General features: G+C 71.3%; 48 protein-coding genes (2 of these 48 running past the window's edge). 33 read left to right on the forward strand and 15 right to left on the reverse strand.

Going from position 1 to position 57,671, the window contains the following annotated elements:
• Nucleotides 1–838 carry the 3' portion of an MFS transporter gene (locus AB0910_RS17655; RefSeq protein WP_366745510.1) on the forward strand. The gene continues 614 nt to the left of window position 1, outside the view, so only the last 838 of its 1,452 coding nucleotides appear in the window; its start codon lies off the left edge, out of view; its stop codon occupies nt 836–838.
• A 46-nt stretch (nt 839–884) separates the two neighbouring features.
• A complete protein-coding gene (locus AB0910_RS17660) occupies nt 885–1,391 on the forward strand; it encodes a MarR family winged helix-turn-helix transcriptional regulator (RefSeq protein ID WP_366745511.1) in 507 nt (168 codons plus the stop codon).
• 157 nt (nt 1,392–1,548) lie between these two features.
• Here the strand turns inward: AB0910_RS17660 and crcB (AB0910_RS17665) are convergent, their stop codons facing one another.
• The 4 genes from crcB (AB0910_RS17665) to AB0910_RS17680 all read right to left on the reverse strand — a co-directional run bounded on the left by crcB (AB0910_RS17665) (nt 1,549) and on the right by AB0910_RS17680 (nt 3,939).
• Nucleotides 1,549–1,917, reverse strand: coding sequence for a fluoride efflux transporter CrcB (gene crcB / locus AB0910_RS17665; protein WP_366745563.1), 369 nt, complete (start codon nt 1,915–1,917; stop codon nt 1,549–1,551).
• Entirely contained in the window at nt 1,917–2,267 is a 351-nt protein-coding gene (locus AB0910_RS17670; RefSeq protein ID WP_366745512.1) for a DUF190 domain-containing protein, read from the reverse strand. Before AB0910_RS17670 ends, crcB (AB0910_RS17665) begins: the two co-directional genes overlap by 1 nt.
• Nucleotides 2,264–2,758, reverse strand: a complete 495-nt coding sequence (crcB, locus tag AB0910_RS17675) for a fluoride efflux transporter CrcB (RefSeq protein WP_366745513.1) — start codon at nt 2,756–2,758, stop codon at nt 2,264–2,266. Before crcB (AB0910_RS17675) ends, AB0910_RS17670 begins: the two co-directional genes overlap by 4 nt.
• 254 nt (nt 2,759–3,012) lie before the next feature.
• Entirely contained in the window at nt 3,013–3,939 is a 927-nt protein-coding gene (locus tag AB0910_RS17680) for a LysR family transcriptional regulator (RefSeq protein ID WP_366745514.1), read from the reverse strand.
• Between the two features lie 70 nt (nt 3,940–4,009).
• On the opposite strand from AB0910_RS17680, the gene AB0910_RS17685 reads away from it, so the two are divergent.
• Together AB0910_RS17685 and AB0910_RS17690 are read left to right on the forward strand one after the other, a co-directional pair.
• Nucleotides 4,010–5,170 carry a TDT family transporter gene (locus AB0910_RS17685; RefSeq protein ID WP_366745515.1) on the forward strand — a complete coding sequence of 387 codons (1,161 nt, stop codon included), beginning with the start codon at nt 4,010–4,012 and terminating at the stop codon, nt 5,168–5,170.
• 51 nt (nt 5,171–5,221) lie between these two features.
• On the forward strand, nt 5,222–5,950 hold the full coding sequence (locus AB0910_RS17690) for a uracil-DNA glycosylase (RefSeq protein ID WP_366745516.1): 729 nt from the start codon (nt 5,222–5,224) through the stop codon (nt 5,948–5,950).
• 51 nt (nt 5,951–6,001) lie between these two features.
• Here the strand turns inward: AB0910_RS17690 and htpG are convergent, their stop codons facing one another.
• The 3 genes from htpG to AB0910_RS17705 all read right to left on the reverse strand — a co-directional run bounded on the left by htpG (nt 6,002) and on the right by AB0910_RS17705 (nt 16,256).
• Nucleotides 6,002–7,831 (reverse strand): molecular chaperone HtpG, encoded by a 1,830-nt coding sequence (gene htpG, locus AB0910_RS17695; protein WP_366745517.1) that lies wholly within the window; start codon nt 7,829–7,831, stop codon nt 6,002–6,004.
• A gap of 1,124 nt (nt 7,832–8,955) precedes the next feature.
• Nucleotides 8,956–9,276: a hypothetical protein gene (locus AB0910_RS17700; protein WP_366745518.1), complete on the reverse strand. Its 321-nt coding sequence runs from the start codon at nt 9,274–9,276 to the stop codon at nt 8,956–8,958.
• A 140-nt stretch (nt 9,277–9,416) separates the two neighbouring features.
• Complete coding sequence (locus AB0910_RS17705) at nt 9,417–16,256, reverse strand: RHS repeat-associated core domain-containing protein (RefSeq protein WP_366745519.1); 6,840 nt, start codon at nt 16,254–16,256, stop codon at nt 9,417–9,419.
• A 623-nt stretch (nt 16,257–16,879) separates the two neighbouring features.
• On the opposite strand from AB0910_RS17705, the gene AB0910_RS17710 reads away from it, so the two are divergent.
• Entirely contained in the window at nt 16,880–20,809 is a 3,930-nt protein-coding gene (locus tag AB0910_RS17710) for a hypothetical protein (protein WP_366745520.1), read from the forward strand.
• A 98-nt stretch (nt 20,810–20,907) separates the two neighbouring features.
• Here AB0910_RS17710 and AB0910_RS17715 read toward each other — a convergent pair whose 3' ends face one another.
• Nucleotides 20,908–21,513: a hypothetical protein gene (locus AB0910_RS17715; protein ID WP_366745521.1), complete on the reverse strand. Its 606-nt coding sequence runs from the start codon at nt 21,511–21,513 to the stop codon at nt 20,908–20,910.
• Between the two features lie 116 nt (nt 21,514–21,629).
• On the opposite strand from AB0910_RS17715, the gene hemL reads away from it, so the two are divergent.
• The 7 genes from hemL to ccsB all read left to right on the forward strand — a co-directional run bounded on the left by hemL (nt 21,630) and on the right by ccsB (nt 29,800).
• A complete protein-coding gene (gene hemL / locus AB0910_RS17720; RefSeq protein ID WP_366745522.1) occupies nt 21,630–22,961 on the forward strand; it encodes a glutamate-1-semialdehyde 2,1-aminomutase in 1,332 nt (443 codons plus the stop codon).
• Nucleotides 22,962–23,072: 111 nt separating this feature from the next.
• Nucleotides 23,073–23,774: a histidine phosphatase family protein gene (locus AB0910_RS17725; RefSeq protein ID WP_366745523.1), complete on the forward strand. Its 702-nt coding sequence runs from the start codon at nt 23,073–23,075 to the stop codon at nt 23,772–23,774.
• Between the two features lie 200 nt (nt 23,775–23,974).
• Nucleotides 23,975–25,222, forward strand: coding sequence for a hypothetical protein (locus AB0910_RS17730; RefSeq protein WP_366745524.1), 1,248 nt, complete (start codon nt 23,975–23,977; stop codon nt 25,220–25,222).
• A 230-nt stretch (nt 25,223–25,452) separates the two neighbouring features.
• A complete protein-coding gene (locus tag AB0910_RS17735) occupies nt 25,453–26,091 on the forward strand; it encodes a TlpA disulfide reductase family protein (RefSeq protein ID WP_366745525.1) in 639 nt (212 codons plus the stop codon).
• Nucleotides 26,092–26,095: 4 nt separating this feature from the next.
• Nucleotides 26,096–26,866, forward strand: a complete 771-nt coding sequence (locus AB0910_RS17740) for a cytochrome c biogenesis protein CcdA (protein ID WP_366745526.1) — start codon at nt 26,096–26,098, stop codon at nt 26,864–26,866.
• A 4-nt stretch (nt 26,867–26,870) separates the two neighbouring features.
• Nucleotides 26,871–28,703, forward strand: a complete 1,833-nt coding sequence (locus AB0910_RS17745) for a cytochrome c biogenesis protein ResB (protein WP_366745527.1) — start codon at nt 26,871–26,873, stop codon at nt 28,701–28,703.
• The gene (gene ccsB, locus AB0910_RS17750; RefSeq protein WP_366745528.1) at nt 28,700–29,800 is read left to right on the forward strand and encodes a c-type cytochrome biogenesis protein CcsB; all 1,101 of its coding nucleotides are present in this window, start codon (nt 28,700–28,702) and stop codon (nt 29,798–29,800) included. The genes AB0910_RS17745 and ccsB overlap by 4 nt, the downstream gene beginning before the upstream one ends.
• A gap of 112 nt (nt 29,801–29,912) precedes the next feature.
• On the opposite strand, the gene AB0910_RS17755 is transcribed toward ccsB, so the two are convergent.
• The gene (locus AB0910_RS17755) at nt 29,913–31,343 is read right to left on the reverse strand and encodes an alkaline phosphatase family protein (protein ID WP_366745529.1); all 1,431 of its coding nucleotides are present in this window, start codon (nt 31,341–31,343) and stop codon (nt 29,913–29,915) included.
• Between the two features lie 556 nt (nt 31,344–31,899).
• On the opposite strand from AB0910_RS17755, the gene AB0910_RS17760 reads away from it, so the two are divergent.
• The 3 genes from AB0910_RS17760 to AB0910_RS17770 all read left to right on the forward strand — a co-directional run bounded on the left by AB0910_RS17760 (nt 31,900) and on the right by AB0910_RS17770 (nt 34,899).
• Entirely contained in the window at nt 31,900–33,351 is a 1,452-nt protein-coding gene (locus AB0910_RS17760; RefSeq protein WP_366745530.1) for a menaquinone biosynthesis decarboxylase, read from the forward strand.
• The gene (mqnP, locus tag AB0910_RS17765; RefSeq protein WP_366745531.1) at nt 33,348–34,271 is read left to right on the forward strand and encodes a menaquinone biosynthesis prenyltransferase MqnP; all 924 of its coding nucleotides are present in this window, start codon (nt 33,348–33,350) and stop codon (nt 34,269–34,271) included. Before AB0910_RS17760 ends, mqnP begins: the two co-directional genes overlap by 4 nt.
• Nucleotides 34,272–34,374: 103 nt before the next feature.
• Nucleotides 34,375–34,899, forward strand: coding sequence for a Uma2 family endonuclease (locus AB0910_RS17770; protein WP_366745532.1), 525 nt, complete (start codon nt 34,375–34,377; stop codon nt 34,897–34,899).
• Nucleotides 34,900–34,926: 27 nt separating this feature from the next.
• Here the strand turns inward: AB0910_RS17770 and AB0910_RS17775 are convergent, their stop codons facing one another.
• Nucleotides 34,927–35,844 (reverse strand): NmrA family NAD(P)-binding protein, encoded by a 918-nt coding sequence (locus tag AB0910_RS17775; RefSeq protein WP_366745533.1) that lies wholly within the window; start codon nt 35,842–35,844, stop codon nt 34,927–34,929.
• Nucleotides 35,845–35,945: 101 nt separating this feature from the next.
• On the opposite strand from AB0910_RS17775, the gene AB0910_RS17780 reads away from it, so the two are divergent.
• Complete coding sequence (locus AB0910_RS17780; protein ID WP_366745534.1) at nt 35,946–36,506, forward strand: helix-turn-helix domain-containing protein; 561 nt, start codon at nt 35,946–35,948, stop codon at nt 36,504–36,506.
• 44 nt (nt 36,507–36,550) lie between these two features.
• Here AB0910_RS17780 and AB0910_RS17785 read toward each other — a convergent pair whose 3' ends face one another.
• The gene (locus tag AB0910_RS17785) at nt 36,551–37,102 is read right to left on the reverse strand and encodes a rhomboid family intramembrane serine protease (protein WP_366745564.1); all 552 of its coding nucleotides are present in this window, start codon (nt 37,100–37,102) and stop codon (nt 36,551–36,553) included.
• A 186-nt stretch (nt 37,103–37,288) separates the two neighbouring features.
• Here AB0910_RS17785 and AB0910_RS17790 point away from each other — a divergent pair, with 186 nt between their 5' ends.
• The 8 genes from AB0910_RS17790 (at nt 37,289) to AB0910_RS17825 (ending at nt 44,711) form a co-directional block, all read left to right on the forward strand.
• Nucleotides 37,289–38,041, forward strand: a complete 753-nt coding sequence (locus AB0910_RS17790; RefSeq protein WP_366745535.1) for a UbiX family flavin prenyltransferase — start codon at nt 37,289–37,291, stop codon at nt 38,039–38,041.
• 164 nt (nt 38,042–38,205) lie between these two features.
• Nucleotides 38,206–38,658 carry an Lrp/AsnC family transcriptional regulator gene (locus tag AB0910_RS17795; protein ID WP_366745536.1) on the forward strand — a complete coding sequence of 151 codons (453 nt, stop codon included), beginning with the start codon at nt 38,206–38,208 and terminating at the stop codon, nt 38,656–38,658.
• Nucleotides 38,659–38,797: 139 nt separating this feature from the next.
• On the forward strand, nt 38,798–39,961 hold the full coding sequence (gene mqnE, locus AB0910_RS17800) for an aminofutalosine synthase MqnE (protein ID WP_366745537.1): 1,164 nt from the start codon (nt 38,798–38,800) through the stop codon (nt 39,959–39,961).
• A 10-nt stretch (nt 39,962–39,971) separates the two neighbouring features.
• Entirely contained in the window at nt 39,972–40,517 is a 546-nt protein-coding gene (locus AB0910_RS17805) for a GNAT family N-acetyltransferase (protein ID WP_366745538.1), read from the forward strand.
• Nucleotides 40,518–40,569: 52 nt separating this feature from the next.
• Nucleotides 40,570–40,857, forward strand: coding sequence for a DUF4229 domain-containing protein (locus tag AB0910_RS17810; RefSeq protein WP_345655550.1), 288 nt, complete (start codon nt 40,570–40,572; stop codon nt 40,855–40,857).
• A gap of 241 nt (nt 40,858–41,098) precedes the next feature.
• Nucleotides 41,099–41,182: a putative leader peptide gene (locus tag AB0910_RS17815; RefSeq protein ID WP_366745565.1), complete on the forward strand. Its 84-nt coding sequence runs from the start codon at nt 41,099–41,101 to the stop codon at nt 41,180–41,182.
• A 95-nt stretch (nt 41,183–41,277) separates the two neighbouring features.
• Nucleotides 41,278–42,624, forward strand: coding sequence for a dicarboxylate/amino acid:cation symporter (locus tag AB0910_RS17820; RefSeq protein ID WP_366745539.1), 1,347 nt, complete (start codon nt 41,278–41,280; stop codon nt 42,622–42,624).
• A gap of 164 nt (nt 42,625–42,788) precedes the next feature.
• The gene (locus tag AB0910_RS17825; protein WP_366745540.1) at nt 42,789–44,711 is read left to right on the forward strand and encodes an AMP-dependent synthetase/ligase; all 1,923 of its coding nucleotides are present in this window, start codon (nt 42,789–42,791) and stop codon (nt 44,709–44,711) included.
• A 166-nt stretch (nt 44,712–44,877) separates the two neighbouring features.
• Here the strand turns inward: AB0910_RS17825 and AB0910_RS17830 are convergent, their stop codons facing one another.
• A complete protein-coding gene (locus tag AB0910_RS17830; protein WP_003967102.1) occupies nt 44,878–45,081 on the reverse strand; it encodes a cold-shock protein in 204 nt (67 codons plus the stop codon).
• A 443-nt stretch (nt 45,082–45,524) separates the two neighbouring features.
• Here AB0910_RS17830 and AB0910_RS17835 point away from each other — a divergent pair, with 443 nt between their 5' ends.
• The 4 genes from AB0910_RS17835 (at nt 45,525) to AB0910_RS17850 (ending at nt 48,940) form a co-directional block, all read left to right on the forward strand.
• The gene (locus AB0910_RS17835) at nt 45,525–46,337 is read left to right on the forward strand and encodes a menaquinone biosynthesis protein (RefSeq protein ID WP_366745566.1); all 813 of its coding nucleotides are present in this window, start codon (nt 45,525–45,527) and stop codon (nt 46,335–46,337) included.
• A gap of 100 nt (nt 46,338–46,437) precedes the next feature.
• A complete protein-coding gene (gene mqnC, locus AB0910_RS17840; protein ID WP_366745541.1) occupies nt 46,438–47,652 on the forward strand; it encodes a cyclic dehypoxanthinyl futalosine synthase in 1,215 nt (404 codons plus the stop codon).
• A 19-nt stretch (nt 47,653–47,671) separates the two neighbouring features.
• A complete protein-coding gene (locus AB0910_RS17845) occupies nt 47,672–48,199 on the forward strand; it encodes a hypothetical protein (RefSeq protein ID WP_366745567.1) in 528 nt (175 codons plus the stop codon).
• A gap of 48 nt (nt 48,200–48,247) precedes the next feature.
• Nucleotides 48,248–48,940, forward strand: coding sequence for a demethylmenaquinone methyltransferase (locus tag AB0910_RS17850; protein WP_366745542.1), 693 nt, complete (start codon nt 48,248–48,250; stop codon nt 48,938–48,940).
• Nucleotides 48,941–49,013: 73 nt separating this feature from the next.
• Here the strand turns inward: AB0910_RS17850 and AB0910_RS17855 are convergent, their stop codons facing one another.
• On the reverse strand, nt 49,014–49,508 hold the full coding sequence (locus AB0910_RS17855) for a GNAT family N-acetyltransferase (protein WP_366745568.1): 495 nt from the start codon (nt 49,506–49,508) through the stop codon (nt 49,014–49,016).
• Nucleotides 49,509–49,775: 267 nt separating this feature from the next.
• On the opposite strand from AB0910_RS17855, the gene AB0910_RS17860 reads away from it, so the two are divergent.
• Both AB0910_RS17860 and AB0910_RS17865 read left to right on the forward strand, forming a co-directional pair.
• A complete protein-coding gene (locus AB0910_RS17860; RefSeq protein ID WP_366745543.1) occupies nt 49,776–51,056 on the forward strand; it encodes a geranylgeranyl reductase family protein in 1,281 nt (426 codons plus the stop codon).
• 123 nt (nt 51,057–51,179) lie between these two features.
• Nucleotides 51,180–52,055, forward strand: coding sequence for an SAM-dependent methyltransferase (locus tag AB0910_RS17865; protein ID WP_366745544.1), 876 nt, complete (start codon nt 51,180–51,182; stop codon nt 52,053–52,055).
• A 24-nt stretch (nt 52,056–52,079) separates the two neighbouring features.
• Here AB0910_RS17865 and AB0910_RS17870 read toward each other — a convergent pair whose 3' ends face one another.
• Together AB0910_RS17870 and AB0910_RS17875 are read right to left on the reverse strand one after the other, a co-directional pair.
• Nucleotides 52,080–52,883, reverse strand: a complete 804-nt coding sequence (locus tag AB0910_RS17870) for a carbon-nitrogen hydrolase family protein (RefSeq protein WP_366745545.1) — start codon at nt 52,881–52,883, stop codon at nt 52,080–52,082.
• 50 nt (nt 52,884–52,933) lie between these two features.
• A complete protein-coding gene (locus AB0910_RS17875) occupies nt 52,934–53,620 on the reverse strand; it encodes a flavin reductase family protein (RefSeq protein WP_366745546.1) in 687 nt (228 codons plus the stop codon).
• A gap of 642 nt (nt 53,621–54,262) precedes the next feature.
• Here AB0910_RS17875 and AB0910_RS17880 point away from each other — a divergent pair.
• The 3 genes from AB0910_RS17880 to AB0910_RS17890 all read left to right on the forward strand — a co-directional run.
• Entirely contained in the window at nt 54,263–56,161 is a 1,899-nt protein-coding gene (locus AB0910_RS17880; protein WP_366745547.1) for a WD40 repeat domain-containing protein, read from the forward strand.
• Nucleotides 56,158–57,432, forward strand: a complete 1,275-nt coding sequence (locus tag AB0910_RS17885) for an MFS transporter (RefSeq protein WP_366745548.1) — start codon at nt 56,158–56,160, stop codon at nt 57,430–57,432. The genes AB0910_RS17880 and AB0910_RS17885 overlap by 4 nt, the downstream gene beginning before the upstream one ends.
• 94 nt (nt 57,433–57,526) lie before the next feature.
• Nucleotides 57,527–57,671 carry the 5' portion of a WD40 repeat domain-containing protein gene (locus AB0910_RS17890; protein WP_366745549.1) on the forward strand. The gene runs 1,709 nt beyond the window's last position, so 145 of the gene's 1,854 nt are visible here — the first part of the coding sequence; the start codon lies at nt 57,527–57,529; its stop codon lies beyond the right edge, outside the window.

Here is a 57,671-nt window from a genome sequence, read left to right on the forward strand (position 1 = left end):
GGTCAGCGGCCACTACCTGCTGCCGCGCACCCGCGCGCGCAGCCGGGCAGCCCGCTTCGACTGGCCGGGCCTCGCCCTGCTGGCCGCGGCCACGACCGGCGCGCTGCTCGGCGTCTCCGCCGCCTCGGGCCTGCCCGTGCCCGGCTGGGGCGTCGCCGCGCTGTTCGCCCTCGCGGCCCTTGCGGGCTGGGGCTTCGTACGGCGGCAGCGGCGGGCCGCGGCCGCGCTGCTCGACCTGGCGCTGCTGCGGGTGCGCGCGGTGGCGTACGGGCTGGTCGGCGCGCTCAGCGGCTACCTCGTCCTGTTCGGGCCGCTGGTGCTCGTGCCGGTGCTGCTGACCGCGCGCGGCACGTCCGAGCTGACGGCGGGGCTCGTGCTCACCGCGCTGCCCGCCGGGTTCGCGCTCGCCGCGACCGGCGGCGACCGGCTGCTGCCGCGCTCCCTCACGGACCGCGGCCGGTGCCTGGCGGGCGCCGCGCTGTGCGCGGTCGCCGTCGCCGCGCTGCTCGTCGTGCCGCTCACCGTCGGATGGCTGGTGCCCGTGCTCGCCGTCGTCGGCCTCGGCCTCGGCACCTTCACCCCGGCCAACAACACCATGATCATGGGTGCGATCCCGGCCGGCTCTTCGGGCACGGGGGGCGGCCTCGTCAACATGACGCGGGGCCTCGGCACCGCGCTCGGCGTTGCCCTCGTCACCCTCGCCCTGCACGCGGCGGGCGGCGGGGTGCAGGCGGGCGCGCGCTGGGCGGCCGCCGTCCTGACCGCTGCCGCGACGGCCGCGATCGCCTCGGCTGCGGCCGTGGGGCGCGGGCGGCCCCGGAGCGGTTCCGCGGGGTGAGCACGGGCCCCGCGTGTCCACGGGGTGAGGCCCTAACCTTGCCCCCATGCCCGCCAAGTCCCGCCCCGAGGCGTCGCAGCCCGCGCCCGTGACCGACGCGCCCGACGCCCGCCTGCTCACCGAGGCCGTGACCCGGCTGCGGCGCGCGCTGCGGGCGTCGATCCGTACGGACTACCCGTGGGAGACCCTGCCGATGGCGCAGGTCGAGCTCTTGCAGGTGCTCGGAGAGCACTCGCCGGTACGCATCAGCGACCTCGCCACCCGCCAGCGCCTCGCGCCCAGCACCGTCAGCGGGCTGGTCGGCCAGATGATCACCGCGGGCCTCGTCAGCCGCGAGGTCGATCCCGCCGACCGCAGGGCCTCCGTCGTCGCCCTCACCGCGGCGGGCGCCGACCAGCTCGCCGCGTGGACCGCCGCGCACGAGCGCCGCATGGACGCGGCGCTCGCCGCGCTCGGCGACGCGGAGCGCCGGGCCGTCGCGGGCGCGCTGCCCGCACTCTTCCAGCTGGCGGAACACCTGGGCGGCCCTGCGGCGGACGAGCCGGGGGAGTGAGGCCGCGGCGTCCGTCGGGGCCACGGCGGGCGGGTCGTCGCCCGCACGCACGGCCGGTGGACCGGTACGGCCACCTGCCGGAGCCCCCGGGCCCGTCACGCCACCGCCGGGCCCGCGACCCGCACGCCCTGCGGCAGCGGCGGCAGCCCGCGGCGCCTCAGAAGGACTCGGCGAGCGCGACCCCGATGAAGACCGAGCCGAGCCCGGCCACGACGGAGGCGACGACATTGGCCGCGGCGAAGAACCGCGCACCGCTCTCGAACAGCCGCAGCGTCTCGAAGGAGAACGTCGAGTACGTGGTGAGCGCCCCGCACAGGCCCGTGCCGAGCAGCAGTTGGAGGTAATGGCCGGTGGCGCCCGACATGGCGGCGCCGGCCAGGACGCCGAGGACGAACGAGCCGACGACGTTCACGCTGAACGTCCCCCACGGGAACATCGTGTCGTGCCTCGCCTGCACCGAGCGGTCCGTGAGGTAGCGCAGGGGCGCGCCGACCGCGCCGCCGACGACCACGAGCAGCAGGTCGATCACCGCTCGTCCCCTCCGGCGCCGTCGAACGTGACCACCTGGACGGGCTCCAGCGTGATCAGCCCCTCGACGTCCAGCTCCTCAAGCTGCGGCAGGAACGCCCGGACCCGCTCCTCGGTGTCGACGATCACCACCGCGACGGGCAGGTCGTCGGCCATCGAGAGCAGCCGCGTGGTGTGCACCACCTGGCGCCCCCCGAAGCCCTCCATGCCGTGGAAGATCGAGGCGCCCGTCAGGCCGGCCCGGTGGGCGCGGTGCACGATCTCGCTGCACATGGGCTTGTGGTGCCAGGTGTCGGTGTCGTCGACCAGGACGGTCAGGCGCACCGCGGGGTGGGTACGTGCGGTCATGATGCACTCCGATCGGCCAGCAGCCTGCGGGTGGTCCACGCGCCCGCGAAGACGGCGGCCAGCGCCGCCGCGAGAGTCGCCGCGAGGTAGGCGAGCGCGGTCGCCGCGTGCCCGCCGTCGACCAGGCGCTCGATGTCCACGCAGTACGTGGAGAAGGTGGTGAACCCGCCGAGCACCCCCGTGCCGAAGAACGGGCGCAGCAGCGGGTGGGCGGTGAAGATCTCGGTGACGGCGACGAGGAACGCCCCGATCACCAGGCAGCCGATGACGTTGATCAGGAAGGTCGTCCACGGGAAGGTGCCCTCGGGCGTCGGCCAGATCAGCCCCGCCTCGTACCGGGCGACCGAGCCGAGCACACCGCCTGCGGCGACCACCCCGAGCACCCCGTAGTGCGAGCGCCGCAGCTCCCGCCGCTGGCGGACGTCCCCCATGTCGACATCGGGGTCTATCGGCTCCGGCACGACGACCGGCCGGGACTCCTCGGAACGCATACGTCTCCCTACGCGTGGTTCTCCCGGCCGTACGTCACGGACGGGACGGATCACGAGCAGGGACCGTTGGCGGCAGCGGATGCCGCGGTTCGGATACGGCGGGCCCCACCGCCGCGCCCCGGCCGGGAAGGCCGTGGCTCCTGCTCACGATACAGGCCACCGGGAACCCGGGCGCGGGGTGCCGACTGCCCCGGCCGCGGTGGCCCGCGCGGGACGCCGGCCGCCCGGGCCGGGGTGGGCGCGGGGCGCCGGTGTCAGCCGCCCGGGCCGTGGGCCGCCGCGCGGGCGACCGCCACCAGGTCGGCGGCCGCGCCGACGAGCTGGGTGCCGGCGCGGTGCACGACGCGCAGCGTGCGGGTCAGGTCGAGGCCGGTGACCCGGACCGCGGCCAGCGTGCCGGCGCGCAGCTCGGAGGAGACGGCGAGGCTGCTGAGGACGCCGGGCGCGACCGCCTCGGCGACGGCGGTCCTGATGGCGGTCGTGGAGGAGAGTTCGAGCAGCGGCGGCGCGAGCGGGGTCCCGGTGTGCGCCCGCAGCGCCTGTTCGAGGAACTGCCGTGTGCCCGAGCCGTGTTCGCGGCTCACCAGCGGTGTCGCAGCGAGCTCCGCCGGGGTGATGCCGGACCTGCGGCGCGCCCAGGGGTGCCCGGGGTGGACGATCACCGTCAGCTCGTCGCGGCCCACGGCCGACGCGCTCAGGCCGCGGGGCAGCGTCGGGCCCTCGACGAAGCCGACGCCGACCCGGTCGCCGAGCACGGCGGCGGCCACGTCGTCGGAGTTGCCCGTGGTCAGCGCGACGGTGGTGCCGGGCACCCGCTCGTGGAAGCGGACCAGCCAGTGCGGCAGCAGGTACTCGGCGACGGTCAGGCTCGCCGCGACCGCGAGCCTGCGCTCCGCGGTGTGGTGCAGGGACGCGATGCCGGCCTCCAGGGCGCCCGCCGCTTCGAGCGCGGTCCTCGCCCAGTCGGCGACGAGAGCGCCCTGCTCGGTGAGGCGTGAGCCGCGCGGGGTGCGGGTGAGGAGGGGGAGGCCGAGCCTGCGCTCCAGGTGGCGGACGCGGGCGCTCGCGGACGGCTGGCTGATCCCGTGGTGCCGGGCCGCCGCGCCCACGCTGCCCAGCCGCGCCACGGAGAGCAGCAGGTCGAAGGGGCCGAGGTCGGCGACTCTGCTCGGAAGGGGCATAGGGCGAGCCTATGGGCTGATGCCGGAACGGTGCCTACCGGCGCACGCCGGGCGCGCCGACGCTTGAGGCATGACATCGCTCGCCTCACCTCCCCGGCACGTCCGCGCCGCGGGCCGCAGGCTGCCCGCGGGGCTCCTGCGCGACCTCGACCGCCCGGCGGACCTCTTCCGCCACCTCGGCCCCAACTGGTTCGCCTCCGTGATGGGCACGGGCATCGTCGCGACCGCCGCGGCCACCCTGCCCGTGCGCTTCCCCGGGCTGCGCACGGGCGGCACGGTCGTGTGGGCCCTCGCCGCGCTGCTGCTCGTCGCGCTGACGGCGGCCTGGGCCGTGCACTGGGCACGCCACCGCGACACGGCGCGCGCCTGGGCCCGCCACCCGGTGATGGGGCACTTCTGGGGCGCCCCCGCGATGGCGCTGATGACCGTGGGCGCCGGGACCCTCGCCCTCGGGCAGGACTGGATCGGCGCGTACACGGCACTGCGGGTGGACGCGGTGCTGTGGACCGCGGGCACGCTGCTCGGCCTCGTCACGTCCGTGTGGATCCCGTACCGCGCGATGACCGGCCACGTGGTGGGGGAGGACGCGGCGTTCGGCGGCTGGCTGATGCCGGTGGTGCCGCCGATGGTCTCGGCGGCGACAGGCGCCGCGCTCGTACGGTACGTCCCCGCAGGGCAGGAGCGGCTCACGCTGCTGCTCGCCTGCTACGCGATGTTCGGCATCAGCCTCTTCGCGAGCCTCGTGATCATCACCCAGATCTGGCAGCGCCTGCTGCGCCACAAGATCGGCCCCGCCGCCATGGTCCCCACCCTGTGGATCGTGCTCGGCCCGCTGGGCCAGTCCGTGACCGCGGCCAACCTCCTCGGCAGCGCGGCCCACTTCGCACTGCCCCGCCCGTACGCGACCGGCGCCGAGGTCTTCGGCGCACTGTACGGGCTGCCCGTCTGGGGCTTCGCGATGATGTGGCTCGCGCTCGCCGCGTGCATCACCGTGCGCACCGCGCGCGAGCACCTGCCGTTCTCGCTCACCTGGTGGAGCTTCACCTTCCCCGTGGGCACCTGCGTGACCGGCACGGGCGCGCTCGCCGCACGCCTTGACTCCACCCTCTTCACCGCCGCGGCCGTGGCCCTCTACGCCCTGCTGCTCGGCGCCTGGCTCACCGTCGCCGCGCGCACGGCCCGCGCGAGCGCCCGCGGCGCGATCTTCCTGCCGCCGCCCGCGACGCCCTGACCCCGGCGCCGTCCCCGCCCGGCCATCCCCTACCGCCCGAGGGAGCCCCCCGTGCCCGCCACACCGCAGCCCGCCACACCGCAGCCCGCCACACCGCAATACGACGACGCCACGGCCCTGCGACGCGTCGAGCGCGACGTGGTCGCCTGCGCGCGCTGCCCCCGGCTGGTGGCCTCGCGGCGCGAGGCGGCCCTGCACCCGCCGCCGCGCTTCGCGGGCGAGGAGTACTGGGCGCGGCCCGTGCCCGGCTTCGGCGACCCCGAGGCCCGCCTCTACGTCCTCGGCCTCGCCACCTCCGCGCACGGCGGCAACAGGACGGGGCGCGCCTTCACCGGCAACCCGACCGCGGACTGGCTCGGCGCCGCCCTGCACCGCGCGGGCTTCGCAAACCGGCCGGTCTCGGCGCACCGCGGCGACGGCTACCGCCTCGACGGCGCCTGGCTCGCGTCCGCCGTGCGCTGCCCGCCGCCGGGCAACCGCCCCACCGCAGCGGAGCGCGACGCCTGCCTGCCCTACTTCGACGCCGAACTCCGCGCCCTGCCCACGGTGTCGGTCGTCCTCACCCTGGGCGCCTTCGCCTGGGACGCGGCCTGCCGCCAGGCCGGCGCGCACCCGCGCCCCGCCTTCGCCCACGGCGCGTGCTTCACCCGCCCCGACGGCCGCGTCCAACTGGCCTCGTACCACCCCAGCCGCCAGAACACCGCCACCGGCCGCCTGACCCGCCCGATGCTCGACCACATCCTCAGCCGGGCCCGCACCCTGACCGCGCCGCCGCCGTGACCGCGCCGCCGCCCTGGCCGCCGCGCCGTCGTGACCGTGCCGTGCGGCCCGTCACACCGTCCTGGCGAGCCGGTCCGCCAGCAGCTTGGCGAAGCGGGCCGGATCCGCGAGGCCCCCGCCCTCGGCCAGCAGGGCGGTGCCGTACAGCAGTTCGGCGGTCTCGGCCAGTTCCGGGGCGTCGGCCTGCCGCTCGTGCGCCGCGCGCAGCCCGCCGACGAGCGGGTGCTCCGGGTTGAGTTCGAGGATCCGCTTGACCTCGGGGACCTCCTGGCCCATCGCCCGGTACATCCGCTCCAGCGCCGGGGTCAGCCCCTCGGAGTCGCTCACCAGACAGGCGGGCGAACTGGTCAGCCTGGTGGTCAGCCGGACGTCCTTGACGTCGTCCAGCGTCTCGTTGAGCCAGGCGAGCAGCGGGGCGTACGCGCCCGTACGCTCCTCGGAGACCTCGTCGTCGGCCGACAGGTCCACGGCGCCCCGTGCGACGGACCGCAGCGCGTGGCCGTCGTACTCGCGCACGGACTCGGTCCAGATCTCGTCGACCGGGTCGGTGAGCAGCAGCACCTCGTACCCCTTGGCGCGGAAGGTCTCCAGGTGCGGGGAGTTCTCGATCTGGGCGCGGCTCTCGCCTGCCATGAAGTAGATCGTGTCCTGGCCGTCCTTCATGCGGCTCACGTAGTCGGCCAGGGTGGTGGGCTCCTCGCCCGCGGTGGAGGTGAACGAGGCGATGTCGAGGATCGCCTTGTGGTCCTCGGCGCCGCCGAGCAGACCCTCCTTGACCGCCGCGCCGAACTCGCGCCAGAAGGTGCGGTACTTCTCGGCGTCGTCCCGCATCAGGTCCTTGACGGTCGACAGGACCTTCTTGGCCAGCCGGCGGCGGATCATGCGGATGTGCCGGTCCTGCTGGAGCATCTCGCGGGAGATGTTCAGCGACAGGTCGGCGGCGTCCACGACGCCCTTCACGAAGCGCAGGTGCGAGGGGAGCAGTTCGCGGGTGTCGTCCATGATGAACACCCGCTTGACGTACAGCTGGATGCCGTGGCGTGCGTCGCGCTGGAAGAGGTCGTGCGGGGCGCGGGAGGGGATGAACAGCAGCGCCTCGTACTCGAAGGTGCCCTCCGCCCGCATCTGCACGATTTCGAGCGGGTCCGACCAGTCGTGGCTGATGTGCCGGTAGAACTCGTGGTACTCCTCGTCCTTCACCTCCGAACGCGGCCTGGCCCACAGGGCCTTCATCGAGTTCAGGGTCTCGTCGCCGAGCCGGATGGGGAACGAGATGAAGTCCGAGTACCGCTTGACGATCTCCCGGATCTTCCACTCGTCGGCGTAGTCGTGGAGCGCGTCCTCCTCGTCGGCCGGACGCAGGTGGACGGTGACCTCGGTGCCCTCGGGCGCGTCCGCCACCGACTCGATGACGTAGGTGCCGCCGCCGTCCGACTCCCAGCGCGTGCCGCCCTCCTCGCCGGCCTTGCGGGTGAGGAGGGTGACGCGGTCGGCGACCATGAAGACGGAGTAGAAGCCGACGCCGAACTGGCCGATCAGCTCGGCGGACTCCTTGTTCTCCTTCAGCCTGCGCAGGGTCTCGGCGGTGCCGGACCTCGCGATGGTGCCGATGAGGCCGACCACGTCCTCCCGCGACATGCCGATGCCGTTGTCCCGCACGGTCAGGGTGCGGGCCTCCTTGTCGGCCTCGACGCGGATGTGCGGGTCGTCGGCCCGCAGGCGGTCGTCCTGGAGCCCGGCGAGGCGCCGCTTGTCCAGGGCGTCCGAGGCGTTGGAGAGCAGCTCGCGCAGGAAGATGTCCTTGTTCGAGTAGATCGAGTGGACCATCAGCTGCAGGAGTTGCCGCGCCTCAGCCTGGAACTCCAGCGTCTCGGTGCTCATTTCATCCCTTCCGGCCGCATGGACGTGTGCCCACCGATGCGGTCAAGAATGTGGCACACCAGCCAAGACTCGCACAACACCACCACGCCACCGCCCCCCACGCCCACCCCGGCTCCGTCGACTCCAGGACTCGCCAAGAATCCGTTCTACCCGCTTTCTCCAGCAAAATCTGTACCTTTGATGGAAAATCTGGATCGTTCACGATTGTCGAACGGATGGCCGATCCGTGGATCCCCGTAAACCGCATCCTGACACGGTCGTTCGGGTCGCGCAGTACGAGCCAGCCGGACGGGTGAGGAAGTGATTTTTTGAAGAGTTCATCAGGAAGGGGTATGGAAGGAGTTGACTTCTATACCTCGCATTCGACGGGGCCATCTACACTGGCCTGAACGGCGAAGATCAGTGAATTTCCTTCCCGGTGTCAGTTGCTCGTTGCCGGATCCCAGTCGCTGACGTCATCTTCGCTTGTCGCATCTCGCAGGATCAGGCATCCGTGCTCGATTCTCGTCGGGAATGCAACCACAGGGCTATTTGCTAGCATTCCTTCGTGCTCTTTCCCTGCAAAAGTTGCGAGACGACCGCGACGACGGCAATGGCCCGCCGTGTCCGAAGCCCTCGTTCGCTGACGTTGCGGTCAACTACTGCCTTCACCCCATGCAGAGCCCTGTCAGGACCGCGTAGCCCCTTTCAAGAGGAAGGCTGGAGAACCGTGATGTCGCCCCTCGGGTTCGGATTCAGGGTCATCACACATTCAGAGGTTGTCTCACGTGGTGAGTTTCGTGAGTTTCTTGTAGCAGGTCAGGGTGGTGGCCATGGCGAGGAAGTGGGGGCCTTTTCGCCCACACCGACGCGGCGTCCACGATCGCCGAGCTCCAGTCGATCTCGCCCCGGGCGAAACCCCGAACATCTCCGGCAGATACCGCCAGGCACACCCGCTGGTCACACATACGCCACCGCCGCGAACACTGCATGCTCGTCCAGCGGTGCGGGGACGGGAGTTGAACACCGGCAACAACGGGGCGACCAGTTCCCGCAGCTCCTCAGGGGCCAGCCGCTGCGACAGATCGACACCCACGAAGAGACATCATGCCGCAGCCCGCGTCATCACCACGTGAGACGACCTCTTAACCGGCGAGAACAATTCTTTTGACCTCTGGAAGACGGCGAGGCGGCTCATCTCCGTACCATGCATATTCGAGGCCGGACAGCAAACCTGACTGGGTCCAGAGGATGATCTCGCCGACGAGTGCGCCGGACTCGTCGACCACCGTAGCCTCCACCGGTGCCACTCCCGACGATACGGGAGACGCGGGGGCATCACCGGAAACCCGCAGGTCAACACTGACGGACCCGGTCCCCCAGCGCCCCACCACTTGTGCATCATCGATTTGCAGTCGAAGCTCTTGGGCGCCAGGGAAGTCGGCTGACAGCAGGCGTTCCACCACGGCCCGTTCCTCAACGCTAAGCGGCCGAGGATCACAGGAAATTGACATAGCTCGAAATCTCGGATCGTCCCAAAAATGCGTCGTATACTTTCGATTTGTTTGTCAGTGGTGTTGCCTTCTCTGTGATCTCCACTCGCGCATTACGGATTAGTGAATTTTTCGGGAATGAAGGCTGTTCCGATCCTCGGAACTCCATCGACGACCGCACCTCTGATTGTCACGCCCTCGCCGTCAATTGTGCGACCGACTTCAAATTTCCCGGATTCTGGCAGATCGTCGGCGTCGCCGAGGCTGTTCACAATGCGTCGCATTGCTTGCTCGCGGCCGCCAGTACGCTGAACGAGGCCAGAAAAACCGTGTTTCTCGGGGTCGATTACGTGTTCCAGCTTTGCGGGAGTATTTGCCGACTTGAAACTCTGATCCAGAATTTCCGGACCGCAGCTGACGTTGTGGACCAGTACCGCAGTCGTGCCAGCGAGTACATAGTACGTATGGACCGTGTCGACGGTGAGGTCGTACGTGGTCTCGTGGTGGTGGTAGTTGCGGACGTGGAGGACCTTCGCGGTGGTGCCGTTCTCCTGGTGGAGTGCGGTGCCAGGGGCCAGGTCGTGCGCGTCGGTCCAGCGGTGGTGGGTGGCGTCCCAGAAGGGGTGGTGCCAGGTGGTCGTGAGCTTGGCCGGCTTGTGGTCGGGGCCGAGGACCGTGACATCGGTGAAGTCCTCGTCGGTCCTGGTGACGATGAGGCGGTCGACCTTCTCGGCGGCCGTGACCCCCGTCTGCGGGTCGGTCGCCTGTACCGTGTCGCCCTTCTTCAGCTTGCTGATCGGCTTCGTCGTGCCGTCCGCGAGCCGGACCGGGGTGGCCGCGGCGAAACTGTGGACCGCGCAGCCGGCGGCCTCCGCGTACGCCTTGTCGGCGGTTCTGACGGCCTCTTCCGCGTCCTTGACGGCGTCCTCGGCCTTTTCGAAGTCGCGCCAGACCTTGTACGCCTTGTAGCCGACCTTGATCGCCTTGAACGCCTTGCCCCACGGCACCGCGTTGAGGGCCGTGTTGATGCAGCCCCAGACGTCGCCCTTGGTGAAGCAGTTGATCGCGTCGTTGATGCCGATGAGGTCGCCGACGAGGTTGAGCAGCTTGTGGGTGAAGCCCTCTTTCTCCTTGTTGGCCGCGGCGAGTGCGGCGTGCGCCGTCGACTTGGCGCGGGCGACCGCGGCCGCCTCCGCCGCCTGGCTCTGCTGGCGTGCGGTGGAGTGGGAGACGGAGGAGCCGCTCGACGAGGCCCTGCCGGAGGTCGTACTGCCCGAGTGGTTGGCCGCGGAGTGGTCCTGGTTCCACCGCTTGCCGTCGGAGCAGGAGCCGCTGTTGTAGCAGACGGTCGGGTTCGGGCCGCCGGGGTCGACGGGCCCGGTCTTGATGATGCGGCCCGAGCCGTCGCCGTACGGGACGCCGACGCCGCAGATGTCGGCCGGGCAGGTGCCGTCCGGGTCGCTGAGTGTCGTGGGGTTGTTGTCCGAGTAGGCGTAGGCGTTCCAGGACTCGGCGTCGTCCGGGACCATCAGGGGGTCCGGCGAAAGGAAGCGCCCCGTCGAGGGGTCGTATTCGCGTGCGCCGAGGTTGGTGAGGCCGGTGTTGTCGTCCTGCCGGCCGTCCACGTAGCCCCGGGTGCCGGCCCAGCCGGCTGCCGCGGTGCGGACCTCGCCGAACGGCTTGTACTGGCGCCGGGTGACCGCCTGGGTCTTCGAGTCGATCTCCAGGTCCCCGGTGCCCTGCCGGTCGGGTATGACGAAGGCGGTCTTGGTGTCGGAGGAGTGCACGGCGACCGTCTGACCGGCGAGGCTGATGTAGCGGACGGCGGAGGGGGCGGTCTTGCCCTTCGCGAGCGTCACCTCCTCGTCGCCCGTGTAGAGCACGGTGTCCTCGGGACCGCGGCGCAGCAGCAGGTTGCCGTCCGCGTCGTACACGTACGCGGTCTTGCCCGCGGTCCCGGTGGTGGACAGGTCGGCGAGCCGGTCCTGGCTGTCGTAGGTGAAAGTGTCGGTGCCGGACCTGGTGGTGCGGGTCGCGACGTTCCCGGCCTTGTCGTAGGTGTAGCTGCTGGTGGTGTCCTTGGCCGGGTCGGCGGGGACGGTGGTGCTCGCGGTGGCCAGGCCGTGGGCGGGCCCCTGGCCCGCCGGGTTGTCGGCGTACGCGGTGGTGGCGTCGTCGCCGGTGGTGCCCGCGGTGTCGTGGTCGACCTGGGTGGCCCGCTCGCCGGTCTTGTCGTAGGTCCACGACTGCCAGTAGGCGGCGGGGCCCCCGACCGTGGCGGAGGAGCCGGTCCGTGGCGTGGCGGCGCAGCTGTCGGTGGCCGTCCAGGCGCCGGAGAGCCGCTGGTCCCAGTCGTACGTGAAGCACTGGGTGTCGGTGAGGCCGCCGCCCAACTGGTCGGTCACCTTCGTGACGTTGCCGCTCGGCTGGTAGGAGTACGCGGTCTTGTCGCTGATCTGGGCGCCGGAGGCCGTCACGGTCAGGGAGCTCGCCAGCCGGCGCGTCTGCTGGTCGTACTGGAGCGTCTGCTGGGCGAAGTTGCCGGAGGGGCCGAACGTGAACTGCTGCGGTTCGTCGAACTCGGTCCAGGCCAGGCTGTCGACGTAGTCGGCGCCGTTGACGCCGCCGTCGACGCCCGTCGGGTGGCCGTACTTGTCGTAGTCGTAGATCAGCGTCTCCTGCGGCAGGGCGCCCACCGCGGAGTCGGTGACGGAGTGCACGGTCCCGGAGACGTTGTAGGACGTGGACTGCAGGTAGGTGCCGGCGAGCGCGCCGTTGTCCGTGGTGGCGGGCACGACGAGCTGGCTGGCCTGGGGCCACCCGTGCGAGTCGTAGCCGAGGACCTTGGAGACGTAGGGCGCGCCGTCGGAGAAGCTGGTCGAGGAGGTCGGCAGCCCCTTCTTGAGCGTGTCGTAGGCCCATGCGGCGAGCTGGTTGCCGGTGGCCGGCGCGGCTCCACCGGTGGTGTCGTACGACGCCGTCTTGCGGCCCAGTTCGTCGTAGGTGTAGCTGACGGTCCTGCCGCGGGCGTCCGTGGCCGAGAGGAGCAGGCCCGCGTTGTCGTACCGGGACGTGGAATGCCCGGTGTCGGGGTCGTCCTGGGCGACGGCCCGGCCGAGCAGGTCGTACGTGGTCGACCAGGTGCGGCCCGCCGCGTCGGTCTGCCCGGTCTGCCGGCCGGCGGCGTCGTACGCGTAGGTGACGGTGTCGGCCGTGCCCGAAGGCTTGGTGCCGTGGTAGCTCAGCTTCCTGACCGTGTTGCCGCGCGCGTCGGTGAAGGTGGTGGTGGGGGTGGCGCCGGGGGCAGGGGTGACGTCGGTGCGGTCGGAGCCCGGGTAGGCGGTGGTGGAGCGCCAGGTCTCACTGCCGAGGCTGTACGCGACGGACGCCGTGGCGCGGCCCGCGCCGTCGTAGAGGGTGGCGGTCTGCGACGGGACCTGGCTGTCGGCCGCCTCGACGAGGGCGGCCGAGGGCGCGCCGGTCGTGTAGTAGGGGTCGGACGTCTTGACGGTCCAGCCGTGGGAGTCGTAGACGGTGTCGCTGATGGTGCGGCCGCCGTCCGCGGTGGCCGTCTGGGTCTCCCGCTCCCGCAGCATCGCGTCGTAGAGCGTGGTGGAGGTGCGGTAGACGCCGGTGTCGGTGAGCGTCTGGGTGGTGACGCTCGAAGGCGCGGTGTCCGACAGGTCGTAGCTGTACTTGGTGTTCGGGTTCCCGCTGGTGCTGTAGCCCGGCTCCCACACGGCGGTGAGGCGGCCCAGGGGGTCGTACGTGCTGGAGGTGGCGTAGCCGGCCGGATCCGTGGTCTTCAGGGCGAGACCGCGGGCCGGGTCGTACGTCGTGGTGGTGGTGAACGCGGCGCTCTGCCCGGTGACCTTGGGCTGGGTGGTGGTGATCGAGGTGGGGGCGGCGCCGGTCGCCGGGGTGTAGGCGGTCGTGGTGGTGTGGTCGTCGGCGTCGGTCTCCGTCAGGGGCCGGCCATACGTGTCGTAGGTGGTCCTGGTGGCGGTGATGTGGTGGATGGTGCCGTCGGCGTCGGCGCTGTCGGCCTTCTGCACCATGGTCACGTCGCCCTGGGTGGGCGGTGCCGTGTTGTCCGTGGCGCCGTCGAAGAAGGACAGGTCGTCGCTGACGAGGTCCTTCGGGTAGGACGGGGTCGCGGAGCAACTGGTCGCGAGCGTCAGGATCTCGCGGGGCACGGGCAGCCAGGCGCCGGACGTGTCCCGCGCGTACGTGGTCTTCGTGCACTGGTCGTCCGCGGTGGAGGTGGTGTCCCCGCGGTCGTCGACGGCGGTCGGCAGGCCGGACGCGGCATCGAAGGTGTAGTCGGTCTCTGTCGTCTGCGGAGTGCCGTCGGCCTCGGTCGTGGTGGTGCGGGTGCGGGCGGTGTTCGTCTCACGTGCGGTGAGCGGCGCGAGACCCGCCGCGGTGCGCGTCTGGGTGGCGGTGACCGGCCCCGTCCAGGGGTCGTCGACGGTGTCCGAGAGGACCGCGCCGCCGTCGCCGTCGAAAGAGAGGGTCTCGAAGGTCTGGCCGGCGAGCCAGTCGGAGTCCTTCACGGTGTCGTCGCCCGCGCGGTCGTTGAGGCTGACGGACCGGGTGCCGTCTGAGGTCTTGTCGCCGTCCATGCCGCGGAAGTACGTCGTGCGCGCGAGGGTCGCCTTCTCCGGCGAGGTACCGGTGCGCACCTCCACCTGGCCGTAGCCGCGCCACTCGTTCCAGGTGCGGTACTTGGCCACGGTGAGGGCGTCGTCGCCGTAGTGCCAGGCGGGTGAGCCGAGATAGGTGTAGCTGGTCTGGACGGGCAGTCCGTTCCCGGTCGGGTCCTGCTCGGTGACGGAGTGGACGAGGAACTTGTTGAACCAGTCCAGCTGCGGGTCGACCTGGCCCGGTGGCGTCCAGTACGCGGGGTAGCACAGCATGCTGTTGCTGTCCGGCGCGGAGGGCAGCGTGGTGGTGCCGGCCCGGTGGCACTGGGGCGCGGTGTAGTTGACGCTGATCACTTCGCCCGACTCGGTGGTGACGGTGGTGAGTCGGTAGCGGGTGAGGGGCTGGTAGCCGTCGAGTCCGTCGACCCGGTTGGCGAGCGCCTGCCCGTCGAAGGTGACGGGGTGGAGGGAGGCGCTGCCGCCGTCCTTGCCGGTGCGGGTGATGGAGGAGAGCCACAGGGCAGGGGTGGTGGTGTCCCCGGTGGCCGGGAAGGTCTGCTTCAGGGCCCAGGAGTCGACGTCCTGGTAGGCGGAGCCGACAAGGGTCTGGGTGCGGATGCCGGTGAGTCGTTTGGTGGTCCAGAACGACGGTCCGTGGTTGGCGCAGGTGCCGGTGGAGGCGCAGGTCTGGTCGAGCGGGGTGTCGGGCCAGTGCGACGCGTTGGCGCTGGTGCGCTTGTCGGTGGCGCAGTCGAACGAGGAGGTGGACAGGCAGCGTTCCGCGGTGTCGAAGAGAACCTGGGCCGCGGCGGGAGACGCCGTGTCGTAGACCTTGCCGGCCCGCTGCCCGTAGGCGATCTTGCTCAGGTAGCCGGAGCGGGTGTACGCGGTGGGCGTGGTGGAGTTGTCCGGGCCGTAGTAGCCGGTCTCCGGTGTGTACCAGTAACTCAGCGCGTTGCCGTGCGAGTCGACGGCGTAGTCGAGGTTCCAGCGGTATGCCTGCTGGCACTTCGAGGCGGCGAAGGTGGCGGCGTGGCAGGGCTCGTCGGCGTCGTTGCCGTAGACCGGCGCGGTCCACACGGAGTTGGTGGTGTCCTTGCCGCTGGTCCAGCCGGGCAGGCGGTTGAGGCCGAAGTAGTAGGTGGTGCCGTCCGCGGCGGTGACGACGAAGTACTCGTTGTCGTTGTCGCCGTTGACGGTGTCGGTACGGACCTCGATCTTCTCGCCGCTGTCGCTCTGCGGGTGCCACGTGCCGGTCGCGCCGTCCCGCACGAGGGTGTTGGAGGAGCCGTTGAGGGAGAGCGTCAGGGTGTCGTTGGGCGACCAGCACTCGTCGCCCGTCTTCGGGCTGCCGCCCGCCGTGTCGTCGGCGCAGGAGGCGTAGGCGCGCTCCACATAGCCGGGGGAGTAGTCCCAGCCGTCGCCTATCCAGGACGCCTGCCCGTTCGTGGACGAGGTACGGCCGTCCACCGCCTGAGAGTTGTAGTCGAGGGAGACGGAGGGGGCGAGGCCGCCCGGCACGTCGGGCACGGCGATCGGGTACGACCACGAGAAGCCGCCTGAGGAGCCGCCGGCGTTCCACTGCCCGGACGGGGAGAGCGAGGTGGCGGCGAAGCTCCCGCCGCCGCCCGCGGGAGCCGCGACGGCCGCGAGGACGAGCGGGCGGCCGCTGGAGGCTGCGGGCAGGGTGACGTCGGCGCTGAGCTCCTCCGCCGTGGTGTCGTTGTGCGACACGACCGGTGTCTGGCGGCGGCAGTCGCTCTTGTCCGGGGTCGTGAGGGAGCAGGCGGGGAGCGCGACCAGGTGGAGGCGCTGGGCCCAGTCGCCTCCGTAGGCGTCACGGAAGGAGGCGTAGGAGAGGCTGACGCGCACCGTGCCGGTGGCGGCGGGACCGGTGCGGCGCAGCTGGGCGACGACACCGTGCAGCCCGAGTCTGCCGACCGTGCTCCGGCTGCTGATCTCGGCCCGTACACGGGGGACGGCGAACGCGGTCGGCGAGGGTGAGGCGCCGGGCGTCTTCGCCGCCTTCGGGGCGGCAGCCGCCAGGCCGCGTACGGACAGGGGAAGTCCGCCGATCCGGGTGGACGAGGCGGACACGACCGCGTCGCCCGAACCTGCCTTCGGCCAGGCTGTTTTCGCCGACGCGGCGCTCCACGCCCTCATAGCGGGCCGCTTGACCGTGCGACCGGCGACCTGGTGGACCGGGACCGGGTGCTCCTTCCTCAACGCGACCCGGTGGTCGACCGGCCCGGTGCTGTCGGCCCAGGCCGAGCTGCCGGTGACCGCGGTCTGCGCGAGGAGCGCCATGACGGCCACGAAAGCGCACCACACATAGGCCAGGAACGGGAGTCGGGAAAATCGGAATCTATTCGGTCCGTATATTGGCCGACGGTTCACCGAATTCTCCCAAGTCCGTAGTGAAGGCGGGATGACGGTATCAGTCACAGGATCTACACAAGAGCAAGGGAAAGGTCAAGCGATCACCTGTAGTTGGCAAAGTTGACCTTCGATTGGCCGGGAGGATGCGGGATGGAACGGTCTTAAAGTGCGGCAACCCAGGCGTAAGCAGACAAGCACCGTGTGTGATGTGTAAAGAACTGAAAACGTTTCCGTGCATTGAAATGCGCCGTCCGAGTTCGTAGCGTCCTTCCGTGTGCCCAAGCCGGGGCGCCGCATCGAAAGGGAATCGGATGCGAAGAAACGCCTCTTCGAATAAGAGGAGAACAGGCGCAGGGAGGCGTTTGGGGCCGATCGCGTTCGCCGCGGCCCTCGCCGTGCTTCTGCCGTCCGCGGGGGTGGTCGCCGCGACCGCACCTGCCGCAGCGGACGACGGTGTCCCCCTCGCGGTCTCGGGTGATCCCGCACCACCCACCCCCGCGGGCGAGAAGCCCGCGGCTCTCGGGGCGCAACTGCCCTCAGAAACATCCGGATTGAATGCTGATCAGCAGGAGGCGCTCGCGGCCGCCCAGCAGCAGGCGGCTGCGAAGGGCCGGCCCGTTCTCGTCGACGCGCTCACCACCCCGACGGCCACCGTGACGGCCGAGACCTCCGGCGCCCTCACCTGGACCTCGCACGTCCTTCCTGTCCGGGTGCGGCAGAACGGCACCTGGGTCCCCGTCGACGCCACGCTGACCCGCAACGACGACGGCAGCTACAGTCCCGCCGCCGCGGCAGAACCACTCATCCTGTCGGGCGGCGGGGACGGGCCGCTGGCCACCCTGCGTACCGGGTCCGCCCAACTGTCCCTGACCTGGCCGCAGTCCCTGCCCGCCCCCGTCGTGTCAGGATCCGAGATCACCTATCCTGACGTGCTGCGGGACGTGGACCTGCGGCTCACGGCGAACACCCTCGGAGGCTTCTCCGAGGTCCTCGTCGTCAAGAACGCCGAGGCTGCCGCAGATCCGGCGCTGACCACGTTGCGCCTCGGCGTGCACGGCACCGGGGTGAAGCTCGGCGACGACGGCCACGACAACCTCGCCGCGACCGCGCCCGACGGACGTGTCCTCTTCAGCGCGCCCCAGCCCCTGATGTGGGACTCCGGCACAGCGGGAGCCCCGGCGGCCCGCTCGGCCGCGGCCGCCGCTGCCGACACGCCGCCCGCAGGTGCCCAGGTCGGCCGGGTGACCACCCACGCGTCCGACTCGGCCGTCACCCTCGCCCCCGACCAGGGCCTCCTCTCGGACCCCGGCACCCACTACCCCGTGTACATCGACCCGACCTGGAACCCGCACTACGCGAGCGGCGCCAAGCAGCACTTCGCCGAAGTGCAGAAGGGCTGCCCCACGGCCAAGAACTACGACTCGACCGCGCACGGCGACCCGGGCGCGGGAAACAACACCTTCTCCGGGTGCGTCGGCGTCGAACGGTCCTACTTCCAGCTCGCCTTCCCTTCGAGCATCTGGGGGACGCACATCGTCTCCGCCCAGGTCGACGTCAAGGAGAACTACTCGGCGAGTTGCAGCGCGTCCTCCTCGGTCGCGCTGTACTGGTCCGGCGCCATCAGCTCGGGCACCACCTGGAACAACCGCCCCTCCCTGACCAGCAAACTGGGCACGACGTCCTTCGGCCCCGCGTGCAGCAGCGAGCCCTCGGGCAGTTACACGGCGACGTCCACCATCGCCAAGGGCGCCTCCGCCCACTGGAAGAGCTGGACGTTCGCCCTGGTCAACAGCGATGAGAGCAGCGGCACACACTTCAAGCGCTTCGCGACGAACCCGTCCGTGAGCGTCACTTACAACCACGCCCCGGCCAAGCCGACCACGGTCACAGCGAAGATCGGCTCCTCATCCCTGGGCTGTGCGACCTCCACTCCGTACCCGGTGATCGGCAAGACCCTCGCCAGCACGCCGCCTACCCTCAACGCCGTGCTCAACGACACGGACAAGGACGCCCTCGCCGCCACCTACACCTACTGGGCCGGCAGCGGGGCGAAGACCACCACCACCAGCGCGACCGTGGCCAGCGGCAAGAACGCACCCAAGCAACTCCCCGCGAGCTTCGTCTCGGGTCTCGCCGACGGCACCGTCGTCAACTGGACGCTCTCGTCGAGCGACGGCAAGGACACGACGGCCTACGGGTCCACCTGCCACTTCACCGTCGACCTGCACGCCCCCGCCCAGCCGACGATCGCTTCGGCCGACGGCCTCTACCCGCAGGACAGCCCCGGCACCACACGGTCCGGGACGCCCGGCAGCTTCACCGTCGCGGTCGACCCCGGCACGAGCGGCGGCGCGACCACGTTCGTCTGGGGCCTCGACGCCGTGCCGCCCACGAGCAACCCGCCCGCCAACCGCACAGTGGCCGCCAACAACAACACCGCGACGATCACCGTCACGCCCCCCGCCCCTGGCACCCACTCGCTCTACGTGTACGCCCTGGACGCCGCGGGCAACGCCTCGCCCGTGTCCCCGGCGTACGAGTTCGAGGCCCTCGGGCACGCCGCGCAGAGGTACGGCAGCTTCTCCGCCGCCCTCAACAACACCGCTGTCACCTCCGACACCTCGGCCGGCGCGGGCGACGCCGACGGCACCGGCCGCACCCTGTCGCTCCAGGACCTCAAGGCCGCGGGCTGGCAGCCCGGCGGACAGGTCACCGTCGACGGAGCACGCTTCACGCTGCCCGGCTTCGGAACGGGCGCGGCCGACAACGTGCTGGCGGCGAACCAGACCATCGAGATGAACGGCGCCGCGGGCAACGCCCTCGTCTTCCTCGCCACGGCCACCAACGGCACGGTCGCCTCCGCGCACGACCCCGAGGACCTCACGAGCCCCCTGGTCCCCGACGGCACCCCCGTCCCCGGCACCTACTGCCGCCTGAGCAACGGGACGTCGACCGACTGCGAGGCCGCCACCGGCAGCATCGCCTACACGGGTTCTGACACCTCGGTGGCCTACCGCCTCGCGGTGCCCGACTGGACCGGCGGCCCCGCCGCACTGGCCTCCGTCACCCTGCCCCACCTGAACAGCACTGCCGGGCAGAAGACCGGCAACGCCAAGATCTACGCCTTCTCGGTCCCGCTCAGGTCCGGTGTCACCCTCGAATCGGTGACCCTCCCCGACGTCAGCGACACCGCGGCCAAGGGGGTGCCGGGGCTGCACATCTTCGGCATGGCCGTACGCGCCCAGACGCCGCCGCCCGGCGGCGGGGCCTGGACCGGAGCGTGGAGCTCGCCCAACGAGGGCCGGTTCAACTTCCAGGGAGCCGATTTCAAGGACCAGACCTTCCGCATCGCCACGACCCCCAGCGTCAGTGGCTCCACCGTGCGGATCCGGCTGTCCAACGCCCTGGGCACGACTCCGCTGACCATCGACCACACCACGGTGGCCACCCGGTCGAGCGGCGCCGTCCCGGTCGCGAAGCCCGTGGACATGACGTTCGACGGAGGCGGCAGGTCCACCACGATCCCGGCGGGAGGCGAGGTCTACAGCGACCCGCTGTCCTTCACCGCCACGGCGGGCAAGGACCTGATGGTCAGTCTGCACCTCGTCAACGACGCCCCCTACCTGGTCCAGCACAGCTGGTCCGACAGCTCGTTCGAGTACGTGGCCGCGGCGGGCACGGGGGACCACACGGCCGACACCTCGACCACCGCGTTCACCGGATCAGGCGCGCGCTGGGGCTACTTCACCGACATCCTCACGGACGTCGACGTGGCCACGCAGGACGCCAAGCCGACCGTCGCGATCATCGGAGACGGACTCGTCGACCCGTTCGCCGCTGCCAATACCGCGGCGATCGCCACCCCGAGGCTCTCGGACGACCTCACCGCCGCCCTCCAGGCCGGCTCCCAGGGGCAGCCGCCCTTCGGCGTCGTGGCCACCGGCATCGAGAACAACCTTCTCACCACCGACCAGGACGGCAGGGGCGGCCCGGCCATGCTCAGCCGCCTCGACCGCGACGTCTTCGGCCTCTCCGGGGTCAGGACGGCCGTCATCGTCCAGGGGCTGACGGACCTCATGGCGGGCAGCGACGACGACCGGCTCGTGAACACCTACCAGGTCCTCGGCGACCAGCTCAGGGCCCGGGGCATCAAGGTGGTCTTCACGACGCTCACCCCCTGCGCCGGATACAAGCCCTGCACCGCGGACGCTGACGCGGACCGGCTCAGCGCCAACACCTGGATCACCGACCAGACCGATTTCAGCACCCCGTACCTGACCCACGCCGACCTGGAGAGCGTCGTCGGCGTGCCCGACCCCGCGAGCACCCTCGACCCGCCGGCGCTCATCCTCGACAAGGCACCGAGCCCGCACGACTACGACAGCGGAGACCACGTCAACTACACGGCGGACGCCTTCCAGGCGCTGGCCGCCGCCCTCGGCGCCACCACACTCGCGCCGGACGGCCCCCCGGACGCCTGACCCCCAGTGGCCGGGGCTTCGGACCGGGGCTCCGCGCCCCCGAAGCCCCGCCCGCGTGCGCACGGGGGAGCAACGGGGCAGTACGGGGGCGTGGCGCGCTACGGCCAGACCAGGCAGTACGGCTGGTGGCCGGCCTCGTGCAGGCGGTGGGAGAAGTCCTGCCACTCGTGGAGGAGTTGGTAGACGTCGAAGGCGTCGCGCGGGCCGCCGCGGTCGGGGACCGTGGACCAGATGAAGGCCGCGGCGCCGACCGACTCCTCGCCGATGCCGCGCAGCGGGTCGACCGCCGTCATCGGGAGCTTGACGACGGCGTAGTCCGGGTGGAGCACGACCAGTTCGAGCGGCGGGACGCGGTAGAGAGGCATGCCCTGGATGCCGGTGAGGACCATCGCGGCTATGGTCTCCGGCTTGATCTTGGTGAACATCCCGCCCATGCCGAGCTCGTCGCCCCCGAGCTCCTCGGGGCGCATCGAGATGGGGACGCGGGCGGCCGTCGCGCCGTCCGGCGCGCCGAAGTACTTGTAGGTCACCCCCACGCGGCCACCACTCCTGCTCGCCGGCTGCGGCTGATCATGCTGATCATGCCGCGGCCTTTCGCGGTCGTGGTGCTCGCGCTGTCGGTCGTTGCGCCGGTGCCTGCCCCGCCGGGCAGGCTCGGGTCCCAGGTCGTCCGTCCCCTCGCCCAGTCCGCCACCGCGATGCATATCTCCACCCGACCACTCGCAGCTCCGGCCGCGCAACCCGATCATCGTGACAGTGACCTCCCCCGCAGGCGCTCCGTGAAACACCTGTCCGCAAGAACATCCGGGCCTCTGACACCATGGATTACGTGAGCTTCCCCTTTGATGCTGATGCCCCAGTTTCGCAGACACTCTTCGCGCGTGCGGCCCGAGTGACCCCCGGCGGGGTCAACTCTCCCGTACGCGCCTTCGGCGCCGTCGGCGGCACGCCCCGGTTCATGGTCTCGGGCAGCGGCCCGTACCTCACCGACGCCGACGGCAGGGAGTACGTCGACCTCGTGTGCTCGTGGGGTCCGATGATCCTCGGGCACGCGCACCCGCAGGTGGTCGACGCGGTGCAGGCGGCGGTGGCGCGCGGCACGTCCTTCGGCGCGCCCACCGAGGGGGAGGTCGCGCTCGCCGAGGAGATGGTCGGGCGGGTCGCGCCGCTCGACGAGGTGCGGCTCGTCTCGTCCGGCACGGAGGCGACGATGTCCGCGATCCGGCTGGCCCGCGGCTGCACTGGGCGGGCCAAGGTCGTGAAGTTCGCCGGCTGCTACCACGGCCATGTGGACGCGCTGCTCGCCTCGGCGGGCTCCGGCCTCGCCACCTTCGCGCTGCCCGACACCCCGGGCGTGACGGGCGCGCAGGCGGGCGACACGATCGTGCTGCCGTACAACGACCTGGAGGCCGTGCGTGAGGCGTTCGCCGCGCACCCCGGCGAGATCGCCTGCGTGATCACCGAGGCGTCGCCCGGCAACATGGGCGTCGTGCCGCCGCGCGACGGCTTCAACGCGGGCCTGCGGCAGCTGTGCCACGACAACGGCGCGCTGTACGTCTCCGACGAGGTGATGACCGGTTTCCGCACCTCGAAGGCCGGCTGGTACGGGGTCGACGGCGTGGCGCCCGACCTGATGACGTTCGGCAAGGTCATGGGCGGCGGCTTCCCCGCCGCCGCGTTCGGCGGCCGGGCCGAGATCATGCAGCGCCTGGCCCCGGCCGGCCCGGTCTACCAGGCGGGCACCCTGTCGGGGAACCCGGTGGCGACCGCCGCGGGCCTCGCGCAGCTGCGGCTCCTCGACGACGCCGCGTACGCCGCGGTCGACGCGGTCTCCGCGCAGGTGCGCGCGCTGGTGTCCGAGGCGCTGGCCAAGGAGGGCGTGGCGCACCGGGTGCAGACGGCGTCGAACATGTTCTCCGTGTTCTTCACCGACCGGGAGGTGCGGGACTTCGAGGACGCCAAGCGGCAGGACACGTACCGCTTCACCGCGTTCTTCCACGCGATGCTGGCCCGGGGCGTCTACCTGCCGCCGTCGGCGTTCGAGGTGTGGTTCCTGTCCACCGCGCACGACGAGCGCGCGGTGGAGCGGATCGCCGCCGCCCTGCCCGAGGCCGCACGCGCCGCCGCCCGCGCCGAGCCGCCGGCCGCCTGACCCGCCGCCCGCCCGACCTGCCGCCCGCCGGGGGAGACTGCTCCCGGCGGGCGGGACCGCCCCGTCGTGGGCGGCAGCCCGCAGCCGTACGAGAGTGCCGAAGGATTTGTGATGAGCAACAGCCTCAACGCCGCCGACCCGGACGAGCTGACCGTGGTCCATGTGATGCGCCACGGCGAGGTGCACAACCCGGACGGCGTGCTGTACGGGCGCCGCCCCGGATACCACCTCTCCGACCTCGGCGCGCGGATGGCCGAGCGGGTCGCCGAGCACCTCGCGGACCGGGACATCACCCTGGTCGTCGCCTCCCCGCTGGAGCGCGCGCAGGAGACGGCCGCGCCGATCGCGAAGGCGAAGGGCCTGGACGTCGCGACCGACATCCGGCTCATCGAGGCGGCGAACGTCTTCGAGGGCAAGACCTTCGGCGTCGGGGACGGCGCGCTGCGCAAGCCCGCGAACTGGAAGTACCTGACCAACCCGTTCCGCCCGTCCTGGGGCGAGCCGTACGTCGACCAGGTCGTGCGGATGACCGGCGCGCTGGCGAAGGCGCGCGACCTGGCCAGGGGCCACGAGGCGGTCTGCGTCAGCCACCAGCTGCCGATCTGGATCCTGCGCAGCTTCGTCGAGGGCCGCAGGCTCTGGCACGACCCGCGCCGCCGCCAGTGCACGCTGGCGTCGCTGACGACGTTCACGTACCGGGGTGACCGGATCGTCTCGGTCGGCTACGCGGAGCCCGCGCGCGACCTGGTGCCCGCGCACCTGCTGCCCGGCGGCAAACCCCAGCCGGGGGCGGGCAAGGCGTTCGGCGCATAGAGAACAACCGGACGGAGTAGGGCGTAGGGGCCCGTGTGCCCCATCGCCGCGTCTCGCATTCGTAAAGATACGATAATTCCATGAACCGCCGTGTTCGGTGCACTGTCTCACGGTTTGTCGCTTGTAAAAAATGTGATGAACCGACAAGTGCCTGACCTGTGCTTGCCGGTCACCAGTGATCGAACACGGATGGGGACGGTATGCGCAGCATCAGCCGGAGAGATCTGCTCGGGGCAGGAATGGGCGCGGCGGCGGCGGTCGGACTCGCCGCCTGCGGCGCCGAGAAGGCCACGGGCCACCACGCGTCCGCCGAGGCGACCGGTAAGGCGGGCAAGGACGCCGCCGCCGGCGCCCCGCCGAAGAAGGCCGTCACCCTCATCGGGGACGGCTCCACCGCCGACACGGGCAAGCAGCCCCACCAGCCGCCGGCCCCCGCGCCACTTGAGCCGGGCCAGACACCACCGCAGTTCGTCGTCTTCTCCTGGGACGGCGCGGGCGAGGTCGGCACCGGCCTCTTCACCCGCTTCCTCGACCTGGCGCAGCAGCACGACGCCAAGATGACCTTCTTCCTCTCCGGGCTCTACCTGCTGCCCGAGGGCAAGAAGCACCTCTACCAGCCGCCCAACAACCCGATCGGCGCCTCGGACATCGGCTACCTCACCGACGCCCACATCAAGGACACCCTCGCCTGCGTGCGCCGCGCCTGGAACGACGGCCACGAGATCGGCACCCACTTCAACGGCCACTTCTGCTCGGGCAGCGGCTCCGTCGCCAACTGGTCCCCCGAGCAGTGGCGCAGCGAGATCGACCAGGCCATGTCGTTCGTCACGACCTGGAAGACCAACTGCGGCAGCACGGACGGCGACCCGCTGCCGTTCGACTACCGCAAGGAGCTGATCGGCGGCCGTACCCCCTGCCTGCTCGGCCAGGAGCAGCTGCTGCCGACCGCGGCCGCGCTCGGCTGGCGCTACGACGCCTCCTCGCCGGGCGGCACGCAGACCTGGCCCACCAAGAAGCAGGGCGTCTGGGACTACCCGCTCCAGGGCATCCCCTTCCCCGGGCACAGCTTCGAGGTGCTGTCGATGGACTACAACATCCTCGCCAACCAGTCGAAGAACTCCACCCAGGGCATGACCTCCCGCTACGCGGGCTGGCGCGAGCAGGCCACCCAGTCGTACCTGGCCGGCTTCCAGCGCGCGTACGAGACCAACCGCGCGCCCTTCTTCATCGGCAACCACATGGAGACGTGGAACGGCGGCATCTACATGGACGCCGTCGAGGACGCCCTGAAGCAGATCGCGGGCAGGCCGGAGGTGCGGCTCGTCTCGTTCCGCCAGTTCACCGACTGGCTGGACGCGCAGGATCCCGCCCTCCTCACGAAGCTCCAGGGCCTGGAGGTCGGACAGGCGCCCACGGGCGGCTGGAACACCTACCTCAAGGCGGCCTGACCGGGACGAGAACAGCACAACTGAACGAACCAGACGAATCATACGAACACGGACGCAGCGCCCGTACGGGGGCCGGTTGGTGTGAAACCCGCCCCCGTGCCGGGACAGCCGCTGGTCCGCCGGGTGGCACAGGTCCGGCTCACCCGGCTCTTACAACGGGCCCTTGGGGCGGCCCGGACACCGAGGGGGGTGGGCGGGATTGCCCGAAACGCCCATGCGAAACTTTTCACATGAACTTCGGCAGCGCCCCCCGACGCACCACCGCGCGCGCCCGCTCCCGCCGTGCGGTGCGCGCCGCCGCCCTGCCGGTCGCCGTGGTCACCGCCGCCCTCGCGCTCACCGCCTGCGGCAGCGGCAAGTCCGGCGGAGGCGGCAACACGAACTTCGTCGCGAGCAACTCCGACGGCATCGACACCGTCCCGAAGGCCGACCGCAAGGCGGTGGGCGCCATCAAGGGCACCACGCTCGACGGCAAGCCCCTGGACGTCTCCTCCCTCAAGGGCAAGGTCGTCGTCCTCAACGTCTGGGGTTCCTGGTGCTCGCCCTGCCGCGCCGAGGCGCCCCACCTCGCGAAGGTGGCGGGCGCCACCCAGGGCAAGGGCGTGCAGTTCGTCGGCATCGACACCCGGGACACCAACAAGGACCAGGGCGTCGCCTTCGAGAAGAACTACGCGATCCCGTACCCGAGCCTGTACGACCCGACCGGGCGGCTGCTGCTCTCCGGCTTCCCCAAGGGGACGCTCAACCCGCAGGCCATCCCGTCGACGATCGTGCTCGACCGGCAGGGGAAGATCGCCGCGCGCGCCCTCCAGGCCCTGGACGAGGCGAAGCTCAAGAAGATGATCGACCCGCTGATCGCGGAGAAGTGATCCCGTGCACGGCGTACAGGCCCTCGCGGTGACGGGCTACAACACCACCGTCACGAGCGGCGCGCTGCTGGTCGCGCTGCCCATCGCGGTCCTCGGCGGCCTCGTCTCCTTCTTCTCCCCGTGCGTCCTGCCGCTCGTGCCCGGCTACCTCAGCTACGTGACCGGAGTCACCGGCTCCGACCTGGGGCAGGCGCGGCGCGGCCGGATGGTCACCGGCGCGAGCCTCTTCGTGCTCGGCTTCACGGCCGTCTTCGTCTCCGGCGGCGCACTCTTCGGCTTCGCAGGGCAGAACCTCCAGGACCACAGGGGCGTCCTGTCCCGGGTGCTCGGCGTGCTGATGATCCTCATGGGTCTCTTCTTCGCCGGGCTGATGCCCTGGATCACCCAGCGCGAGGTGCGCGTCCACAAGCGGCCCGTCTCCGGCCTCGTCGGCGCGCCGCTGCTCGGCGCGCTGTTCGGGGTCGGCTGGACGCCCTGCCTCGGGCCGACGCTCTCCGCCGTCAACATGCTCGCCTTCAGCCAGGCCAGTGCCGGACGCGGGGCCGTGCTGTCCGTCGCGTACTGTCTGGGGCTCGGGGTGCCCTTCGTGGTCGCGGCCGTCGCGTTCCGCAAGGCCCTGGGCGCCTTCGGCTGGGTCAAGCGCCACTACGCGTGGGTCATGCGGATCGGCGGCGGCATGATGGTCGCCACCGGGCTGCTGCTCGTGACCGGCGTGTGGGACGGCATCCTTCAGCAGACGCAGTCGTGGTCCAACGGCTTCTCGGTGGGGATCTAGCACCATGGGCAACACAGACACACACGCCGGCAGCGGCCGGGCCGCCGACGCCGCCGGTACGGAAGCCGACGCCGACAACGACGCAGCAGCCGACGACACCGCCGCCGGGGCCGCGGCGCCCGCCCGCACCCAGGACGAGGCCGACGCGCGCGAGATCGGCGCCGCCGGGTCCCAGCTGTCGACCGCGCCCCGCGAGGAGCCGCTGATCTCGGGCCCCACGCTCGGCCCCGTCGGCTGGGTCCGCTGGTTCTGGCGCCAGCTCACCTCCATGCGCATCGCGCTGCTGCTGCTCCTGCTGCTGTCGCTCGCCGCGATCCCCGGCTCCCTGATCCCGCAGGCCAGCGCGGACCAGAACAAGGTCGACACCTTCCTGTCCGACCACACCACGCTCGGGCCGCTCTACGACAAGCTCCAGCTGTTCCACGTGTACAGCTCGGTGTGGTTCTCCGCGATCTACATCCTGCTGTTCATCTCGCTGATCGGCTGCATCATCCCGCGGTCCTGGCAGTTCGTCGGGCAGCTGCGCGGCCGCCCGCCCGGCGCCCCGCGCCGCCTCACTCGGCTTCCCGCGTACACCACCTGGCGCACGCAGACCGAGCCCGAGGCCGTGCGCGAGGCCGCGCTCGCGGTGCTCAGGCGGCGCAGGTTCCGCGCCCACGTCGTCGGCGACGCGGTCGCCGCGGAGAAGGGCTATCTGCGCGAGGCCGGGAACCTCGTCTTCCACGTCGCGCTGATCGTGATGCTGCTCGCCTTCGCCTCCGGCTCCCTCTTCAAGTCGGAGGGCGGCAAGCTGATCATGGAGGGGGACCAGGACGGGTTCTCCAACACGCTCAGCCAGTACGACGACTTCACGTCGGGCCCGCTGTTCGACACCGCGAACCTCGCGCCCTTCTCCTTCTCGCTCGACGACTTCGTCGGCACGTACGAGCGCAGCGGCCCCGAAGTCGGCACCGCCCGCACCTTCCAGGCGGACATCCACTACTCCGAGGGCCCGGGCGACACGGAGCACAAGGCCGTCATCAAGGAGAACCACCCCCTGAAGGTGGAGGGCTCCAACGTCTACCTGATCTCGCACGGCTACGCGCCGTCCGTCACGGTCAGGGACGGCAGGGGCAAGGTCGTCTTCCACGGCAACACCCCCCTGCTGCCGTTCGACAAGAACCTCTCCTCCAGCGGTGCCATCAAGGTGATGGACGGCTACCGCGACAAGGACGGCAAGAAGGACCAGCTGGGCTTCGCCGCACTGTTCGTGCCGACGTTCGGCGGCAAGGGCCAGATGCTCTCGCAGTTCCCCGCCCCCGACTTCCCCGTGCTCAACATCGGCGCCTACCACGGCGACCTCGGTGTCGACTCCGGCATCCCGCAGAACGTCTACCAGCTGAACACGAAGACCCTGAAGCCGTTCAAGGACTCCAAGGGGCAGATCCTCAAGCAGAGCCTGCTGCCCGGCGAGACCCTGAAGCTGCCGGGCGGCGCCGGCTCCCTCACCTTCGACAAGGGCCCGATCAAGGAGTGGGCGAGCTTCCAGGTCACCCACCAGCCCGGTGAGCTCTGGGCGCTCGGCGGCGCGGTCGCCGCCATCCTGGGGCTCGCGGGCTCCCTGTTCATCCAGCGGCGCCGCGTCTGGGTCAGGGCCGTCCAGGGCCCCGACGGCGTGACCGTCCTTGAGATGGCGGGACTCGGCCGCAGCGAGTCCGCGAAACTCCCCGAGGAGCTTGGCGACCTGGCCGTCACGCTCATTCCCGAGGCGCCCCCGGCGCCCGATCCTGACGCCGACGACGCGGGCGAAGCCTCCGCCGCCGCACCAGCCGAACACGCCGAAGGGGCGCAGAAGTGATCCTCGCCGCCGCAACCAACGAGAACCTGGCCCACACCAGCAATGTGCTGGTCTACTCGGCCATGGCCGTGTACATGCTGGCCTTCTTCGCCCATATCTTCGAGTGGATCTTCGGGAGCCGCAGCAAGGTCGCCCGTACGGCCGCCGCGCTGACCGGCCCCGCGGCCGAGGAGCAGGCGAAGGAGACCGGGACGGTCACCGTGAAGGTCACCGCCAAGGGCGGCGGCACCACCGTCCTTGAACGGCCGAAGATCGTCACCCGCTCCGCGTCGGGCTCCCGCGACGTGCCGGACGGCCCGGGCGCCGACGGCGGCGACGTGCAGGGCGACATGTGGGGCAGGATCGCGCTGTCCCTGACGGTGCTCGCCTTCTTCGTCGCGGCGGGCGGCGTCCTCACCCGCGCCCTGTCGGTGCAGCGCGCGCCGTGGGGCAACATGTACGAGTTCAGCATCACGTTCTCCACGGTCGCCGTCGGCGTGTACCTGGGGCTGCTCGCCTCCCGGAAGCTGAACATCCGCTGGCTCGGGCTGCCGCTGGTGGCGACCGTCCTGCTGACGCTCGGCCTCGCCGTCACCGTGCTGTACACCGCGAGCGACCAGCTGGTGCCCGCGCTCCACTCGTACTGGCTGTGGATCCACGTCTCCACCGCGATCTTCTGCGGCGCGGTCTTCTACGTCGGCGCCGTCGCCACCCTGCTCTACCTCTTCCGCGACCGGTACGAGGTGAAGCTGATCGCGGGCGAGAAGGTCAGCGCCTTCGCCACCTCGGTGCTTGAGCGGCTGCCCGCCGCTGCCACCCTCGACAAGCTCGCCTACCGCGTCAACGCGGCCGTCTTCCCGCTGTGGACGTTCACGATCATCGCGGGCGCCATCTGGGCGGGCAGCGCGTGGGGCCACTACTGGGAGTGGGACCCGAAGGAGACCTGGTCCTTCATCACCTGGGTCGCCTACGCCGGCTACCTGCACGCGCGCGCCACCGCGGGCTGGAAGGGCCGCAAGGCCGCCTCGCTGGCGCTGGTCGCCTTCGCCTGCTTCCTCTTCAACTACTACGGCGTCAACATCTTCGTCTCGGGCAAGCACTCGTACGCGGGCGTGTGACGCGCGGCGCGTACACCGCACGGGCGTGCCCCGGCCGGAATCCTGACATCCGGCCGGGGCACGCCTCTGTGCGGCGGCGGGGCCGAGCGGTGGGGCCGCTCGGCGGCGGGGCTCAGCGGCGGGGCCGCCACCCCTTCTCCTGCCGCGGCACCTTCTGGTGCGTGGTCGGCAGGGTCGGCGGCGGCAGCGTCGCCACCTCCTGCTGGGCCTCGGCGAGCTGCTCCGCGGTGTCCGTGGGCAGCTTCGGCGGGCGGGGCGCCGCCTGGCGGAAGCCGAAAGCCGACGTCAGGTCGCCGAACGTACGGCGGCGCCACTGGCTGATGTTGGGCTCCCGCACGCCCGTGACGCGCTCAAGGAACTGGAGCACGGACGTGTGGTCGAAGGCCTCGCCCGCGGCCCAGCCGCCCACCGTCCACGGCGAGACGACGATGCACGGCACGCGGAAGCCCGCGCCGATGGGCAGCCCGTCGATGTACTCGTCCACCGTGCCGGGCTTCGCCGTGGGCGGCACGACATGGTCGAAGAGGCCGTCGTTCTCGTCGTAGTCGAGGATGAACGCGGTCTTGCGCCACAGCTCGGGGTTGGACGCGATCGCCTCGATCTTCGAGGCGACGTAGTCGGCGCCCGCGGCGGGCAGGTAGTCCGGGTGCTCGGACTGGGTGCTGGTGCAGATGATCCAGGAGACGGTGGGCAGGCGCCCGGCCCGCGCGTCCGCCTCGAACGCGCCCGCGGGTCCTGGCTGCACGCCCTTGTCGTACAGCGGGTCGCCGGGCTTCGCGTTCTTGAAGTTCGCGAAGTTCTCCAGCATGTTGCAGCCGTAGTCGTCCTCCTCCTGGTACACCTTCCAGGACACGCCGGCCGCTTCGAGGCGCTCCGCGTACGTGGTCCAGGTGTAGCCGCTGTCGGGGGCGACGTTGCTGATGATCGGGCCGCCGTGGGTGCCGTTCGGGTCGACCGTGCCGGTCATCCAGAACATCCGGTTGGGCCAGGTCGGGCCCATCATCGAGCAGTAGTAGTTGTCGCACACGGTGAACGCCTCGGCCAGCGCGAACTGGAACGGGATGTCCTCGCGCGTGTAGTAGCCCATCACGTACGGGCCGTTCTTGCCGTCGGCGGCGCGGTGCGCGGGCAGCCAGTTGTCCATCTTCCCGTTGTTCCAGGCGCTGTGCTGGACCGACCAGGCGTGGCTGGTGGAGGGGATGGCCTGGGCGCTGCTGCTGTGCGTGTCCAGGTGGAACGGCAGCATGTAGCCGTCGGGGGTGCCGGGGTCGGGCTGGTAGAAGACCGGGCGGCCGTTCGGCAGGCGCTTCGCGGCCGGGTCGCCGAAGCCGCGTACGCCCTTCATCGTGCCGAAGTAGTGGTCGAAGGAGCGGTTCTCCTGCATCAGCAGGACGACGTGCTCGATGTCGTCGATCGAGCCGCCCCGGGGCGGGCCCGCGGCCACGGCCTTCTGGACGGACGGCGGCAGGAGGCTGAGTGCGGCGCCGCCGGCCGCGGCGCCCGCGGCGGAGCCGAGGAGTCTGCGACGGGTCATGTCGGGCATGGGGGTACCCACTTCCCTTGCGGAGTGAGAGGGCGGAACAGGCCGCGCACGACTCTCTCCGGCCGGGTGCGCGGAAAGTCAGGGCAGTTCGGTGAACGCCCGGCCAAGCAACGGCAAAAGGATCAAGCGGTGGCAAAGTGCGCTTCCGGCGCGGGCGACCGGGGTGTTCCGGGCGGTGCGGCCGGGGGACGGCGGCCGCGGATCGCCTGGTGGGGACGGTCGGCACAGTGTCGCTGACGGAGCGTCAGCTCGGGGTGTGCGACGCGGAGTCGGGGCGGCGGCGCGGGCGGCAGGCGGCGGGTGGTGCGGCCGGGGCGCCGGGGCCGCGGCACCGCGCGGCCATCCCTTCTTCACCTGCCGGGACGCCCCCGCGACACCCCCGGCGGGCAGAGGGAGGGCCCGGCGGGCAGGGGGCCGCGCGGGCCCGGCGTTCCGCCCGTACGGACGGCGGCCGAACGGGCGGGTACGGGGGCCGCGGCGCGCACGGGGGAGCGTGCGCGCGGGGCGGCGGGCCCGGTGGCGGGGCCCGCGCGGCCGGTGGCCGATACTGGGGGGCATGGCTTACGACGATCTTCGCTCGCTGCTGAGGGCCCTGGAGCGCGAGGGCGACCTCAAGCGCGTGAAGGCCGAGGTCGACCCGTACCTGGAGGTCGGCGAGATCACCGACCGGGTGAACAAGGCGGGCGGCCCCGCGCTCCTCTTCGAGAACGTGCGCGGCTCCGCGATGCCGCTTGCGATGAACGTGTACGGCACGGACCGCAGGCTGCTCAAGGCGCTCGGGCTCAGCTCGTACGCGGAGATCGGCGAGAAGATCGGCGGGCTGCTCAAGCCGGAGCTGCCGCACGGCTTCGTCGGCGTGCGCGACGCCTTCGGCAAGCTGGGCTCGATGGCACACGTGCCGCCGAAGAAGGTGAAGGAGGCGCCGGTCCAGGAGGTCGTGCGCACCGGCGACGAGGTCGACCTGGACGCGCTGCCCGCGCTGTTCACCTGGCCCGAGGACGGCGGCTCCTTCTTCAACCTGGGCCTCACGCACACCAAGGACCCCGAGACGGGCGTGCGCAACCTCGGCCTCTACCGGCTCCAGCGGCACGACCGGCGCACCCTCGGCATGCACTGGCAGATCCACAAGGACAGCCGCAACCACTACGCGGAGGCGGCGCGGCGCGGCGAGCGGCTGCCGGTCGCGATCGCCTTCGGCTGCCCGCCTGCCGTGACGTACGCCTCGACGGCGCCGCTGCCCGGCGACATCGACGAGTACCTGTTCGCCGGGTTCGTGCAGGGGCGGCGCATCGAGATGGTCGACTGCAAGACCGTGCCGCTCCAGGTCCCAGCGGCGGCCGAGGTGGTGCTCGAAGGCTGGCTCGAACCGGGCAGGACGCTGCCCGAGGGGCCGTTCGGCGACCACACCGGCTTCTACACGCCGCAGGAGGAGTTCCCCGCGCTGACCGTCGACTGCGTGACGACGCGCAGGCGGCCGCTGCTCCAGTCCATCGTGGTCGGCAGGCCGCCGACGGAGGACGGGCCGCTGGGGCGGGCCACCGAGCGGTTCTTCCTGCCGCTGCTGAAGATCATCGTGCCGGACATCGTGGACTACCACCTGCCGGAGGCGGGCGGCTTCCACAACTGCGCGATCGTCTCGATCGACAAGAAGTACCCCAAGCACGCGCAGAAGGTGATGCACGCCATCTGGGGCGCCCACATGATGTCGCTCACCAAGCTGATCGTGGTGGTGGACGCCGACTGCGACGTGCACGACCTGCACGAGGTGGCGTGGCGCGCGCTCGGCAACACCGACTACGGGCACGACCTGACCGTCGTCGAGGGCCCGGTCGACCACCTCGACCACGCCTCGTACCAGCAGTTCTGGGGCGGCAAGGCGGGGATCGACGCGACGCGGAAGCTCCCCGAGGAGGGGTACGCACGCGACGGCGGCTGGCCGCATATGGTCGTACCGGACCGGGAGACGGCGGCGCTTGTCGACCGCCGGTGGAAGGAGTACGGGCTGTGAGCACCACGGCGGACGGGGCCATCGGCGGCCCGGAACCGATCAGGCACGGCGGCAGGGTCCGTGCCTTCCTGCGGCTCGTCATGATCGAGCACTCGGTGTTCGCGCTGCCCTTCGCCTACATCGCCGCGCTCACCGCGATGCAGCGGCTCGACGGCAGCGTCCACTGGTGGAAGCTGCTGCTCGTGACCGTCGCCATGGTCGGCATGCGGACGTTCGCGATGGCCTGCAACCGGATCATCGACCGGGAGATCGACGCGCGGAACCCGCGCACCGCGGGCCGCGAGCTGGTGACCGGCGCGGTGTCGGTCCGCTCGGCGTGGACCGGCGCGGTCGTCGCGCTGCTGGTGTTCCTCGCGGCGGCCGCGCTGCTCGGCCCGCTCTGCCTGGCGCTCGCGCTGCCCGCCGCCGTGCCGATGGTGGTCTATCCGTACGGCAAGCGCTTCACGTCCTTCCCGCACGCGATCCTCGGCGTGGCGCAGGCCATCGGGCCGATCGGCGCGTGGATCGCGGTGACCGGGAGCTGGTCGTGGGACGCGGTGATCCTCGGCCTCGCCGTGGGCGTCTGGATCGGCGGCTTCGACCTGATCTTCGCCTGCCAGGACGTGCGCGCCGACCGCGCACACGGCGTGCGGTCGGTCCCCGCGCGCTTCGGCATCCCCGCCGCCCTGCACGGCGCGCGCGCCGCGCACGTCGTCACCACGGCCCTGCTCGCCTGGTACGGCGCCGCCACCGGCGCCGGCCTCCTGTACTGGATCGGCCTCGCGGTCGTCGCCGCCGCCTTCCTCTACGAGCACACGATCGTCCGCCCGCACGACCTCTCCCGCCTCAACCGTGCCTTCTTCCAGGTCAACGGCTTCATCGGCATCGCACTCTTCGTCTTCGCCCTGGCCGACCTGATCGCCAGAGGCCTCCGCGGCTGACGCGGGCCGGGGCCCGGCACCTCTCGCCTACCATGGAGCACGGGAAAGGGAGGCCGACGTGTCGATCACCGAAACAGAGCGTCTGCGTTCACAACTTGCCCAGATGGAAGACTGTTTTCCCGGGTACCGGGTGGAGATCGTCGAGGCAAGCATCATGATGAGTCCGGTCCGCCCGCACCACAACGAGACCATCCGGCGTGTGTGGAACATCTTGGAGGCCCAGCTGTCGGCCGACTGGGGCTTCACCTCCGACGTGGCCTTCGTCTTCGACGGGGACACCGAACTCTGCCCGGACCTCGCTGTCATCCCGGCGGCAGCGGTGGCGGAGAACCGCAGCGCCTACGACCCGGACCTGATCGAGCTCGTCGTGGAGGTCGTCTCGCCCGGCAGTGTGCGGCGGGACTACGAGATCAAGCCGCGCCTGTACGCGGCACGCGGCATCGCCAACTACCTCGTGTTCGACCCTTACAAGGCGCACTGCGTGACGCTCTGGCACCCGACAGCGGAGGGCTACCAGGGCCGGGACACCCTGCCGTACGGCAAGGACATCACCCTGGAGACCGGCCTCGGCACGCTGACGATCGCCACGGGCGAGCTGCCTCGGGACACATCGGCTCCGGAGCGCTGACAGGCCCGCGCCGGGTGGTCCGCGGGGTCAGGCCGTGGGGGTGAGGCGGGTGCGGGTCCACTCCTCGAAGGGGGTGAGGGGGATGCCGAGGGCGCGGGCGAACTCGGGGCGGGCGGGCTGGCCGGTCTCGTTCATCATCAGGTGGCCCGCGCCCATGGGCGGCATGCCGGCGGCGACCGCCTCGTCCAGGGTCATGTCGGGCGCGGTGAGCTCGGTGCCGAGGGTGCGGGAGAGGATCTCGGCGATCCTGGTCATCGACAGGTAGTCGCTCGCGAGTTCGAGCTCCACGCGGTGGAAGCGCTCCGGATCGGCGAGCGCTGCGGCGGCCGCCGCCCCGATGTCGTCCACGGCGACCAGCGAGAGCCGGGTGTCCGGCTTGAGCAGGCTCACGAGGCCGCCCTCGACGCCCCGGGGGAAGAGGAACTCCATGGACGGCAGGAAGTTCTCCATGAAGAAGCCGGGCTTGAGCAGGGTCCAGTACCTGAAGCCCGCCTCGCGCACCCGGTCCTGGATGCCCGTCTTGGCCGCGTAGTACGGCTCCATCGCGGCCCAGCGGCCCTCCGCCCAGCCGGGGGCGGCGGTGTGCTGCCCTGCGCCGGAGACCGAGGTGTGGACGAACTGCTCGACGCCCGCGTCCCGAGCGGCCCCGACCAGGTGCGAGGCCTGGGCGAGTTCGCCCTCGAAGCCGCCGCCTGCCAGGTCGGGCATCTGGACGGAGAAGACGGCCCGCGCCCCCTCGGCGGCGCGGGCGAGCGAGCCGCGGTCGGCGAGGTCCCCTGTCACCAGTTCGGCGCCGCGCGCCGCGACGGCCCTGGCGCGGTCGGTGCCCGGGTCGCGGACGAGGGCGCGCACGGGGACGCCCGCGGCGAGCAGGGCCCGGGCGGTGGCGCCGCCCTGCCTGCCGGTGGCGCCGGTGACCAGGACGGGGGCTGCGGTGTCGGACATGGCTCTCCTCGGGGTGCCGAAAGGTAAACGGCGGGGCCCACCGTTTCTGCTTCGGTACGATACGGAGGGGCCCGCCACTTGGCGATGTCGGAGGTGTTCACGTGCCCGGTCAGCGCGCCGACGCGCGGCGCAACTACGCGCGCATCCTCGCGGTCGCCGAGGAGGAGGTCGCCGCGCACGGCGCCGACGCCTCCCTCGAGCAGATCGCCCGCGTCGCCGGGGTCGGCTCGGCGACCGTGCGCCGGCACTTCCCCGGCCGCCGCGCCCTGCTCGACGCGGTCTTCCGGGAGCGCGTCGAGGCCCTGTGCGAGCGCGCCCGCGCGCTCGCCGGCGCGCAGGACGCCCGCGCCGCGCTGCTCGACTGGCTCCGCGCGCTCACCGCGTACTCCGCTTCCGCGCGCGGCATGGCGGCGGCGATGGCGCCCGACGGGGCGTTCGACGAGGAGGCGGTGCACAGCTGCGCGGCCGTGCTCGGCGATGCGTGCGCCCCGCTGCTGCGCCGCGCGGCGGACGAGGGCGTGGTCGGCGGCGGCGTCACAGTCGCCGACCTGATCACCCTGGTCACCGGTATCGCGCTGGCCACGGAGCACCACCCGCGGGCCGCCGCGGAGGCGGACCGGCTGCTCACCCTGGCCTTCGCCGGGGTCAGCCCGGCGCGGTGAGCCCGCCGGGCTCCGCAGGGGGCGGCCCCGCCGGGGCGCGCCCGCTACAGGCCGGGCGGCAGCGGCCCGGGGCGCGGGTGGCGCTCGCGGCGGAAGAGGAAGGCCGCGAGCACGCCGCCGACCAGGCCGAAGGCGTGCGCCTGCCAGCTGACGCCCGGGTTGCCCGGCAGGGCGCCGAGCAGCACGGAGCCGTAGACCGCGAGGACCACGAGGCCGAGGACGACGTCCCAGGCGCGGCGGTTGACGAAACCGGTGATCACCAGGAACGCCAGCAGCCCGAAGACCACCCCGGAAGCGCCGATGGTGACGGAGTTGCTCGGGGCGGTCAGCCAGACGCCGAGCCCGCTGACCACGGTGATCGTGAGCACGATCCCGAAGAACCTGGCGAGCCCGCCGAGCGCGGCGAGGAAGCCGAGGACCAGCAGCGGGAACGTGTTGGACGCGAGGTGCGCGACCGAGCCGTGCAGGAACGCCGCGGGGATGACATCCAGCAGCTCACCCGGCCTGCGGGGCGTGATGCCCAGCGTGTCGAGCGACTCGCCCGTCGCCTCGTCGATCCCGAGCAGCAGCCACAGCAGCGCCACCCAGGCGGCCATGACCGCGCCCGCGGCCCTGACCCGTCCGGCGCCGCCGCCGCGCCCCGCGCGCGCCGCCGCGCCCTGCCTGCCCGCCGGATCCGTCCCGTACGCCATCGCAGCCCCCTGCCTGTGAGCCTGACGTGCTGGAAACGTCCCGCACCCCGTGCCGGGTTCCGCCCGTGCGCGGCCGGATAGGCTCGCCGCGTGAGCACTTCCCCGGACGCACAGGACGGACAGGACGCACCGGGTGGCCCGGACGCGCCGAGCGCCCGGGACGGCCGGGCCGCCGCGCCCCGCAGGCCCTGGGTCGTCGGGGTCTCGGGCGCCTCGGGCACCCCGTACGCCGCCGCGGTGCTGCGCGGCCTGCTCGACGCGGGGCAGAGCGTCGACCTGGTGGTGAGCAGGGCGGCGCGGCTCACCCTGCTGGACGAGACCGGCATCGCCTTCCGCGACGCGCACTGGCGCGACGACCTCGCCGCCTGGCTCGCCCGGGGCGCGGACGGCGACCCCGCCGCGTTCCCCGCGCCCGACCTGTCGGACGTGCGCCACTGGGCCGCGGGCGACCTCGCGGCGGGCCCCTCGTCCGGCTCGTACCCGACGCGCGGAATGCTGATCGTGCCCGCCTCCACGGCCACCGCCGCGGGCGTCGCGCTCGGCCTCTCGAAGGACCTGCTCCAGCGGGTCGCCGGGGTCACGCTCAAGGAGCGCCGCCCGCTGGTCGTCGCCGTGCGGGAGACCCCGCTCGCCGGGAACACGCTGCGCCACCTGGTCGCACTCGACGACCTCGGCGCCGTGGTGCTGCCGGTGTCGCCCGCCTTCTACGCGGGCGCCACGCACATCCAGGACCTGGTGGACTTCGTCGCGGGCCGCGCGCTCGACGCGGTCGGCGTGGAGCACGGCCTGTACCGCCGCTGGCGCGGCGAGCTCGGCGGCGGCTCGCGCCCGCCCGACGCCTGACGCCGCGGGGGCCGCGCCCCGGGACGGGCCGCGCGCGGGGGAGTGGGCCGGGCCACGAGCAACCGCCCTCGCGAGAAGGAGCGTTCCCAGGGCCTTCGGCCCGGGGACCTTGGTTCTGCCGAGTAATCTTGCTGGATCGCTGAATGATGGAAGGCATCAGGCATATGGACGCCGTGGACAGGCAGCTCATCCAGGCCCTTCGGGAGAACGGCAGAGCCTCGTACGCCGAACTCGGCAGGCTCGTCGGGCTCTCCGGCCCCAGCGTCACCGACCGGATCAACCGCCTGGAGTCGGCGGGGGTCATCACCGGCTACCGCGCCACGGTGGCCGCCGCCTCGCTCGGCCTCGGCGTGGTCGCCCTGATCGGCATCTCGCTGTCGGACGCGGCCGACCACGAGGACGTGGCACGGCGGCTGCGGGACCTCGGCGAGATCGAGGACTGCTGGTTCATCGCGGGCGACGACTCGTTCATGCTCAAGGTGCGCGGCGAGAACGTGGACAGCCTGGAGCGCACCATCCGGCGCCTCAGCGGCACGAAGGGCGTCTCCCGCACCCGTACGACGGTCGTCCTGTCGACCAAGTGGGAGAACCGCGTCGGCGAGCTCCCCGAGGAGTGACCCGCCGCGGGGTGTGACGCGATCAACGCGCCCCGGGGCCCGGTGGAGCGCCGGGGGCGGCCGGATCGCGCGGACCGGGGGCGTAACCTCGAATCGGCCCGCAGACGGGCGAACCACCAGCACAAGGGAGGCGGCTTCTATGGACGCGGGGCTCAAGCGCGAGCTGGAGCAGAAGGTCCGTGACGGCGAGCGGCTGTCCCGCGAGGACGGCATCGCGCTGTACGCGTCGGACGACCTCGCCTGGCTCGGCGGCCTCGCCCACGAGGTGCGCACGCGCAAGGCGGGCGACGCCGTCTACTTCAACGTCAACCGCCACCTGAACATGACGAACGTGTGCACCGCGTCCTGCGCGTACTGCTCCTTCCAGCGCAAGCCGGGCGAGAAGGACGCGTACACGATGCGCATCGAGGAGGCCGTCCGGCTGGCGAAGGCCATGGAGGGCGAGAACCTCACCGAGCTGCACATCGTCAACGGCCTGCACCCCTCGCTGCCCTGGCGCTACTACCCGCGCTCCCTGAAGGCGCTCAAGGAGGCCCTGCCGCAGGTCTCCCTCAAGGCGTTCACCGCCACCGAGATCCACCACTTCGAGACCATCTCCGGCATGTCGGCCTCCGACATCCTGGACGAGCTGATCGACGCGGGGCTCGAATCGCTGACCGGCGGCGGCGCGGAGATCTTCGACTGGGAGGTGCGGCAGCACATCGTGGACCACCGCACCCACTGGGAGGACTGGTCCCGCATCCACCGCCTCGCGCACGAGAAGGGCCTCAAGACGCCCAGCACGATGCTGTACGGGCACATCGAGGAGCCGCGGCACCGCGTCGACCACGTGCTGCGGCTGCGCGAGCTCCAGGACGAGACCGGCGGCTTCCAGGTCTTCATCCCGCTGCGCTACCAGCACGACTTCGTGGACATGAAGGACGGCAAGATCCGCAACCGGCTCCAGGCGCGCACCACGATGGCCACGGGCGCCGAGTCGCTGAAGACCTTCGCGGTCTCCCGGCTGCTGTTCGACAACGTCCCGCACGTCAAGGTGTTCTGGGTGATGCACGGCCTCCAGACCACGCAGCTCGCGCTCCAGCACGGCGCGGACGACATGGACGGCTCGGTCGTCGAGTACAAGATCACGCACGACGCGGACAACTACGGCACGCCGAACAAGATGTCCCGCGAGGACCTGCTCGACCTGATCCGCGACGCGGGCTTCCGCCCCATCGAGCGCAACACCCGCTACGAGACGGTCCGCGAGTACCCGGGCCCCGACGCGGCCCGCCGCGAGGCTCCGCAGCCGATGCGGGTGTGAGGGCGCGGGCATGACACTCGCGTTCCGCTTCGACCCGCCCTTCGGCCCGGGGCAGGAGGGCCGCGCCCTGCGCGACGGCATCCTCGCGCTGTGGACGGACGTGGTCAACGCGGGCGGGGCCGTCGGCTTCGTGCCGCCGGTCGCGCCCGACGACGTCAGGCCCGAGCTGGTCAAGCACCTGACCGCGATGGCGGAGGGCCGTACGCACCTGCTGGTGGGGTACGACGGGAGCGGCGCGGTCGCGGCGACCGCGTTCCTCACCCTCAACACCCACCGCCTGATGGGCCACTGGCTGTGGCTGTACACCGTGATGGTGCACCCGCGCCACCAGGGCAAGGGGTACGGGCGGCAGCTGATGGCCGCGGCCGCGGACGCGGCGCGCGGGCTCGACGGCATCGAGGCGATCCGCCTGACGTGCCGTGGCGGCACCGGCGCCGACCGCTTCTACGCGGCGTGCGGCTACAAGGAGGTCGGCCGGGTGCCCGGCGCGATCCGGGTGGCGCCGGGCGACGACAGGGACGACATCGTCATGCTGCTCCCGCTGGGGAGCGCCTGAGGCCCCCGTGCTTCACTGGAAGGTACGAGACCGGAAGAGAGAAGGCCACGCAGTGATCCGGCAGCCAGGAGTGACCGTCCGCTACACCATGGCGCGCATCGCCATCTTCATCGGATGCATGGTCGTGATCGCGGCCCTCGTCCGGGTCGGCGCCGTGCCCAGGGGCCTCGGCGACTCCAACGGCATCTGGGTGCTGCTGCTGGCCCTCGTCGTCTCCGCGCCCATCAGCTTCGTGGTGCTGCGCAAGCAGCGCGACGAGATGTCGATGAAGGTGTCGGGCCGCCTCGACAAGGCGCGCGCCAAGCTGGAGGCCAACCGCGCGGCGGAGGACGCCGAGTAGTCCACGGCCCGGCGCCGCGCCGGTTCCCGCCCTGTGCGGCGGGGCCGCCCGCCGTGCGATCCGGGTGATCCGGGTGTGATCCGGGCCACAGACCTTCGTGCCCCCGTCTCCCCAACTGCCCAGGGGAGGCGGGGGCGTTGTCATGCCCGCTGCCAAGTTGTCTCAAAGAACAGCTTTGAGTATCCCAAAGTCGGCGTGTTAACTGTCGTGCGTGACCCGATCCGTGCACCTCGAAGATGACATGAGCATTCCGCTCGTGGCGCGCCTGCACGTCGATCTCTGCCGCCGCACCTCCGCGGCCTGTCGCCACCGCCTCCCGGCCTGACCCGCCGGGCCCAGGGAGCGGCCCCGCACGGGCCCGCCGCGCCCCCGCACGTCCACGCCCCGCCCCTCTCCCCACGCCACGTCAGGAGTGCGTTCGTGTCCGCGAACACCGCAGCCGGCACCACCGAGCCGGCAGGCCCCCGCAGCAGATCGCCGAAGGTCCCGTTCTGGGCGCAGATCGTCGCCGGCCTCGTGCTCGGAGCCCTGCTCGGCTGGCTCGCCCGCAGCCAGGACATCGGCTGGCTCACCGCCACGCTCGACAAGGTCGGCCACCTCTTCGTGCAGCTGCTGAAGCTCGCCGTGGGCCCGCTCGTCTTCTTCGCGATCCTGGTGTCGATCACCAACCTCCGCAAGGTCAACAACGCGGCCAGGCTGGCGACCCGCACCCTGCTGTGGTTCATGGCGATGTCGCTGATAGCCGTCGCCATCGGCATCGCGATCGGCCTGGTCACCAACCCCGGTGCGGGCACGGGCCTCACGCCGAAGGACGGCAGGCTGCCCGAGCACGCGGGCTCCTGGATCGACTTCCTCACCGGCATCGTCCCGACCGACGTCGTCACGCCCTTCAGCGAGCTGAACGTCCTCCAGATCGTGTTCATGGCGGCGATCGCCGGGATCGCCGTGCTCAAGCTCGGCGAGCGCGCCAAGCCCGTCCTCACGCTCAGCGAGGTCGTGCTCGAACTGCTCCAGAAGGCCCTGTGGTGGGTCATCAGGCTCGCCCCGCTCGGCACCGTCGGCCTGATCGGCTACGCCATCGCCGACTACGGCTGGGACCTCATCGGCCAGTACGCCACCTTCACCGCCGACGTCTACGCGGGCTGCGCGCTCGTCCTCTTCGGCGTCTACCCGCTGCTGCTCGCGACGGTCGCCCGGGTCAGCCCGCTGCAGTTCTTCCGCGGCGCCTGGCCCGCCATCCAGCTCGGCTTCGTCTCCCGCTCCTCCGTGGGCACGATGCCCGTGACGCAGCAGGCGGCCGAGCGCCTCGGCGTGCCGAGGACGTACACCTCCTTCGCCGTGCCGTTCGGCTCCACCACCAAGATGGACGGCTGCGCCTCGATCTACCCGGCGATCGCGGCGATCTTCGTGGCGCAGATCTTCGACGTGCACCTCGGCGTGCAGGACTACGTGCTGATCGCGTTCGTCTCCGTCATCGGCTCCGCCGCCACCGCGGGCCTGACCGGCGCGACGGTCATGCTGACGCTGACCCTCTCCACGCTCGGCCTGCCCCTTGAGGGCGTCGGCCTGCTGCTGGCGATCGACCCGATCCTCGACATGATGCGCACCGCGACCAACGTGGCGGGCCAGATCGTCGCCCCGGTCGTCGTCGCCGCCCGCGAGAACATCCTGGACCGCGCCGCCTACGACGCGGCGACCGCCTCCCCGGTGGACGGGCCCGCACCGGAGCAGGACGCACACGAGCACAAGGTCCCGGCCGCGGCCTGACCCGCCGGGGCGGTGCGCGTCGTCACCCCGCCGCCGCGCCCGGGTCGTTGGGCGGCGCGGTGGCGAACCCGAGCGCGCCGCCCCGGTGTTCGGGACCGGGTGCTTCCCCTTAGGGTCAGCTCTGGGCGTTCCTCAGGAGCGCCGCGCACCCCCAGGAGCAGCCCGTGACCACAGCCGTGTCCCAGGTTCCCGCGTCGCGGTCCCCCGAGCCGCCGCCCGCCGTCCCCCCGCAGCTCGTCAGGGACGGCGCCGCGGTGCGGGAGGCGTACGTACCGCCGCTCGCGCACCCGGTGCGGGGCGGATCGCTCGCCGACATACCGTACGAGAACGTCCGCCAGGAGCCCGACGCCGTCGTCATCAGCCGCAAGCTGCCTGACGGGACCTGGCAGGACGTGACTGCCGCCGCGTTCGCCGAGGACGTCGGCTCCGTCGCGCGCGGCCTCGTCGCCGAGGGGCTGCGGCCCGGCGACCGGATCGCGATCATGGCCACGACGACGTACGAGTGGACGCTGCTTGACTTCGCCGCCTGGGCGGCCGGGCTGGTGACCGTGCCGGTCTACCCGACGTCGTCCGCGTTCCAGACCCGGTGGATCCTCCAGGACTCCGGGGCCGTCGCCTGCGTCGTGGAGGACCCGGCGCAGGCCGCCCTCGTACGCCAGGAGGGCCGCAGGCTCTCCCAGCTCGGCCACCTGTGGGTGCTCGACGACGGCGGGCTCGACCGGCTGCGCGAGGCGGGCGCGGGCGTCGGCCCCGACGTGCTCGCCCAGCGCAGGGCCCTCGTCACGCCCGACAGCCTCGCCACCCTCAGCTACACCTCGGGCACCACGGGCCGCCCCCGCGGTTGCGCCCTGACCCACGGCAACTTCTTCGCCGAGGTCGACAACGCCGTCGCGCTGCTCCACCCGGTCTTCACCTCGGTCAGCAAGGAGCCGCCCTCGATCCTGCTGTTCCTGCCGCTCAGCCACGTCTTCGGCCGGATGGTCGCCGTCGCCTGCCTGCGCGCCAGGGTCAGGCTCGGACACGCGCCGTCCGTCGGCACCCAGGCGCTCCTCGCCGACCTCGCCGCCTTCCGCCCGACCTTCCTGCTCGCCATCCCCTATGTGCTGGAGAAGGTCTACAACACGGCACGCGCCAAGGCCGAGCGGATGGGCCGCGCCTCCGCCTTCGACCGCGCCGCCCGGGTCGCGCGCCGCTACGGCGAGGCCCTCGAAGCGGCCGAGCACGGCGCAGGCCCCGGCCCGTCGATCGCGCTGCGCGCGGCGCGTGCCCTGTACGACCCGCTCGTCCACCGCAGGATCCGCACGGCGCTCGGCGGCCGGGTCAAGTACGCGATCTGCGGCGGCTCGCCGCTCGGCCGCCACCTGTCGTCGTTCTACGCGGGCGTCGGGGTCGAGATCTTCGAGGGGTACGGCCTGACGGAGACCACGGCGGCCGCCACCTGCACGCCCCCGCGCAGGCCCCGCATGGGCACGGTCGGCTGGCCGATGCCGGGCACCGCGGTGCGGATCGCCGACGACGGCGAGGTGCTGCTGCGCGGCGCCCATGTCTTCGCCGGCTACTGGGACTCCGAGCGCGGCGAGCCCGTGCCCGCGCAGGACGAGCAGGGCTGGTTCGCCACCGGCGACCTCGGCGCCCTGGACGACGAGGGGTACCTGACGATCGTCGGCCGCAAGAAGGACGTGATCATCACGACCGGCGGCAAGAGCGTCGCGCCCGCGCCTCTCGAGGACTGGCTGCGCGCCCACCCGCTGATCAGCCAGTGCATGGTGACGGGCGACAACCGGCCCTACATCACGGCGCTGATCACTCTCGACGCCGACGGCCTCGCGCACTGGCGCGAGATGCGCAGGCGGCGTACGGGCCAGGAGGAGCCCGAGGCCGAGGACGAGGAGCTGCGCGGCATACTCCAGCGCGCCGTCGACGAGGTGAACCGGCTGGTCTCGCGCGCGGAGTCCATCCGCCGCTTCCTCGTCCTCACGACGGACTTCACGGAGGCGAACGGCCATCTCACGCCCTCGCTGAAACTCCGCCGCGACCAGATCACCCGGGATTTCGCGGACGACATCGCCAAGCTGTACGAGAGGTAGCCCGCGCGCGGACATCCCGGGCCCGGAAATCCGGGCCGCGGGACCGGCCGGGGAAACCGGCCGGGAAAAAAGTGCAGGGGCCCCGTCCCGCCGCCGTCCGCGGCGGGGTGGGGCCCCTTGGGTACTGCTTCTCACGTGGTCATGGGCGATCGCCCACGCCGGTCACTCAGGCGGGGGTGACGTTCTCCGCCTGCGGGCCCTTGGGGCCCTGGGTGACGTCGAAGTTCACGACCTGGTTCTCCTCCAGGGAGCGGAAACCAGAGGCGTTGATCGCGGAGTAGTGGACGAAGACATCCGGGCCGCCGCCGTCCTGGGCGATGAAGCCGAAGCCCTTTTCAGCGTTGAACCACTTGACGGTTCCGGTAGCCATAAGCCCTCCTTGGGCCAAAGGGTTGCCCTGCTCCAGAACCTGCAAAGAAGTCTGAAAACTACAAAAGCCTGCGGCGTCACATGCTCCGCAGGCTCTGTACTGCAAGGGAAACCAAACTGCAACTTGCGAGCGAGCCTAGCACGGTGCCTCTGCGCGGCGGTAGAGGCAAAGATCACCGCTCTCCCGCGCGTGCCGCGCGCCCGCGTGGGCACACTTTCCGGCCAGGGCGGGCGGCCGCGGGCCTCACCCCGTACGGGCCTGCGGGGGAGCGGGCCCTACCCGTGAGGACCGGCGGCGGCGCGCGGCACGGCCCCGCGGCCGCCCTGCGGGCCCGCCGGGTTTAGCCTCGCGATGTGGACACTCCAGAAGAAGACACGCCAGCACAGGACGCCACGGGAAGCGCCGGAGCCGGCCGCCGCCGCACCCGGCCGCGCGTCGGCCACATCCAGTTCCTCAACTGCCTGCCCCTGTACTGGGGACTCGCGAGGACCGGGACCCTGCTCGATCTGGAGCTGACCAAGGACACCCCGGACAAGCTCAACGACCAGCTCGTGCGCGGCGGGCTCGACATCGCCCCGATCAGCCTCGTCGAGTACCTGCGCCACGCCGACGAGCTCGTCGCCTTCCCCGACGTGGCCGTGGGCTGCGACGGCGACGTGATGTCCTGCGTGATCGTCTCGCAGGTGCCGCTCGACCGGCTCGACGGCGAGAAGGTCGCCCTCGGCTCGACCTCCCGCACCGCGGTCCGCCTCGCCCAGCTGCTGCTGTCCGACGCGCACCACGTGAACCCCGAGTACTTCCGCTGCGCCCCCGACCTCGGCCTGATGATGCAGGAGGCGCCCGCAGGCGTCCTCATCGGCGACGCGGCCCTGCGCGCCTCGCTGCACGAGGCGCCCCGCCTCGGCCTCCAGGTGCACGACCTCGGCGCGATGTGGAAGGAGTGGACGGGCCTGCCGTTCGTCTTCGCCCTGTGGGCCGCGCGCAAGGACTTCCTGGCCCGCGAGCCCGAGACCGTGCGCGAGGTGCACCGCGCGTTCCTCGCCTCGCGCGACCTCTCCCTCGAAGAGGTCACGAAGGTCGCGGAGCAGGCGGCGCGCTGGGAGGCGTTCGACGCCTCCCTCCTGGAGCAGTACTTCACGACGCTCGACTTCCGCTTCGGCGAGCGGCAGCTCGCCGGCGTCAAGGAGTTCGCCCGCCGCACCGGCCCGACCACGGGCTTCCCCGCCGACGTGCACGTCGAGATCCTGGACCGCTGAGGCCGGTCCCGGCCCGCCCCCGGCCGCCGTCCGATCCGGGCGCGGGGCGCTGACGTAGGCTTGAGCGGCTGTCGTACCCCCTGCGGAAGGACCCGTTCCGGTGACCGAGAAGGCCGACCACCCGTCCGTTGACATCGCCGGAGCCCTGGACCGAGCCGCCGCGGGCGGCCGCATCACGCCCGAGGAGGCCGTCGTCCTGTACCGGGACGCGCCCCTGCACGCGCTGGGCGGGGCCGCCGACGCGGTGCGCCGCCGCCGGTACGCGGGCACCGAGCACATCGCCACGTACATCATCGAGCGCAACATCAACTACACGAACGTCTGCGTGACGGCGTGCAAGTTCTGCGCCTTCTACGCGGCGCCCAAGGACACGGAGAAGGGCTGGAGCCGCGACCTCGACGACATCCTGCGCCGCTGCGCGGAGACCGTCGAGCTCGGCGGCACCCAGATCATGTTCCAGGGCGGGCACCACCCCGACTACGGCGTCGAGTACTACGAGCGCGCCTTCTCGGCCATCAAGAAGGAGTTCCCGCAGCTGGTCATCCACTCCCTCGGCGCGTCCGAGGTCGAGCACATGGCCCGCATCTCCGGCGTGAGCGCCGAGGAGGCCATCCGCCGCATCCACGCGGCCGGCCTCGACTCGTTCGCCGGCGCGGGCGCCGAGCTGCTGCCCGAGCGGCCCCGCAAGGCGATCGCGCCGCTCAAGGAGTCGGGCGAGCGCTGGCTTGAGATCATGGAGACCGCCCACAACCTGGGCGTCGAGTCCACCACGACCATGCTGATGGGCACCGGCGAGACCAACGCGGAGCGGATCGAGCACCTGCGGATGATCCGCGACGTGCAGGACAGGACGGGCGGCTTCCGCGCCTTCATCCCGTACACCTACCAGCCGGAGAACAACCACCTGAAGGGGCGGACGCAGGCGACCCTCTTCGAGTACCTGCGGATGATCTCCATCGCGCGCCTCTTCCTCGACAACGTCGCCCACATCCAGGGCTCCTGGCTGACCACGGGCAAGGAGGTCGGCCAGCTCTCGCTGCACTACGGCGCGGACGACCTGGGCTCGATCATGCTGGAGGAGAACGTCGTCTCCTCCGCGGGCGCCAAGCACCGCTCCAACCGCATGGAGATCATCGAGCTGATCCGCAAGGCGGGCCGCGTCCCGGCGCAGCGCGCCACCACCTACGAGCACCTCGTCGTCCACGACGACCCGGCGAACGACCCGGTCGACGACCGCGTCGTCTCGCACATCTCCTCCACGGCGATCGCGGGCGGCACCGCCCACCCCGAGCTCAAGCTCCTGGGCGCCAACTGAGGACGGCGCGGTGCGTACGATCCACCACCCGGCCCTCGGGGTGCGCACCGCGGGGAACGGACCCGCCACCCCCGGGCTCGCGGTCGTCACCGACGGCGGACGGATCGCGGCGCTCGGGCCGTACGAGACGGTGCTCGGCCGCTACGGCGGGGCGCGGGTGCGGGCCTGGGACGGCGTGCTGGAGCCCGGCAGGTACGCGGCCGACGGCGCGGAACTGCTCGAAGGGCGCTACTGGCCGGACCCGCGCGAGGCCGCCGAGCTCGGCACGGCGCCGCTGCCCGCCGCCTCCGTCGCCATGACGGACACCCGCTGGGGCGCCAGCGCGCGCCGGGGCGTGCAGCGGCTGCTCGCGCGCGGGGTGACCGCCGTCGCAGGACCTTTCACCCGGCCGCAGGTCGCGGCTGCCGTGCGCCGCGCGGGGCTGCGCGCGCGGGCGTGCGCCCTGGCCGAGGGCGGTGCGGCGGACTTCGCCGTCTTCCCCGCGGAGGGCGCGGACGAGTCCCTCGCGACGGTGCTCGCCGGACGGCTCGTCCACCGGCGCGCGTAGCTCACCAGGCCCCGGGGCAGCCGCCGCGGCGGCTGGTTCAATGGACCAATGACCCGTGCATCCCTGGACAAGAAGCCACAAGAAGTCGCCACGATGTTCGACGACGTGGCGGAGAAGTACGACCTGACCAACGACGTGCTCTCGCTCGGCCAGGCCCGCCTGTGGCGCAAGGAGGTCGCGAAGGCGGTGGCGGCGCGCCCCGCCGAGAAGGTCCTCGACCTGGCGGCCGGCACGGGGACCTCGTCCCAGGAGCTCGCGCGGACCGGCGCCTACGTGGTGCCCTGCGACTTCTCCATGGGCATGCTGCGCGAGGGCAAGCGGCGCTCCTCCTGGATGCCGTTCACCGCGGGCGACGCGACCCGGCTGCCCTTCGCCGACCAGGTCTTCGACGCGGTCACGATCTCCTTCGGCCTGCGCAACGTCGAGGACTCCGAGCAGGCGCTGCGCGAGCTGTACCGGGTGACGAAGCCGGGCGGGCGCATCGTGGTCTGCGAGTTCTCCGACCCGACGTTCGGGCCGTTCCGCACGGTCTACCAGGAGTACCTGATGCGCGCGCTGCCGCCGGTCGCGCGCCGCGTCTCCTCCAACCCCGACGCGTACGTCTACCTCGCCGAGTCCATCCGCGCCTGGCCCAACCAGCGCGGCCTCGCGGCCCGCATGAAGCGCTGCGGCTGGTCGGACGTGGCGTGGCGCAACCTCACGGGCGGCGTGGTGGCGCTGCACCGAGGGGTGCGCGCCTGAGCCGCCAGGGCCGCCGGGAGCGCGGGCGCGCGCCGGAGGCACGGGGCGCCCAGGGCGCCGACGGCGGCTCCCGTCAGAGCGCCAGCTCGTACTGGTGGCCCACCAGTTCGCCGCCCTCCGCGTGCCGCGGCACGTACGCGAACGACTTCGCGAGGCTCATCCCGAGCCGCCTGGTGACCGCGATGGAGCGCTCGTTGCGCGCGTCGACCATCGCCACCACCCGCGCCACGCCCGCCGCGCGCACCCGGTCGAGGGTCAGGCGCGCCGCGGCCGTCGCGAAGCCCCTGCCCCAGTACGCGCGGCCCAGGCGCCAGCCGATCTCGATCTCCCCGTACGGGCCGAACGACCGGTGCGGCCACGGCTGCGCGCCGGTGAAGCCGGCCGCCTCGCCGTGCTCGTCCACCACCGTCCACAGGCAGAAGCCGCGCTCCGCCGCGTGGCGCCGCTGGCGCGCGGTGAGCTCCTCGTAGACGGAGAACTCGGCGGGCCCGCCGTGGAACTCCATCACCTCGCGGTCGGCGAAGAGGCGGTGCCAGGCGTACGCGTCCTCGTCGGTCGGTACCCGCAGCCCGAGCGCGGGGGCGGGCCCGGCCGCCGCGCCGGCGAGGGGCCCGTCGACGGTGGCCGCGCCGGGAGGGCCGGCGGTGCTGCTGCTGGGTACGAGCTGAGGCGAATCGTTCACGGAAGCTGCCCTTCGAGCGGCCTTGTCGGTACGCCCCCATAGACTGCCCATGTCCGTTGCCCTTCGATACGTCGGCGCGCCACTTTGCTGAGTCCGCGGCCGCGCTTCTCGTATCGCGCACGTATCCGCGCCGACCCTTCGGGAGCCCACGCCGTGACCGAGCCCCTCTCCGAGAACACCGCCGACGTCATTGTCGTCGGGGCGGGCCCCGCCGGCTCGACCACGGCGTACTACCTCGCCAAGGCCGGCCTCGACGTGCTGCTCCTGGAGAAGACGGCGTTCCCGCGCGAGAAGGTGTGCGGCGACGGCCTCACGCCCCGCGCGACGAAGCAGCTCGTGTCCATGGGCATCGACATCTCCGAGGAGGCCGGCTGGCTGCGCAACAAGGGCCTGCGGATCATCGGGGGCGGCATGCGCCTCGAACTCGACTGGCCCGACCTGGCCTCCTTCCCCGACTACGGCCTCGTGCGCAAGCGCGACGACTTCGACGACCAGCTGGCCAGGCAGGCGCAGAAGGCGGGCGCCCGGCTGTACGAGCGGTGCAACGTCACGGAGCCGATCACCGACAGGGCCGGCCGGATCACCGGCGTCCGCGCGAAGCTCGGCGAGGAGAAGACGCCGGCGGAGTTCCACGCGCCGCTGGTCGTCGCCGCCGACGGCAACTCCACCCGCCTCTCCGTCGGCATGGGGCTGCACCGGCGCGAGGACCGGCCGATGGGCGTCGCCGTGCGGACGTACTTCACCTCGCCGCGGCACGACGACGACTATCTGGAGTCCTGGCTCGAACTGTGGGACCGCAGGGGCGGCCAGGAGCGGCTGCTCCCCGGCTACGGCTGGATCTTCGGCATGGGCGACGGCACGTCCAACGTGGGCCTGGGCATCCTCGACTCGTCCGCCGCCTTCCACGAGCTCAACTGGCGCGAGGTGCTGAAGGCCTGGTGCGCCTCCATGCCGGAGGACTGGGGCTACACCCCGGAGAACATGACGATGCCGATCCGCGGCGCCGCCCTGCCGATGGCCTTCAACCGCCAGCCGCACTACACGCGCGGGCTGCTGCTCGTGGGCGACGCGGGCGGCATGATCAACCCGTTCAACGGCGAGGGCATCGCGTACGCCATGGAGTCGGGCCAGCTGGCGGCCGACGTGATCGTCCAGGCGCACGCCCGTGCCACCCCGGCGCTGCGGGAGCGCGCGCTCCAGCGCTACCCGCAGGTCCTCAAGGACACCTACGGCGGCTACTACACGCTGGGCCGCGCGTTCGTGAAGCTCATCGGCAACCCGGCCGTCATGAAGCTGGCGGCGCAGCGCGGCCTCACGCACCCGCTGCTGATGAAGTTCACGCTGAAGCTGCTGGCCAACCTCACGGACCCGACAGGCGGCGACGCGATGGACCGCATCATCAACGGGTTGACGAAGGTCGCGCCCCGGGCGTAACGATGGCGCCGTGTGCCGTCGCCCCCCCGGCGGCGGCGCGCGGCGGGACGGTTGCGGGCCGGGGAGCGCCCAGGAGCGATTCCTGCGCGATTCCTGCGCGACGCCGATGCGGACGGGAGCACGATGCCAGACACGCCGGACACGCCGGACGCCACCACCCCCAGGGAGCCCGCTGCCCCGGCCCCCGGCCTGCCGCCCGTGCAGCCCGACCCGCGCGTCGACACGTCGAGGGCGAGCTCCGCCCGCCTCTACGACCTCTACGTCGGCGGCAAGGACCACTACGGCGTCGACAAGGACGCGGGCACCCGCCTCGCGGAGGCGTTCGACACCGAGGGCGCGATCCAGCGCATCGGCACAGGCGCCCGCCGCTTCCACGACAGGGCGGTGCGGTACGCGGCCGAGGAGCTGGGTACGGACCAGTTCCTCGACATCGGCGTGGGCGTGCCCAAGGAGCCCAACACGCACGAGATCGCGCAGGCCGTCAGCCCGTCGTCCCGCGTCGTGTACGTCGACAACGACCCCATCGTGCTGCGGCACGCGGAGGCGCTCCTGCACAGCAGCCCCGAGGGTGCCACGGACTACGCCGACGCGGACCTGCGCAGGCCCGACGAGGTCCTGTCCGTCGCCCGCCGCACGCTGGCGCTCGACCGCCCGGTCGCCCTGATGCTCTGCTCCGTTCTCCAGTTCGTCCCCGACGACGACCAGGTGCGCGACGTGGTCTCCCGCTACCTGGCGGCGCTCGCCCCCGGCAGCTGCGTCATCTTCAGCCATGTCACCGACGACTTCGACCCCGCCGCCTGGCGCGCGGTGGAACGCATCTACGCCGACGAGGGCATCGCCGCCAACGTCCGCCCCCGCGCCGCGATCGAGTCCTTCCTGACATCCCTCACCCTGGTGCCCCCCGGCCTGGTGGAGGCCCACCTCTGGCACCCCGACGGCACCGACCCGGACACAGGCCACACCCACCTCTACGCAGGCGTGGGCCTCGTCCGCGGCTGACGAGGCCCGGGCCCCTGCCACGGATCAGGGCGTCACGGCCGCCGGCCCGGCCGTCCGGTGCTCCTCCAACATGTGCAGGAAGCCGCGTACGCGCTCGATGGCGTCGAACGAGAACCGCGCGGTGAGCACCTGTTCCTTGTCGGCCTGCGCCTCCGTCAGGAGTGTTCCGTCCGGGCCGTACAGGAGGCTGGCTCCCGAGCAGGGACGGTCGGCCGGGCCGCCGACCGGGTTGACGAAGACGCTGTACACGGTGTTCTCGAGGGCCCGAGCCGCCATGTAGACGCGTGCGCGGTGTTCGTTCCCCGAGGCGAAGGCGCTGGCGCAGACATAGGCGTCCGCGCCGGCGACAGCCGCGGCGCGAGCGTGTTCGGGGAAGGACATGTCGTAGCAGATGGCCAGGCCGAGCCGCCAGCCGTCGACGTCGAGCACGCTGGTGTGCCGGCCGGCCCGGAACAGGGCCGCCTCGTCGGCGTGCCACAGGTGCTGCTTGTCGTAGACGGCGGACACCGTGCCCGTCGGCCTCACGGCCAGCAGGGAGTTGGTCAGGGAGCCGTGCGGGCCGCGGAGCGCCGCCCCCACCAGGATCGTCGCTCCGGTGCTCTGCGCCGAGGCCCGCAGGGGGTCGAGACGGGGATCGGTCACCGACTCGGGGTCGTCGACCGGGATCTGGGCCCGCGGGTCCGCCGCGAGGGTGGCCAGGTCGTAGCCCGGCAGATGGAGCTCGGGCAGCACCACGACCCGCGCGCCGTCCGATGCCGCGCGGTCGGTCTGCCGGGCGGCCGAGAGGCTGTTCGCCGCGATGTCGCCCGGTACTGCCCTGGCCTGCACCGTGGCGACAGGCAGCGGTCCGGTCGGTCGGACAGTGCCCGCCGGTGGGTTCACGCCGGCCGCCGGGGCGCGAGCCGCGCGAATCCGGGCTTGGCCCCGGGGCGCTCCACCCTGACACGGGCACCGTCGTGAGACCTGGCCGACTGCGGCAGGCGGAGGTCGGCCAGGAAGTCCCCGTACTCGGCCGAAGGATGGGTGCCCAGGTCGACGTCCTCGCCGTCGCGGCCGGTGAGCGTGATGCGCCACTCGTCCACTTCGGCCGCCGGCCCGGTGGCTGCGACCCGGATGGTCTCGTCGTCGATGTACTGGGCCGCGGCCACCACCGCCGTCCGCTGCACCGGTGCGCCCAGGGTGTACATGGGGCCGTGTTTCACCAGGGGCGGCCCGCTGGTCGGCGGTACGTGCGCGGCCACGGCCTCGCCCACGAACATCTGGTGGACCGGGAAGGGCACGATGTCACGCAGCTCGCACTCCAGGGCCAGCAGCCCGCCCTTCACCCAGGGCGTGTCGGTCACTTCCGGTTCTCCGAACGTGACGAGCTCGCTGGTGGTCTTGTCGATGTCCGTGGTGGAGAAGCTGCCGGCGAAGTCGGCCAGTTCCGCCTGGTCCTCGGAGCAGAAGGTGACGCTGAACTGGTCTCCTGCGGTGAGCAGCCTCCTGGTGTCGGAGGACGGCCCGAGCACCACCGCCACGTAGAGAGGGTCCTTGTTCACGAAGTACGACCACTCGGCGGACATCACATTGACTCTGTCGCCGGTCCGTACAGAAATCAGTCCGATGGTGCTGGTCAGACTCTTCCACAGCTGACCGGGCAACTCGTGTGACACCGGTGCTCCCTTCTGGTCGGGCCACATTCACAGGGGACGACATAATAGTCGAATTCACCCGACTGGACAGGGGCGACACTTCACGGTGCACGGACTTCCGGTGCGTTCACGGGCCCGTTGGACTCGTCCCGCGTCGGTCTCCGGTGACTCCGGTGCTCACTCGGCCCCATGCCGATTTCGCAGGTCGGCACTGCTGGCGCGAAGTGGACATTTCGCAAGAACACGATATTCCGGCACATGTATCCCCCTGTGGGTCGAAAATTTTACACGAATCTTGGGTTTCGTGTTGTGAATCATGTCACATCGTAATCGGGTTGCTGCACAGGGTGAAGGTTGATGTACTCCCACTCGTTCCAGTCAAGGCGGTTGAGTCCGCGATGAATTGGATGGGGGTGTTCGCAAATGAAGAAGCCGGTTCGCCGTAACGTGCGCATCAACAAGTGACGGATCGACGTCACTGACCATCCGTCCTCGTGGCGGTCTGGGAGGCCGGCCGCGCATTGGTCGGCCTCCTCGATGCCAGCCGGATTGCCTGCCGAGCAGAGGTGTCCCGTGGAACTTACCGACCGTGTCATCAGAATTCTTTATGTCGGGGGCGTGGGGCTGATTGCCTCGGACTCGTTCGGACGTGTCCACCTCCTCGACGACGACCTCAATGTCGTCCGCTCCTCTCCCCGCGTGCCCGACGGGCGGCCCCTCTACGGGCTGGCTGTCGCGGATGGCTGGGTCATCGGCAAGGACCGCATGGGCGCCGTGCTGCGCTGGTCGCTCGAGACCCTGGACCTGGTCAACCGGCTCGACCCCGCCACGGTCTGCGATCCGACCAAGCTGATCGAAGGCGAGGAGCCCTCGCCGGTCAGTTCGCGGGGAATTGGCGTCTGGGGTGGCAGGGTATTCGTGACCAGTGGTTATCATTTGCAGATGCTGGTGCTGGATCTCGAAACCTTCGAGGTGATCGAGATACGTGACAACATCTGCGGGGAAAGTCCCATGGAATGGGCCTCCACGGACCACCCGCACCGTCACGCCATATCGGACAAGAACGGGAATCTTCGCTTCGGCAGTTTCGAGACGATGGAGTTCTCGGACCATGTCAAACTCGACGATGGAAATATTCACCGGGTTCGGTACGACGCGCGCCACGACCGTTTCTGGTGCACGCAGGACTTCGGGGAAGGAGAGACGGCCGACATCGCAAACGGTGTGGTCGTCGTCTCCATGGACGGCGAGAAAGAGGCCGAGGCGCTCTTTGCTCGCGACGATGTCGAGTTCGTCATTTTCTCGCCCGATTACTCGAAGGCGTACTCGGGCGGATTCGACTCCGAGCTGCATATCTTTGACAACTCTTCCCGAGAGTTGCGCATCGACCGCACGGTCAGTGGTTTTTCTCATCAGCTCAGTGACATCACGGTCAGCCCGGCCGGCGATGTCTACGTACTGTGCCAGGACGGCGAGATCGTCCGGCTGACCGGTGACGGTGACTTCGTCCGGGGGCTCGGTTTCAAACGCCAGGCCGTTTGGGACATCCAGCGGTCCCTTGAAGACCCCGCGGTCCTGTACTGCGCCACGGACTCGGGCGTCGCCGTCGTCGAAGTCCGCCAACGGGCGAGCGGCCCCACCCTGGCCGTGGTCGAGGACCACCAGACGGGACACGGCTTCACCAGGCGCATCGCTCCCGTTGACGGAGGGTGGGTCGGTATCACCCGGGACCGCCAGGTATTCCGGATGGCGCGGGGCGGCGAACGACAGTGGACGCGCTCCCTGCCCGGTCTTCCGCACACCGTCGCCGCCTCGCCCGACAGGGCACGTGTGCTGATCGCGACGAACGCCGGCGCGGTGGAGCTCGACGCCCCCACGGGCGCGGAGCGCACGACTCTCCAGGTCGACGGCCTTCCCGTGTGGACCGGCTGCTATCTGCCCACGGGAGAGCGGGTCCTGGCCACCCGTAATGGCGTCATCGCCGTCTTCGGCGAGGAGGCCGACGAACCCCGGTGGCGCCTCGACCAGGGCGAGTACCCGAAGCGGATGTGGGCGCAGGACGGTCTGCTCTACGTCGTCGGCGACGGCGGCCTGAAGGAGATCGAGATCGGCCGGGGGGAGACGCGCCGGTGGGGCGACCTCCTGTCGAACACGGCGGAGAACGCCACCATCAGCGACGGGGTGGTGTGCGCCAGCTCCTACGGCATGCAGATCGCGGCCTACGCCTACGAGGGCGACGAGTTCCTCGGCTTCATGGAGGACCTGCCCGACTACCCCAAGGCCCTGAGCATCGTCCGCGGCTCCGACGGCGCGCCGCATCTGCTCGCCGGCTGCCGCACCGGCCTGCTCTCCCTGTACAGGATGGACAAGCCGGCGGCAGAGGGCACCTTCGCCAAGCTCGAAGACCGCTGGCTGCCCCGCCGCGCGACACGCTACAGCTTGTCCGCTGCGTCCTACAGTGAGCAGCAATGAGCCAGACAGAGTCCTCCACACCAGTGCACGAGCCGGAGCTCGCGCCATGGCGCGACCGCCGCTTCCGCATTTTCGCCACCGGTAATTTCGTCAACAACCTCGGAGAGGCCGCCTACAAAGTAGGTCTCCCCTTGTACGTGTACGACCTGACCGGCTCGCTCACCACCATGTCGTTGATGGCGGCCATCGCGCCCGCCATCCTGCTGATCAGCCCCTGGCTCGGCGCGATCGTCGACCGTTGGGGCTCACGGGTCTTCGTGGTTCCCGGACTGCTCGTGCAGCTCGGGGGAGCGGTGTCCCTGAACCTGTTCGCACTGGGCGGTCACACGTCGAACGCGGTGCTCTTCCCACTGGCGACGGTGGTCCAGCTGGGCGGCGAGATGTACAGAAGCGGATGGATCGCCGGCGTGAAGGGCATGTTCCCGAAGAACGCCGCCCGTTCCCGTGCCGTTCTGAGCAGCCTCTTCGTCACGTCCAACATCGTCGGGCCGCTCATCGTGGCCGTGGGTGTCGGAGTTGTCGGATATTTGGGCCTCCTGTGGTTCAACGCGGCCACGTTCCTCGCACCCATCGCGGTGTGGGCGCTCGGAGTGCACCCGCCGGCCAAGGAGCGGCGCCTCCAGACGGAGCGCCGCCCCGGCCTGAGCCGCGACATCATCGACGGCTGGCACATCATCAGGAGCGAGAAGCGCGTCATGTACGTCCAGATCACCTCTCTGCCACTGCAGTTCGTCAGCGGAGTGGGCGTGCTCTCCTTCATGATCTGGTACCTGCGCAGCCAGTTGGCAGTCTCGGCGAGCGGGGTGAGCGTGGCCCAGGCGCTGGCCAACATCGGTGCCCTGGCCGGCAGCGTCTACATCGCGGCCCGGGCCAGGGCGCGGCCACGTACCGTGCTGGCCGGCGCCGTTCTCGTCATGACCGCGGCACTGTTCGTCATGCTCATTCCCTCGGTGCCGGTATTTGTGCTCTGCATGGTCTGCTTCTTCACGATGCGCTCGGCCATGACGGCCGTCTGCGCGATGATCATCGTCAAGCACCTCCCCACGGAGGTCCTGGGACGAGCCGAGGGGCTGTTCAACCTGCTCAGTGGAATCCCGCTCTTCGTGGCACCGCTCGTCACCCCGGCAGTGCAGGACGCCTGGGGGAGCGACGGGGTCCTCCTCTTCCTCGGTGCCTTCGCCGGCCTCGCCCTCATCTGCCTCGGCTACTTCTGGCGGCACTGGAACGACCAGGCCGACGAGCCTGCGGACGTGGTGACAGCAGCTTCCTGACCACTTTCGTCCAACGGGTCCCGGGTGCACACGAGGAAGCCAACACCCACCTGCTGCTCCTCGGTGGCGCAGCCTACGCAGCAAGGAAACCGCCATGCGTACGATCGACCTGCCGACCCGTCGAACGGGCCAGAGTGCACCCGTGACTCATGTGGCCTTCGGAAAAGAGGGCCGCCGGCTGGCGAGCTGTTCCTACGACGGAACAGTGCTGATCTGGGACATGACCGATCCAGGGCAAC

The organism is Streptomyces sp. NPDC047002 (assembly GCF_040704505.1).
Classification (GTDB): Bacteria; Actinomycetota; Actinomycetes; order Streptomycetales; family Streptomycetaceae; genus Streptomyces.

Coding starts and splice junctions, on each gene's coding strand:
- AB0910_RS17730 (WP_366745524.1), top strand. CDS start 23,975: ATGCGCAGCATCAGCCGGAGAGATCTGCTCGGGGCAGGAATGGGCGCG.
- AB0910_RS17680 (WP_366745514.1), bottom strand. CDS start 3,939: ATGCCCCTTCCGAGCAGAGTCGCCGACCTCGGCCCCTTCGACCTGCTG.
- AB0910_RS17785 (WP_366745564.1), bottom strand. CDS start 37,102: ATGGCCGCCTGGGTGGCGCTGCTGTGGCTGCTGCTCGGGATCGACGAG.
- AB0910_RS17760 (WP_366745530.1), top strand. CDS start 31,900: ATGGCTTACGACGATCTTCGCTCGCTGCTGAGGGCCCTGGAGCGCGAG.
- AB0910_RS17830 (WP_003967102.1), bottom strand. CDS start 45,081: ATGGCTACCGGAACCGTCAAGTGGTTCAACGCTGAAAAGGGCTTCGGC.
- AB0910_RS17815 (WP_366745565.1), top strand. CDS start 41,099: ATGAGCATTCCGCTCGTGGCGCGCCTGCACGTCGATCTCTGCCGCCGC.
- AB0910_RS17775 (WP_366745533.1), bottom strand. CDS start 35,844: ATGTCCGACACCGCAGCCCCCGTCCTGGTCACCGGCGCCACCGGCAGG.
- hemL (WP_366745522.1), top strand. CDS start 21,630: ATGGATTACGTGAGCTTCCCCTTTGATGCTGATGCCCCAGTTTCGCAG.
- AB0910_RS17885 (WP_366745548.1), top strand. CDS start 56,158: ATGAGCCAGACAGAGTCCTCCACACCAGTGCACGAGCCGGAGCTCGCG.
- mqnE (WP_366745537.1), top strand. CDS start 38,798: ATGGACGCGGGGCTCAAGCGCGAGCTGGAGCAGAAGGTCCGTGACGGC.
- AB0910_RS17770 (WP_366745532.1), top strand. CDS start 34,375: ATGGAAGACTGTTTTCCCGGGTACCGGGTGGAGATCGTCGAGGCAAGC.
- AB0910_RS17755 (WP_366745529.1), bottom strand. CDS start 31,343: ATGCCCGACATGACCCGTCGCAGACTCCTCGGCTCCGCCGCGGGCGCC.
- crcB (WP_366745513.1), bottom strand. CDS start 2,758: ATGCGTTCCGAGGAGTCCCGGCCGGTCGTCGTGCCGGAGCCGATAGAC.
- AB0910_RS17850 (WP_366745542.1), top strand. CDS start 48,248: ATGACCCGTGCATCCCTGGACAAGAAGCCACAAGAAGTCGCCACGATG.
- AB0910_RS17875 (WP_366745546.1), bottom strand. CDS start 53,620: ATGTCCGCCGAGTGGTCGTACTTCGTGAACAAGGACCCTCTCTACGTG.
- AB0910_RS17795 (WP_366745536.1), top strand. CDS start 38,206: ATGGACGCCGTGGACAGGCAGCTCATCCAGGCCCTTCGGGAGAACGGC.
- AB0910_RS17705 (WP_366745519.1), bottom strand. CDS start 16,256: ATGGCGCTCCTCGCGCAGACCGCGGTCACCGGCAGCTCGGCCTGGGCC.
- AB0910_RS17715 (WP_366745521.1), bottom strand. CDS start 21,513: ATGCATCGCGGTGGCGGACTGGGCGAGGGGACGGACGACCTGGGACCC.
- AB0910_RS17865 (WP_366745544.1), top strand. CDS start 51,180: ATGCCAGACACGCCGGACACGCCGGACGCCACCACCCCCAGGGAGCCC.
- AB0910_RS17660 (WP_366745511.1), top strand. CDS start 885: ATGCCCGCCAAGTCCCGCCCCGAGGCGTCGCAGCCCGCGCCCGTGACC.
- AB0910_RS17725 (WP_366745523.1), top strand. CDS start 23,073: ATGAGCAACAGCCTCAACGCCGCCGACCCGGACGAGCTGACCGTGGTC.
- AB0910_RS17745 (WP_366745527.1), top strand. CDS start 26,871: ATGGGCAACACAGACACACACGCCGGCAGCGGCCGGGCCGCCGACGCC.
- AB0910_RS17735 (WP_366745525.1), top strand. CDS start 25,453: ATGAACTTCGGCAGCGCCCCCCGACGCACCACCGCGCGCGCCCGCTCC.
- AB0910_RS17670 (WP_366745512.1), bottom strand. CDS start 2,267: ATGACCGCACGTACCCACCCCGCGGTGCGCCTGACCGTCCTGGTCGAC.
- AB0910_RS17685 (WP_366745515.1), top strand. CDS start 4,010: ATGACATCGCTCGCCTCACCTCCCCGGCACGTCCGCGCCGCGGGCCGC.
- htpG (WP_366745517.1), bottom strand. CDS start 7,831: ATGAGCACCGAGACGCTGGAGTTCCAGGCTGAGGCGCGGCAACTCCTG.
- AB0910_RS17805 (WP_366745538.1), top strand. CDS start 39,972: ATGACACTCGCGTTCCGCTTCGACCCGCCCTTCGGCCCGGGGCAGGAG.